We start from the raw sequence: 57,534 nt of genomic DNA, 5'->3' as shown, positions 1-57,534 counted from the left end.
CATCGGCATAAAGCACCGCCAGAGCACAATTGACCGTGTCATCATCCACATAGGCATGGTCCAACGTGATGCGCGCCGCATCGCGGTTTTCCTCGCTCGGGTCCAGAACCCAGGCTTCGGAGGTGGTCAGTGACGGCGGATCCTTGGGCGAGCGCGGCCCGATATAATCACGCGCGGCAAGGCAGGCCCACCAGACCCGCTCCCGTGGCGGCAAAAGCACGGCAAGAAGACGCAACAGGTCCACCAAAGCGCCCTTGTCCGCCAGTTCTTTCAGCACCGCCGGGGCCGTTGCGGTCGGCGGCGACTGTAACGGGGTCTTCAGCAGAACATTCGCCCGCGACAGCAGCTTGGCGACCGGATCGGCGGGAAGCTTTTTCAGATCATCATAGTTTTCCGACATCGTTCCCACCTAGTTGATCAGCGTCAGGCCGCCCTTGAGGGTCAGCATTGCATCGCCTTTGACCGTGGTCATCGGCGCTTTCGCCTCGACCATGCCGGAGCCTTCGATCTTGATCATCGGGCCCTTGATGGTGACACCCGAATTGTCGATCTTGACCGAGGATCCCCCCACCTTGAGCAGGATTTCCTGTCCCGCCGACATCTCGATCTTCCCGGCCGTCACATCCACGGTCAGATTACCAAGCGAGACCGTTTCGGAGTGATTGCCCTTGGCAATCGTTTCGGTCAGGTTACCGGTGTCCACATCAAGGGTCATGTTGCCCTTCTGGATGGTTTCAGACTTGTCACCCGTCTCCACCAGTTCCGTGCGATCCCCAGATTTCACGGTTTCTGTCATGTTCTGCTTGATGGTCATCGCAAAACTTTTCTCGTCCGTGCCCGGCGCATCCGGATCAGGCGCATCCAGCCCCACCGTCACCGCTGAGCGATCCTTGACCAGCATCTGGTGATCCTTCTGCGCCTGAACACGCATCAGCTCCTCGCCGGCCTTGTCCTCGAACATCAGCTCGTTATAGCCGCCGCCGCCCTTGGACGAGTTGGTCTTGATCCCCAGCTGCGTCTGATCGTCGGGATATTTGTAGGGTGGCATTGTGTCGGAATTATAGAGCATTCCGGTGCAGATCGGGCGGTCCGGATTGCCGTCCTCAAACTGGATCACCACCTCCTGACCGATACGCGGCACTGCCACCATGCCCCAGTTCTTGCCAGACCAGGGCGTGACGACGCGAACGAAACAACAGGCGGTTTCGTTCTTCTTGCCCTCCCTGTCCCAGTGAAACTGGACCTTGATGCGGCCATATTCATCGGTCCAGATTTCCTCGCCGCTTTGCCCGACAACCGTCGCGGTCTGAAGGCCGGGCACCTCGGGCCAGGGCGTCACCAGCGGGGCCCGAAACTGTTCTTGCTTTTCGATCGCAGAAAAGGTCGAAGCATAGGCGTCGCCTGCGACCTCTTCGGGGAAATCCATGTTGCGGGGTTTCACGTCCCGCCGCATCTCGCCCTCTTTGGCAGCGTCGCTCTTGCGGTCTTCCCTTTCGTTGTAATCCCCTGCCACCTGCAGATAGTGGATCGTATCCACCACCAGATATTCGCCATTGGCGTCACTGTCCGGGTGGTTTTTCAGAGTAAAGGTTCCACCAGTGCCAAGGGTGCGCACGCTGGAGGCACCGCGCCAGCGTTTATGAACTATCGCTTCGGCTTCCATCCGTACCCGGGCCAGTTTTCCGCCCAGGCCGGTGTCTTTGCGGTGGTGGCCCTGATAGTCGTAGACCTCGTAATCCTTGTGGCTGTGATTGCCGCGGGTGATCGAGTTATTGACCTTGAGATCCGCCATGGGTGAGGTGAAATCGAAATCATTCAGCGTCACCTTGCCTCGGGTCAGCGTTTCCTCGCGCGTCCATTCGGCAATGTGATCCTCGCGGCGGCGATCCCGATCATCGCGGGCATGGAATTCGATGGTCGATGAGCCGTTGATGGGGGAATGCCCGCTGATTCCGTCACACAACACAAGGCTTTCGGCGGCATTCTTGTCCTTATTGCTGTCAAAGTAGAAATAAATGCCTTCCTCTTCCATCAGGCGGCACAGAAAGGCGTAGTCCGTTTCCCGGTATTGCAGGCAATACTCCCGCTTTTCGTATGAATCGCTGAGCCGGTCGCGAAAATCGCTGAAACCATATTCGCTAAAGATCTGCTTGATGATGTCGACCGCCGACAGGTTCTGGAACACCCGGCTGTCAGAGGTGCGCGTCAACAACCAGAACCAGGGCCGGACCTCGGCCACATAGTGACCATAGCCATCCCGGAACCCCATGTTTTCAACCGAGATACACAGGCCGGAAAACTTCTGGTCGCTTCCATCTGCCGTTGTCACATGCAGGTTCAGGGTCTGGCCGACGATCTCTTCCAGTTTGACCGCCTTGTTCTTGGACTGAAACGCGACCGTGGTTTCGGTCAGCTTGCTCAACCCTTCGCGCACGATGGCCCGTTTCAGGTGCAGGTCCCGGGCGCTGTAGCTGCCCGACATCCAGACCATATCGCTTTCATGGGCTTTGCTCTCAACCATGGCGGCTCCTTTCACGAATGAAGGCCAGAGCGGACCCAGCCCGCCTTATGTCCATCCGAAACATCATAAATCATCCAATAGCGCGGCAAGATCGGCATCCATGCCATCGTCGTCGCCGCTGTCCTCATCAATATCTTCAAAAGACGCCAGCAAATCATCGAGATCGCCGCCGTCGTCGCCACTCGTATCAAGATCAAGGTCGTCGAGCCCCAGATCATCAAGGTTCAGATCGTCATCATCGCCACCATCTGAACCGGGAACGGTGTCCTCGCCGCCTGCGGCAGATGCAGCCTTGCGCGGATCGGGCGGCGAAGGTTCTGGCGCGGGCACGCCAGTCCAGGGGCCCAGGATTTCCCCGCCTTTCACCGACTGGAAGGAGGTCAGACGCAACTCGTCCCGTCCCTTGACCGCTGCAATCGCCATGAAGCCACGCTCATTGGCCATGGCGATCTTGTCCAGATCGATGTTGCGTTCGGTACAGGGCAGCGCCACCTGATCGCCAAACCGGTCATTCACATAATGATAGGGCATGCCGCCAAGGCTCATGATGCTGCCCAGCTGCATCGCAGCGCCATTGGCCTTGAAGGAGCGCGCCAGCAGAATGGCGACCAGAACCACCGGATTGGCCCAGAGCATCCCGCGCAGCCCCTCGGCCTCGGTAAACTCCTCAAAATCGAACTCGTAGATCGGATCGCTTTTGGCACCATAGGGGCGGCGCAGCAGGAACCGGGGGCTGACCAATCCCAGATGCCCTGCTTCGGACATGCCCTGCAGGGTGTCCCAGGCCTCGGCCACCAGTTTCGGGCGTTCCTTTTTCGGGACCGCCAGGAAGGCGGGCGACATAGCGGCAAAGAAGGGCGCATCCACATGCGCAGCCACCCGCGCGATCCGGCCCAAAAGCTCCGCATGCGGCGGGGTTTCCTCGAAACCATAGAAGCCAATCAGCGCCGAATAGCCGCCACGCCCGTTTTCCTCGTCCAGCGGCTCCTCGGTCAGCAGGCGGGCAAAACCGCTTTGGGTCAGATCATCGGCGGCGGCCAGATCCGCCGCCAGTTCCTCGGCCGAAACGTCATACAGCATGACCTCAAGACTGTCGTCGACCTCGACCGAGCGCGCGATCAGATCCAGCGCGCGCCACTGCGCTTCAACTGATTGGAATTCCGGATGATGCAGCACCAGCCGCATCGCATCAGACAGCGCTTCGTCCACCGCCACCTGCATCGCCGCCACGTCCGGATCTGGCAGCTCGCGAATATGCGGGCCAACGATACGGGCCAGCATCTCCTCGACCGGAGAGGCTTGCCGCAGCGCATTGCCGGTATCGCCAATCAGCTGCTGGAAGGCGCTGAGCCGCCGGTCCGCGGGCACCGAACTGCCTGCCGAGCGGGTTTTCGGCGCATGGGCACGGGTGCCGTGTTTCTCCGCCCAGGCGCGCAACGTCGCCGCCGCATGATCCGCCGTGGCGCCGCTTTGCAACTGTTTGCGCAGCCCCACGAGTTCGGAAAACAGCGTAACATTTTCAAACAGCTCATCCGGGTGCAGATCGTCCAGCGTGCCCAGCTTGACCGCGATGCCTGCGCCATCCTTGCCGATGGGCAGCACCAATTCGGTGGCAAAGCTTTCGATCACATCCTCGACCGTATCGGGATCCAAGAGAACCGCTTTACGCGCAGCCAGGGCATCGCCGGTTTCGACAATACCGCGCGCCGCCCGGCCCGAAAAATCTCCGAACAGCGCCAAGCGGAAGCGTTTTCTCACCAACTTTTGCGGCTCGGGACGATCTGCGGACAGGGTCCCAAATGCGAATTCCGGGTCCTTGTCAGCCTCGGCTTCCGCGGCTGCCGGAGGGGTCGCCTCTTCTGTGGCTGTCTCATCTGCCGTGAGATCCCCCAGAAGATCATCCAGATCGTCGCCGCCTGCGTCCTCATCCTCGCTGGCAAGCCCGGCGAGCAGATCGTCAAGATCATCATCGCCGGCCGTATCCGCAGTTTCCTCACCCGCCAACAGGGCATCCAGATCATCACCCGGATCATCCAGATCCGTCAGAAGAGCGTCGAGGTCATCGCTATCCTCAGCTTCATCTGTGATTTCATCAGGCTCTTTTTCCTCGGAAGCTTCGTCACCCAAGCCTGCGAGCAGGCTGTCCAGATCATCCTCATCTGCATCGTCGCTGGCGTCTTCTTCGAACCCGGACAACAAGTCATCCAGATCATCGCCCGCCGCTTCCTCTGACGCCTCTTCGGCTTCATCAGTGTCGTCCGAAGTCTCATCCGCGAGCAGAGCATCCAGATCGAAATCCGCATCACTCGGCTCTGCCTCGGACACCTCCTCATCATCGTCCGCCAGCAAAGCGGCAAGGTCATCGTCCGGAGCGTCATCCGGCTCTTGGACCTCGGTGGCATCCTGCAAGAGGGCGGCGAGATCGTTCTCGTCCTGCATCTGATCTGCCTGCACTTCAGGCTCTTCATCTGCAGTCAAATCACCAAGAAGATCGCCCAGATCACTGTCCTCGGCCGCTGTCTCCTCGGCCTCGTCGCTCAGACCCAGATCGGACAGGATGTCATCCGCGTCCCCTTCGCCCGCGTCGTCGTCGCCGACCCGATCCTCTTCAGAGATACCACCCAGAATGTCATCAAGGTCGGGATCAGCTTGCTCGCTATCCCCTGTCTCGACTTCCGCCAGAGAATTCAGCGCGTCCTCCGCTGTATCACTTGCCTCTGCCGCGTCGGTTTCCGGCTCGGCTAGCCCTTCCAACAGCGCCGCAACATCATCTTCCGGCGCTTCGGTTTCTGAAACTTCAACCGACGTAAGGCTGCTAAGGGCTGCCACCTGTGCAGTGTCTTCGCCTTCTGCCTCTTCGTCATCGTGGCTATCACTCAGGCCGAGATCCGAAAGGATATCATCCGCTCCCCCTTCGTCCGTGTCGTCGCCGCCGGTCGGCTCTTCTTCGGAAATGCTGCCCAGAATGTCATCGAGATCGGGGGCGTCTTCCTCGCCCTGCCCTGTCTCGATTTCCGCCAGAGACTGCAGCGCGTCTTCCGTTGTATCGGCTTCCTCTACCGCGTCGGTTTCCGGCTCGGCTAAGCCTTCCAGCAGCGCCGCGACATCGTCCTCAGGCGCTCCACTGTCTGAAACCTCGATTGAGGCAAGACTGCTGAGAGCTTCTGCCTGCGCCGTCTCCTCCTCCGCGTCGCTGGTATCCTCCGGCACGCTCCCGAGGATATCTGCCAGCGTATCTTCTGTTTCCTCCTGCTCCGGCGGTGGCGCGGCGGTGGTCAGGGTATCGAGGGCTTTCAGTGCCTCCTCTTCGTCGCTGTCAGGATCCGTCTCTTCCGCCGAAGCCAGGCCGCCAAGGATATCGCCGACCTCGTCCTCAGCAGTGTCCTCTGGCTCGATGGCCGTCAGGCTGTCCAGCGCGGCCAGAGCCGTATCCGGCGCGTCGCTGTCTTCGGTTTCGGGCAGACTGTCGAGCGCGGCGGACAGATCGTCCTGCGTCTCTTCCTCTTCTACCGGGGACTGCGAAAGGCCCTGCAACACCTGCGCCGCGTCATCCTTTTCAGGTGGCGTTGCCGTGTCCGTCGCCTCAATACCTCCGAGAACATCATCGATGTCAGGCCCGGCATCCTCAGCGGCAGGTGCATTGCTTGCGATCCCGGTCAGGACATCGGTCACCGTGTCAGCCCCCGGGTCCTGAGATGGTTCTGACCCCGCCAGATCCTTCAGGACATCCGCCGTCTCGTCCTCTGCTGGTTCTGCCGCCGGTTCACCCGTCGCAAGACCCTCAAGGATACCGGAGGTCGCATCCGCCTCGTCCTGTTCCTCAGGCGCCTGCCCGCGCAGACTGTTCAGAACACCCTCGGACCCGTCCTCAGTTTTTGCCTCTACCGGGGCCTGGCCCGCCAGATCCGACAGGATATTGCTGCTTTCATCCGCGGCTTCCTCGGGCAAATCTATGCCACGCAAGGATTCAAGGGCCGTCTCTGTGTCGGCGGAGGGTTCGGAGGCCGACACTGCCGCCAGCAAGCTGGGCGTATGCAGGATCTTTTCGATCAGCGCCTCGGCCCCGGATTTGCCATCCATATAGGCCATCAGGTTTTGCAGCTGGGTGCGCGCCTCCAGCAGCGGGCGCAGCGCGTCCACCTTGGCGGCAATCGCGCCGGGTGAAAAATCCTTCATGCTTTCGAAAGTCAGATCGACCGACAGATTGCCCTCGCCGGTCAGCGTGTTGGGCACCGAAAAGGCGGCGCGGGGCGCCAGCGCCTTCATCCGCGCGTCGAAATTGTCGACATCGATCTCCAGGAATGTCCGGTCCGCCACCGACGGCTGCGGCACCTTCGATTTGCCCGTCAGATCCGCCATCACCCCCATGACAAAGGGCAGCTGAACCTTCTTCTCCGCGCCGTAAAGCTCCACATCATATTCGATCTGAACCCGGGGCGCACGATTGCGGGCAATGAACTTTTGTGAGCTGTCAGCCATCCCCGCCCCCTTTCAGCGCCGCCAGTTCATTGCGCAGCACTTTGATCTCCTGATGCATCTCCAGAACATGTTCGTCGATCACATCAGTCTCCCGGCGCACCAGATCGCGCAGCTGTTCGAATTCGGCTTCCGCCTCAGCCTCCACCGCGGACTGCATGGTATTGACCAGAAGACCGATGAACAGGTTCAACACCGAAAAGGCGGTGATGACGATAAAGGGCACGAAGAACGACCAGGCAAAGGGGAAAACCTCCATCACCGGACGCACGATCCCCATCGACCAGCTTTCCAATGTCATGATCTGGAAGAGGGAATAGAGCGACCGCCCCAGCGTGCCGAACCATTCCGGGAAAGCCGCGCCATACATCAGCGTTGCCATCACCCCAAAGACGTAGAAGACGATCGAGATCATGACGATCACCGCGCCCATGCCGGGCAAGGCATCCAGAAGCGCCTGCACCACCGCCCGCATCTGCGGAATGACTGAAAGCAGACGCAGCGCCCGGATCACCCGCAACCCGCGCAGAGCCGACAGCCCCTGTTTGTCCGGCAACAGGCCGACGCTGACGACCAGCAGGTCAAAGATATTCCAGGCCGAGGCGAAGAACCGGAACCCATAGGCGAAGAGTTTCAGCGCCAGTTCAGCAACAAAGATCCCAAGCACAAGCCGGTCGATCCCATCCAGCAAACCGCCAATCTGGGCATCGACCGATTGTGAGGTGCTGAGCCCCAGCGTCACCGCGTTGAAGATGATGACACCCAGGATACCGTTGGTCACCGCAGGGCGTTCCACAAAAATGCGGGCGCGGGCGCGCAGCGTCAAACTCTCTTCGTGGTCTGCGGTACTCAACGTCTCTTCTCCTCTCGCTCTTTGGCAGGCGTCAGGCCGCCGCTTCCACCACGTTATCGACCAGCCCCTTGATGTCCTTGATCGCATCAAGGACGCCCTTGCCCTCTTCCAGGATGGTCAGTTTCTCCAGCTCCTTGATCTTCTGAATGGTGGTACGGTCGTCGATCTCCAGACCGTTGCCCTTCATCACCTCCTGAATTTCAACGAGAAACGCTTCGCGCTCGGCCAGCTTCTTGTTCATGGCAGAACCAGCTCGTTTCAGGTCCATACATTTCGCGCCGATCTTGACCCCTTCCTTCAGGGTCCTGTTGGACTTCATCGCCTTCATCAGCTTGTCGGCGCTGGCGCCCAGTTTGTCAGCGCGGTGGCGGGTCTTGGTGGTGTGTTCACGGTAGGCCACGCGGGCCTTTTCCACATCGGCAAGGTTGCTTTTGATCTTCTTCACCGAGAAATCCATGATCTTTGCGGCGATGGATTTCAGATCACGCCCCTGGGTGACTTCCTCTCCGGCATCTTTTGCGGATTTCAGCGCTCCCTTGATCGCGGCCATCGGTTTGGAATAATCGAGATTGCCCGCGATATCGCCAAGTCCCTGCCGGTCGATTGCCTGCTGCACCGAGGTTTCCCGCAGTTTCAGAAAGGCAGCGAGCCCCTTTTGCAGGTCCTTGCGCAGCTTGGCTTCGTTCTTCAGCTGCTGATTGATCTCAAGACCCAGTTTGGCCACCTCGACCACGATGGTTTTGTAGGAGGTGATCTCGGCCCCCGACGTGGCAATCAGTTTCGCCACCGAGGCGCCGATCTTAATCACACCAAGGCTGCATTTGACCGTAGTCTTGACCCGCGCCTCTTTCAGCAGCTTGTCTTTCTGCGCCTCGGCCTTCAGCGTCTTCTCAACCGCCTTCTGGGCTGCCGGTTCGGCCGAGGCCAAGGCGTTCTTGATGCTCATGTTGGAGTCAGCGATCATCTGCTGCGCCGCTGCCACGTTCTTCTTGGTCGGCTCCTGCATCAGCTCGCCGATCTTCTTGTCGAGCCGGACCGCCTCTTCCTTGATGATCTTCTCGTAATCCAGCATCACCGCCTCGGCGGCCGCTTTCAGACGGTTCATCGCTGTGCTGGGCACCTCTTTGGGCTTCGACAGCTTGCCAGTGGTTGTAACCTCGATCACCACATCCGCACGGTATTTGGGGATTTCCAGATAGATCAGCTTTGGTTTGCTGCGCACGATATCGATGATTGGCAGCGTTGCCTTTGTTACTGTCGTCTTTGCCATCTCAAGATCCTCACTGATAAAATTGCAGCCCCGTCGACCGCTGTTTCCTACTGACTACTTGTGCCGGTTCACCCGGCGCGCTTTGCGCCCCTATTCGAATGCGTATGAGAAGGCGTCATCCGCGATGTCGATCTCAACCTTGCTCACCTCCCGGCCCTCCATCAGGCGGCGCAGGAATTCGTTCGAGATGTCGGGCAGCATACTATTAGTGACGATGGCATCGATCATCCGGCCACCGCTTTCCAGCTCCTGACAACGCTCGACGATCTTGTCGACAACCGCATCCGAATAAGAGAACGGCACGCTATGCGCTTCCTCGACGCGTTTCTTGATCCGACCCAGCTGCAGCCGGGTAATCTCTGCGATCATGTCGGGGCTGAGCGGATAATAGGGGATCGTCACCAGACGCCCCAGAAGCGCCGCCGGAAAAATCTTCAGGAGCGGATCACGCAGCGCCTTTGCGATGCCTTCGGGTTCCGGCATCAGATCCGGATCGGCGCACATATCCATGATCAGATCGCTGCCCGCGTTCGAGGTCAGCAGGATCAGCGTGTTCTTGAAATCGATCACGCGGCCTTCGCCGTCCTCCATCACGCCCTTGTCAAAGACCTGAAAGAAGATCTCGTGCACGTCCGGGTGGGCCTTTTCGACCTCATCCAGCAGCACCACCGAATAGGGCTTGCGACGCACCGCCTCGGTCAGAACGCCGCCCTCACCATAGCCGACATAGCCCGGAGGCGCGCCTTTCAGCGAGCTGACCGAATGGGCCTCCTGATATTCGGACATGTTGATGGTGATGACATTCTGCTCACCACCATAAAGGACCTCGGCCAAGGCCAGCGCCGTTTCCGTCTTACCCACACCGCTGGTGCCGGCCAGCAGGAAGACACCGATGGGTTTGTTCGGGTTGTCGAGGCCGGCGCGGCTGGTCTGGATGCGCTTGGCAATCATCTGCATCGCGTGATCCTGTCCGATCACCCGCTTGGCCAGATGCTCTTCGAGCGACAGGATGGTGGCGATTTCATCCTTGACCATGCGACCCACCGGGATGCCGGTCCAGTCCCCCACGACCGAGGCCACCGCCTGATGATCGACGATGGGCAGGATCAGGGGGCGGTCGCCCTGCAGCTCTTCCAGTTCCGCGTTCTTTTCCTTCAGCTCCTGCATCAGGGTGGCGCGGGTTTCCTCATCCAGCGGGCTGTCACCGGCGTCTTCAACTTCTTCGGCAGGCGCATCCACCGGCGCGGCGCCCTCGCGCAGCTTGGCGCGCAGCTCAAGGATCGCCTCAACCACGGCTTTTTCCCGGTCCCATTGGCCTTTGAGTTCCGCCAGGCGTTCTTCCTCGGCGGTCTTTGCGGCTGCCACGGCCTCGCGCCGCGCGGCAACGTCATAGCCGGCGGTTTCGTCGCGACCGATGATCTCCAGCTCGGTGGTCAGCGCCTCGATCCGGCGCTGACTGTCGTCCACCTCGGCCGGGACTGCGTGCTGACTGACCGCCACACGAGCGCAGGCCGTATCCAGCAGGCTGACGGATTTGTCCGGCAATTGCCGCGCCGGGATATAGCGCGCCGACAGGGTGACCGCCGCTTCGATACCTTCATCCAGAACCTGCACGCGGTGGTGTTTCTCCAGCATCGAAGCGATGCCGCGCATCATCAGGATCGCCTTGGGAATGTCCGGCTCATCCACCTTCACCACCTGGAAACGGCGGGTCAGCGCGGGGTCCTTTTCGATGTATTTCTTGTATTCGGCCCATGTGGTTGCGCCGATGGTGCGCAGGGTGCCACGCGCCAGGGCCGGTTTCAGCAGGTTGGCCGCATCGCCGGTGCCCGCTGCGCCCCCTGCCCCGACCAGCGTGTGGGTTTCATCCACAAACATCACAATTGGCGTGGGGCTGGCCTGCACCTCGTCAATCACCTGCCGCAGACGGTTTTCAAATTCGCCCTTCATGCTGGCGCCGGCCTGCAACAAACCCACGTCCAGCACCAGCAGCCGCACATCCTGCAAGGCGGGCGGAACATCGCCGCGGGCGATGCGCAGCGCGAAGCCTTCGACCACCGCGGTTTTCCCGACGCCTGCCTCCCCGGTCAGGATCGGGTTGTTCTGGCGCCGTCGCATCAGGATATCGACGATCTGGCGGATTTCCTCGTCCCGGCCGACGATCGGATCGATTTCCCCATTGCGGGCCTGTTCGGTCAGGTCGGTGCAGAATTGCTCCAGCGCCTCGCCCTTGCCCATGGCGCCGGGGGCCATCGCATTGGAAGCTTCACCCGGTTCGGCACCGCCGCCCACGTCGCTGCCATCCTGCGCGCCAAGGCGATCCTCGGGCGAGCCTTCCGTGGCTGCGGCAAAATTGTCGGCCAGATCATCGGCGCCGATCTTGGCCAGCTCGGGCGACATCGACGCCAGGATATTGCGCAAGGCGGGTGTTTTCAGCATCCCCAGCAGCAGATAACCGCTGCGCACCTTGGAGTCTGAATAGAGCAGCGAGCCCCAGACCCAGCCGCGTTCCATCGCATCCATCAAATGATCGCTCAGATCCGAAATCGCCGAGGCCCCGCGCGGCAGCATATCCAGCGCCCGCGTCAGTTCCGTCGCGATCTTGCCGGTGTCCAGGTCATAGTACTGGATGATCCGGTGCAGATCGCTGTCCTGTAGCGCCAGAAGCTGATGCATCCAGTGGACCAGCTCCACATAGGGATTGCCCCGCATCTTGCAGAATACGGTTGCGCCTTCGACGGCCTGATACCCCAGTTTGTTGAGCTTGCCGAACAAGGCCACACGGCTGATCTCGGTCATTTCACATAACTCCCTCTACTCGTTCTTGGGACCCGGCGGCGACACCGGGATACAGATACAGATCACCCGCATCGGGCTGGTCCTTGTCCGGATCGGGCCGCGAGCGGATCCAGCTGGTATGGCCCAGCCGGGTGCTGCCGCCGAGACTGGCGCGCGGCACCTCGTCTCCGGCCAGCACAAGATTCACATCCCAGTCCAGCACATCGCCGACGTAGGACCGCACGATGGACCGCAGGCGCGAAAGGGCTCTGCCGCCGGGCAGCAGCCGATTGTAATCCGCAAGGCTGAGCGGGCCGATCCGCAGGCGGAACTTGGCGGTTCTGCTCCAGACCTTGTCACCAAGGCTGGTGCTGCGCCCCAAAGCCCCGGATCCCAGTTGCCAGCGGTCATCCGGTTCCAGCTGCAGCCAGCTGCCGACGTATTCTTCCAGATGGACAGGCACCTCCAGGAAGGCGGACAGGATCGAGACCAGCCCTTCGGGATGCTTTGCGCCTTGGGACAGGTGCCCCGAAAAATGCAGCTTCGCCAAATCGGGCATTGCATCGCGATCCGGCAAGCCCTTGCCGCTGTAGCCGGTAAAGGCAGCGATGCGTTTTGCCATCGGATCATCGGCGCGGTCAAAGCTGACGGCCGGCTGCCCCTGTGTCCACGCCCGGTACAGAAGGCTCAGCATCCGGTGAGTCAGCATATCGGCAAAGGCCACCATGGTCGGATCACGGTGGTTCCGTTTGCGATCCCGGGCATATTCCGTCAGGTGCAGCGGCAGCGGACCCTGCGGGCCGAACAGACCAAAGAACCGGTTGGTCAGGCGCGCAGGCCGGTCGCCCTCTGGCGGGGTGAAGCCCGCAATGGTGGAGGGTGGAAAGGCCAGCTCGGCCTCCTGCCCCAGCCGCAGACGGTCCTCGCGCGGGCGACGGCTTTCGCCGAGGCGCGGGGCCTCGGCAAAATGCGCCTCCAGCAGCCGCAGGGCCTGAAAAACGTGATGCTCTTCAGGCGACGCGGCCAACCGGCCATATAGACTCAGATCATCCGGCCGAGGCCCTTTTCCGGTCGCCATCTGGCAATGTCTCCGCGTTTCTCGGTTCGAAGAACCGTTTCCGTGAACGAATTGATGGTGGCATATCCGCGAAAGAACCGCTCCAGCACGGCCCCCAGCGCATAGATGTTGCTGCCTTCAAAAAAGCTTTCGTCAAATCCGATTGTGATCTCGAGCCCGCGCACGGCGGTCGACAGGATCTCGTCGCTCATCCGCCGCACGATGGGGCGGCTCGACACCGATACGATCCCTTCCAATTGCTTTTCGGTGACCCGGTTTCCCAATGGGGCATAAAGGCCCACCAACTCGCGCAGGGCCTCTGCCGCCTGCCCCTTGCCGCTGTCGGCAATCGACACGTAGTTGAGGCTGAGATGAGAGATCAGCCGCCAGGCGGTATCCCCCTGCGCCAGAGTCGGATGCGGCCGCGTCGGAGCGACCGGCAAGGAGATCTTCCGCACCGGCCCGCCCTCCGGCAGGTGAAAGACGTCATCGTTCCCGGTTGCCAGCAGCAAGGGAAGATCCCGGTTGGTACAAAGCGCATTGACCGCCAGCTGTTCCAGATGCGGCCCGAAGGGCGCCTGCGTCCGGTCCACCAGCGTCAGGTAGACTTCGGACCCTAGGTAGGACGAGCGCACCCCGCGCAGGCGCTCCTTTTCCGATCTTTGCCGCATCCGGCGTTTGATCGTGTAATAGGCGGGATGGGTTTCCCCCGCAGCGGTAAAATCAGTGGCCGAATAGAACGGGCGGAAGACCACGTCATCTTCGCCTTCGCCGCTGATCCCGGTAACACTCCGCAAGGCGTAGATTTCAAAATCCAGCCCCGCAGTCCGGTTCGGGATCACCTGATGTTCGGTGTCGTTCGGGGTGATCCGGACCCGGTCGCAACGTTTTTCAAACAGGTTCACCGCCGGAACCGCATTCAGCTGAAAAACCTCGGGCACGACGATGGGCTCGATACCGCGCATGCCTTCGCGCAGCAGGATGTAGATATCGACCTCATCCCCCTCGGCACGCTGCAATGCGGGCGCCAGCCCCTGAAGTTCCACAAAGCGGAACCGTTCGGGCATGGCAAAGTATTCCTGGAGCAGGCGATAGCCGTCGTAGGATTGCCGGGGCACCGGCAGCAAAGCCTCTTCGCGGGAAAACCCCTTTTGCACCACAGCGCCATCAGCCAAAGGCGCCTGCCAATCGGCCCTGCGGTTGGTTGACCGCGCGACAACCCCCTGCACCTGGGTGCACAGGAGTTCCAGCAAGGGCCAGCTGTTGCCCGCTGCGCTGGACAGGTAGATCTGCAACCGGTCCATGCCAAGATCGCGCAGCGCCTCACCATCGTTGCGTTTCAGCCGCAGGCGAATACCGGCGCGGGCATCAAAGCCGGTTGCAACCCCGGCGGCCACCAGATCCCCGCGACCGTCGATATACTGGGCCTCAGTGATCTCGATCGGCCACATGGTGATTTCCGCCGCGGTGCGAAATTCGCAAGGGGTCTGCTCCCCTTCGGTCAGGCGCGACCGCAGCACCGAGCCGCGCGGCATAACATAGCCGCTTTTGACGGCAGAGTTGCTGGTATCCGGTTCAAAGGCCGCGATCATCATCGAGGGCGTCGGCGCAAGGTAATGCGGATAAATGATTTCCAGCAGGTTCGAAGTGAAATTGGGATACTGCAGCTCCAGCTCCAGCTGCACCCGGGCCGACAGGAACGCGACCCCTTCCAGCAGCCGTTCCACATAGGGGTCGAGAACCTCAACCCCCTCCATACCAAGCCGCGCCGCAATTTTCGGATAGGCCGCAGCAAATTCGCTGCCCATGTCGCGCAGGTAATTCAGCTCGTTTTCATAGTGGTCCAGCAGCCGTGTATCCATTGCTACAGCCCTCGTTCCACGTTCACTTCACCGGTGGTCAGATCAACCTTGCTGCGCAGGTAAAGCTCCAGTGGCATCGGTTGCGCCCACATATCCGCGCGGATCTCCAGAGCCACCGTCATGCCTGCGGCCTCTGTTTCGCCGGTCAGGCGGACATCGACAGATCCTTCGATGATCCGCGGCTCATAGCGGGACACCGCCCGCTCGATCCCGCGCCGGATCATTTCCGTTTTCTCGCTGGTCGAATACTCACCCGAAACTTCACCCAGCCCGTAGTTCAGAACCGAAGCCGCCACCGCCGGATATCTGTCGACCGGAATATGGCTTTCTCCGTTCAGCGTGTTCAGCAGCCAGGACAGATCCCGCTGGATGATATCACGGAGCCGGTTCAGGTCGATCACCCGCGATTCCCGGCTTTCCTTGCGGTTGCCGGGATCATTGTCCGTCAGCCGATCCAGCAAAGAGGGCTGAAGGCGTTCGGCAAGGGTCTGATCAGCCATCCGTCAGGCCGCCCTGCGGCTCATCCGTGTCCTCGGCGCCATGCAAGCGCAGACTGCGCAGATCCATAATCGCGATGTCCTGATCGCCAATGGTGAGCAACCGCTGACCGATGCCGATATAGGTATTCGCGCCGATATCCTGCCAATCCGTTGCCCGGGCCATCATGGCCTCCGGGTCTGCCTCGGTGCTTTCTGGATATCGGGTTGGCACCAGCGCGACGAGTTCACCCCCGTTCACCAGCGTAATCGTTCCTGCCATCCAGACCCGATCGCGCAGATCAGCCGGTTCATCCAGTTCAAGCGACCGGATCTGGGAAAAGGGCATCCAGAAATACCGGCCGTTGATGATCACCTCCAGCACCGGACCAAGCCGCATATCGGCATCGGCGATCCAGTCAAAGGCCTTGCCATCCGCTTCACCCGGGGTCGCCGGGGCCGCATCAAAAGCCTTGGCCCGGAGCGCTGCGGATTCATCGTGTTTGCCCTGCGCCAGAAGTTTCTGCGCTTCGATCAGATGCGCCAGCCAGTCCTGAGGCTCGCCAAAGATCATCGGGGCCTTTTCACCCTGAAAGACCTTTTCTCGGTACACCTCGCAGATGATCGCTTCGCGGTAGGTCTGCGCCATGAGCGTGGCGCCCGGATCCAGTTCAGCGCTCAGCTTCAGTTGGGCGATGGCCCGTTTCCAGTCCCCTAGAATACAGAGCAGTTGAAACAGGAAAATTCGCAGTTTCGCATTCGACGGGTCCGCCCGCACTTTGTCCTGCAGGGCCGTCAGCGCCTTACCAGGATCGCCCGACTTCAGATATTCCTCGGGGGTCATGCGCCAACTCCGACAGTTACTTGATCACAAACAAATACCCCGGACGCCCAAAACGTCCGGGGCGAGGGCATATCAGTATTCGAATTTGCCCGACTGAACGTTCCACTGGAAGACAACCGGTTTTTCCAGTTTGCCGGTCTTCTGGTTCGTCGACTTGTAGGTGTGCTCGATCGCGGCATAGGCCAGCGACCAGGTTTCCTCGGGGATGCCATCCTCGCTCGCGGAGATCGAATAACTGTCGACCACCACATCCTTGAGCTTCCATTCGGAATAGGCCAGCAGACCTTCGGACTGGCTGTCACCCGAACGACACCAGTGCATGATGATTTCCGGACGCACCGTGCCGTTTGCAACGGATTTGGCAAGCTCGTTGGATGCCTTGCCCATCTGGGAGGTCAGCTCGATCTTACCAAAGTTCGAATTCGCATGCATCCGCTGGGTCGAGCCGAGATCGGTCATTTCGACAGCGCGTTCCACGTTCCAGCTGGCGGACTGGATCACGATCCAGTTCTTGTGGTTCTCTTCGGTTGCATCGCCTTCGATGTCCGAAATCTCGACGAACATATTCGCAGCCATTTTCTATCCTTTCAAATTCAGTACTCGTTAAGGCCAAATGTTTTGTCAGACCCTGTTGTGTGCGGCTGATGAGTGGAAATCAGCCTCCTTTTTCTGAGGGCAGTTTCGACACCAGCCGGAGCGAGACGGAAAGTCCTTCAAGCTGGTAATGCGGGCGCAGGAAAAATTTGGAGCTGTAATAGCCCGGGTTGCCCTCGACCTCTTCGACCACCACTTCCGCAGCGGCGAGAGGTTTGCGCGCCTTCTCGTTTTCCGATGAAATATCGGCGTTGAAATCGACGTAATTGTTGATCCAGTTCTGCAGCCAGCTTTCCATATCCTGGCGGCTTTTGAACGACCCGACTTTGTCGCGCACCATGCATTTGAGGTAATGTGCGAACCGGCAGGTGGCGAAAAGATACGGCAGGCGGGCCCCAAGGTTGGCATTCGCTGTCGCATCCGGATCGTCATATTCGGTGGGCTTGTGCAGGGATTGCGCGCCCATGAACGTCGCCACATCCGTGTTCTTGCGGTGGATCAGCGGCATCATGCCGTTCTTGGCCAGTTCCGCCTCGCGCCGGTCATCAATGGCAATCTCGGTCGGGCATTTCTGATCCACGCCGCCATCCGTCGTCGGGAAGGTATGCGATGGCAGCTCTTCCAGTGTACCGCCGCTTTCGACGCCCCGGATCCTCGAACACCAGCCGTAGGTCTTGAACGAGCGGGTGATATTGGTGGCCATGCCATAGGCGGCATTGACCCATCCGTATTTTTCGCTGCCCGCACCGCTGGTGTCTTCTTCGAATGCGAATTCATCCACCGGATCGGTCTTCGATCCATAAGGCAGACGGCCAAGGAAGCGTGGCATCGCCAGACCAACGTATTTGGAGTCTTCGCTTTCGCGCAGGGACCGCCAGGCGGCATATTCCGGCGTCTGGAAGATCTTGGTCAGATCGCGCGGATTGGACAGTTCGGACCAGCTGTCCATCTGGAACAGGGTCGGCTTGGCGCCCGTGATCAGCGGCGCATGGGTTGCAGCGGCGATCTTGGACATTTCGCCCAGCAGTTCGATATCCGGCGGAGAATGGTCGAAGTGATAATCCGCCACCAGCGAGCCATAGGGTTCACCGCCCAGCTGGCTGAATTCTTCGGTATAAAGCTTCTTGAAGATCGGAGACTGGTCCCAGGCAGTGCCTTTGAATTTCTTCAGGGTCTTGCCCAGTTCCTTTTTGCTGATCGGCATCACCCGAATTTTCAGCATCTCGTCGGTTTCGGTATTGTTGACGAGATAATGCAGTCCGCGCCAGGCGCTTTCCAGTTGCTGGAACTCTTCATTGTGCAGGATCAGGTTGACCTGCTCGGTCAGCTTCTTGTCGATCTCAGCCACGATGCTCTCGATCGAGCGCAGGGCATCATCTGAAATCAGCCCGGTATTGGCCAGGGCCTGTTCGGCCAGGGTCTTGACCGCGCTTTCGACGGCGGTCTTCGCCTGATCGGACTTGGGGCGGAATTCCTTTTGCAGGAGGTTTTCAAATTCGGCGGAGCCAAAGGCGCTTTCGGCAACTGCGGCTTCGGTCTGGAGTTCTTCGTCAGCCATTGTGATCCTCCTTATTCCGCATCAGACCCGGCATCGCCGCCGGGTTTCGGTTGGGCCGCCAGGGTTTTCAGCAGGCTCGGATCCTGCATGATTTTTGCAATCAGATCCTCGGCGCCGGTCTTGCCATCCATGTAGGTCATCAGGTTGCTCAGCTGCGTGCGCGCATCCAGCAGCTCGCGCAGCGGCTCGACCTTGGCAGCGATAGCGGCCGGTTTGAAATCATCCATGCTTTCAAAAGTGATATCGACGGCCAGGTTCCCCTCGCCGGTCAGCGTGTTGGGCACGGTGAAAGAGGCACGCGGCGCCATGGACTTCATCCGGTCATCGAAGTTGTCCACGTCGATTTCCAGAAACTTGCGATCGGCGACTGCGGGTTGTTCCACCTCGGATTTCCCGGTCAGATCCGCCATCACACCCATAACAAAGGGCAGCTGGACCTTCTTTTCCGCGCCGTACAGCTCCACATCATATTCGATTTGAACCCGGGGCGCCCGGTTCCGGGCGATGAACTTTTGTGAACTTCCGGCCATCTAGGTCTCCTTACTCGTCAATTCCGTGGCACGATGCGGTGATCTTTTCGACCTGTCGTCACACGCCACTGTCCCTGTTGTTTCAATCGTCGTCCTCAATGCCGCCGATCAACTGCACATTCTCCAGACCGCGTGGCGCCATGTCGTTCATGATGGTGAGGAAGTCGGCCCCCACCAGACGCTTTGCCCGCTCCAGCAGTAATGGCACCGGACTCGATGGTTCCTCGCGTGCGTAATAGCCAATGATGCGGTCCAGCATGTTGGACACATCCGCCGGTGAGTTGATCGCCCCCGGCGCAATCCCGGCAGCTGCAGCGGGCGCTGCCACGGCAGTTCCGGCCTCGGCCTCTTCTGCCGCATCGGCCTCCGGCGCCTCGGCGCCCTCTTCGACATTGCCATAGTCGCGCAACCGTTTGGCAATCTGTTGCAGCAGCTTGATCAGCGGATCCAGTTCTGGCCCCTGCCCCGGTGTCTGTTCGTCAAACACCGCAGAGATTGCCTTAACGTTCTCGACCGCCGTTTCAGCCGCCGCCAGCCGGGTCGCGACCCCTTCGGGATCGCTGTCCTGAAAGGCAGCACTTATGGTCGCCTGATCCGGCACCCGCTCCATGTCCGATGGCGCCGTCGCAATCCCTTCGGCCACTTCCATCTCCCGCAGGGAGAAGCGGCCAAATCCGCGGCTGTCGCTCAGAGGCGTGCGGCGCAGAGACCTGTAGACCGGTGAAGGCCCTGCCATGCCACCGGGTTGACCGCAAAGATCCTGAACCGCGTTGATCCGCATGATCGGATCGCCGTCGTCTTCATCAAGCTCGGGGTGGCAGGTGTCCCAGTATTGCTCAAGACAGCCGCGCATGAATGTGGTCACATCCGCAAAACCGGACAGACCTTCGGATTGCAGCAAGGCATCGGCCAAAAACACGGCAGCCCGCAGATCGTGGCTGCGCTCCAGAACCTCTGTCGCCTTGACCGCGACTTCGCGGTAATCGGGATCCGTCGCCTCGGTGCGCTCATCGCCGATAACGGTTTCTTCCCCCGGCTGAGCAGCAAGCTCCATATCCGTGAAGGCCGGGTCATACTCGAGATTTGCACCGCTTGGTGCATCCTCTTCCTTTGGCTGCAGCAGTACCGCCGGATCCATCTGACCTCCCAAAACCCGGTCAAACGCAGTCCGCCCCGCTACAACAAGTATTCAATCGATACCCATGCAGCGGTGTGAACCGCGCCACTCTAAAACAATAACTTGACGTCAAGTGAGCCTTATCGAATTCTTAAAGTCAATTGTTTTCACGTCCTTTTGCGAGTGGTGGTCATGTGTGCAGACCGGGTTAACGGTGACGATGTCAGGACGATGGTGCGAGAAGGCGCCAAGAAGCGTATGAGCTTTGCCTTCTGCCTGGATGGCTCCAAGGATCCGCTACTGATGATCCAGCCCGGCAAAAAACCCGAAACCTTGCGCAACCCGGTAAAGCAGGCCGGAGGAACAAACCCCATGGCCTGGGGCACCTATGTTGTGCGGGACGGCGAGATGGAAATGATCTGCGAACAGGCCCCGGGCAAGATGATCACGGCGCTGAAAAAGTTCCTGCAAAGGAACCGGCCCAAGGTGAACGTGCTGTTCTACGATGACGGCGGCAACCTTCTGGACAGTCTCAAACCCGAAGGCGAAAGCAAGGGGCAGGCGGATGTCGATGATGTCTCGGCCACCGGCATCGACGCCAGCGCGGTGGCACCTCTGACACGGCGCCTGAAGCGCATCCAGCCAAGGATTGGACTGGCTCCGGGGCCACTGGAGCTGAAACTGAAACGCGCCCTGTCCAAATCGGTCAAGCTGATAAATGCGGGCCGTCTGCAAGAGGCCGAAACCCTGATCGTGGTGATCGAACGGGCCATAGCCCGAATCGGAAAGGACCGCGAAAGCGCCGACAAAAGCATGCGCCGCGGCCAACGGGAAATGGACCAGCGCTCGCTTGGCGCGCAGGTCAAACGCGCCCAAGCCCTCAGGGCCAATGTTGCCCGCGCCCCAGGCCCGGCCCGCGACCGTCTGGACCGGGCCGTACATGTTGCCGCGCGCCTGTTGAAGAAACGCGATCTCAGCGGCGCGCAATCGGTCATGGACCGCATCGAAAAAGCCCTGACCACGCTTGTCTGACCCCCCACCCGGGCGCAGTCGAGTTTTTAATTACATTTTGAAGAACTGGAGACTTTCATGCCCCTCAAATTCCTGCACGTCGCGGCCGTGATGGTCGCGGTTACGCTCATTGCCCTGCCCCGCAATGCCATGGCCGAGACAGGCCCGCTGCTGGTGGAGCTGAACAAGACCGAAGAGATCGACGGCGGTGGGTGCCGCGCCTTCTTCCTGTTCCGCAATCAAACCGGGAAAAGCTTTGCCGGGTTTGAAATGTCTCTGGCGATCCTTGATGCTGGCGGTGTTATCGACCGGCTTCTGTCGGTGGATGCCGCCCCCCTGCCCGTTCAGCGCACAACCCTGAAACTCTTTGAAATTCCCGACATCGCCTGCAGCAACATTTCCGAGATCCTGCTGCATGACATCACCTCCTGCCAGCCGCAGAACGAAGAGCAGATGGATTGCTTTCCGATCCTCAACCTTGAATCGCGCGCAGCTGCGCAGCTGGTGAAATAAGATGGCCGCCACCTGGGAAATGCTGGGCACTGGCGGGCCAGTCATCGCCTTGTTGGCGCTGATGTCGCTGCTGTCCCTCACCGTGATCGCGGTCAAGCTGATCCAGCTCTGGTCCGTCTGCAGCGGAGAGGCGGCGCGGGCAAAAGCGATCGACCTCTGGAGCGGCGGCGACCGGAAAAGCGCCAAAGACGCAATAACAGCGGGCCGCGCCCCGGCCGACCGTGTCATGACCTATGCGATGGACGCCCTGGGCAGCGGCCTCAAAGGCCCTCTGCTGATGTCCGAACTTGAGCGGCGCGGCAACGAAGAGGTCGCGGGCATGAACAGCCTGATCCGGTTGCTGGAACTCATCGCCATGGTGTCGCCCTTGCTGGGGCTTCTGGGCACCGTTCTGGGCATGATCCAGTCTTTTCAGGAGCTTGAACTGGCTCAGGGCGCTGCAAACGCCTCGGTTCTGGCCGGCGGGATCTGGCAGGCTCTGCTGACCACCGCGGCAGGGCTGCTGGTGGCCATTCCGGCGGCCATTGCGGCAGGGCTTTTCGCATCCCGGATCGAACGCGCGGCCCAGACCATCGAAAGCGCCGTGGGCAGGCTGATGCTGGCCGACGCCAACCGCTGATCGGATGGTAGCCCTATGATCCTGAAACGAGCCTCCAGACCCCGCGCGCTGATCTCGTTGGTGCCGATGATCGACGTGATGCTGATCCTGCTCGTGTTTTTCATGGTCACCTCGACCTATCTGAACCTTGATATGATCCCGGCCCTGCGGGCCTCCGACGGGGCAACAGGCCCTGCCGCGACGCCAACCGATACGGTGATGATTCGCCTCGGCGCAGATGGCGTTCCGGTGATCCGAGGGCAGCCCCTGTCCGGCGTGGAACTGGACAGCCTCCTGCGCAGCACCATTGCCGCCGACCCTCTGACACAGGTTCTGATCCTGCCCTCCGGCGCAGCGTCAACGCAGGCTCTGATCAGCGTGATGGACAAGGCCGCACAAGCCGATGTGCAGCAGCTACGGGTCCTGAGGCTGGAGGTGCAGCCATGAAGCTGACCCGCCCTGCCCGCGCAGCCCAATCCGAAACGATCATTGCCCTGATCGATGTGGTGTTCTTCCTGCTCATTTTCTTCATGCTGATCGGACGGATGGACGCCACCGCGCCGTTTGAGGTCAGCCCGCCCCATGCCGAAACCGGACGCGATATGCCCGCTGGCGGCATCACGCTGGCCGTATCGGCGAAGGGCGCCCTGGCGCTGGATGGCGATGACATGCGCCCCGAAGATCTGCCCGACGTGCTGAGCGAGCATTTGCAGGAGAACCCGGATCTGCGCCTACGGATCAACGCCCACCGCGCGGCAGAGCTGCGCAATGTCCTGCCTCTGGTCAGCCGCGCGCAACAGCTCGGCTTCCGCGATGTGGTTCTCGTCGTCACCCCCGAGACCGGCGGATGACATCGCGGGCCTCCATATGGGGTGCGGGTCTTGTCGCATCTGGCCTGGCCCATGCGGCCATGGCAGGCGCGCTGGTGTTCAGCCTGCGCCCCGATGATCTGGTCAAACAGCCCACGCCCCAAAGCAGCCTGACAATGGCGGCGCAACGGCTGAACCGCAGCCAGGCAATCCCGCAGCAGCCCGAAGGCGAGGCCGCCGCAGAGGCTGATCCGCAACAAGAGGGGCTGGCGGCCAATCCGCTGCCGCAATCAGAGGCGCGCCCGGCCGAGCCGCAACCGCAGGCCCTTGCGAGCTCGCCCCCCTCCCCTGCCCCGGTTCCGGCAGCCGCGCCCGCACAAAGTGCAGCTATCGCGCAAGCCCCACCTGCGGCGCAGCCCATTGCGTCAGCGCAAGTCAAACCGGCTGCGGTTGCCAGCCTATCCCCCGAGATCACACCATCCATATCGACCACACCGTCTGCCGATGTGGCTCTTGCCGCAACCGATCTACCGCCTGCCCGCCTTGCACCGGCTGCAGAGCCCTCACTCGACGTGAAAACAGCGGCCCCGGCGGCGCAGCCCATTGCTCAGTTCGCCCCTGACACGGCGCCGGTGCCGCAGGCATCGCCATCAGTGGATGCGGCGCAAACGCTCCCGCCCAAAGCTGCGGTTTTGCCCACCGCCGTTCCGCAAAGCGATCAGGTCACCGCCGCTCTTGCCTTTCAGGGCGGCGCACCTGACGGGATCGACCCTGTCTCACTGGCCGCCTTCCAAAGCTTCATGGCGCCCACCGCCGCTGCGTCAGACGGAAACAGCCTGCGGGATGGGCTGCTGGGCAGTCTGGCCGCCGTGCCCTGCTCCCGGCTTCAGGTTGCCTTTGACCCGGATACCGCCACGCTGTCCCTGCGGGGTCATATTCCGGAAGACGGGATGCGGGCACCGGTTCTTGCCGCGTTGCAGGCGCAGATGGGACAGGACATCACCGTATCCGACCAGATGCGCCTGCTACCGCGCCCGCAATGCGGCGCCCTTGCCGGGATCGGAGAGGTCGGCCTGCCGCAAAGCACGGATCAGATCACCAATCCCCTACTGGTCGGGGACGACGCCCACGCACGGGTCCTGTCCTATGCAGGCGGCGACCGGCTGTTCTTCGATCTGACCGCGCCGGATTACCCCGCCTATGTCTATGTCGATTATTTCGATGCAGGCGGGCAGGTGCTGCATCTGGTCCCGAATGAAACCATCGCACTACAGCAGACCCCTGCCAAAGATCCGCTGCGCGTTGGTGCCAGGGAAGACGGAGATCCCGGCCTGCAGATCGCCGTTGGCCCGCCCTACGGGCAGGAAATCGCAGTCGCCTTTGCCGCCTCTCATCCGCTTTATTCCGGGCTGCGGCCTATCAGCGAACCCGCCGAACCCTATCTGGCTTGGCTGCGCGAGCGTGTGACAGAAGCGAGAGGACAACATACTGATTTTAAAGGAGAATGGGTCTATTTCCTTGTCACCACGCACGCACCCTGAGCCCGCCCAACATCATGCGGAACAGGCAGGCACCCAATCTGCCACCCGTGATAGGTGATCCCCTATTGGCAGCCCCCGGCGGCCCAGGATTTCAGCGTGCGTTTCAAGGCGCCGCCGAACGGATGCTGCTTGGACAGGGAACGCTGCATATTGAGGCTAAGATAGGTATTGCCCTGATCGCATAGACGCTCCCGGTTCCATTGATGGCAGGCGCTGCAGGTCTGCTCTTTCCAGTAGCTTTCCGGCAGCCCCTCGATTGGGGGGAACATCGGCGACAGATCGACCACTTCGGCCAGGCTTTTGCCCGCAAGCGCTGCTACCTCTGCATCCAGAGGGCTGGCATAGGTGACCGGCCCTGAATCCGCGGGTCTTGGCCCCGGATCTTCGGCAGGCGCCGCGACGACCTCCGGCTCTCCCCCGGCCTCTGGATCCGTGCCGGAACCGGCCGTCAGCGCCGCGATTTCGGTGCGGGAGATCTCGGCATAGGTGCCAGCCGGGTAATTTTGCAGATAGGCCTCATAAGCGCTGAGGCTGCCATCCTGCTGCGCCGCATTGAACATGGCTGTTTCGGCCTCGTCGGGACCTTGTGACGTGGGCGCAGGCGCCGCGGTGCCACCACCGGCCAGTTCCTCTGCCATGACGTCCTTCAGCATGTCCCGCGCCTCCTGGGTATAGGCCCCATCGGGATAGCCGCGCAGGAACAGCATCAGCTGCACCGGATCCCGCGTCGCCTCGACCGAGCGCCACAGCTGCAGCTCCTCAGTCTCTGCCGGTGTGAGCGCCCGTTCCTCAGGAGCCTTGGCAAAGACGAAGTCGCTGACCAGCGATGAGGTATCCCAGGGGGTCTGCTGTCCCCGGCTCTGCTCCAGTACCGCGCGGCGCACATCCTTGAACACCTGCTCGACCGGCTGGCCCGGGACCTGAATTTGCGTCGCCAATGCTTGGGTAAACGGGCTGTTGTCCCCGTCCCCATCCAGAGCCACCCCACCCGGAGACGTCGCATAGGCCAGGAAGGTGCCGGTCGGAGCCTTCATTTCGGCAAGGCCGCTTTCGTCCAGATCCGGCACATTTTCGAACGGGTTGTTGCGGCAGGCGTCCAGAATCACAAGGTTGGTTCGATTGCGCGCCGAAGCCATCTGCCGCAGCACTGATTGCGCTTCGACCGCCATCAGGTCCAGATCCGCGGCATCGGCCAGCGCCACATCGACTGGCAGCAGATAGTTGTTGCCAAAGCTTTGCACCCCGTGCCCGGCGTAATAGAACAATCCGGTGGCATCTTCCCCCGCCGCCCGCAGGCTGCGCCCGAAATGGGCGATCGCTCGCTTCATCCCGACCTGTGTCAGATCCGTCTCAACAGTGACCGTAAATCCAACCTGTTCCAACGTCTGCGCGATCAGCTGTGCGTCCCGGTCGGGGTTGTCCAACGCGGTGACGGATGCATAGGCAGAGTTGCCAATGACCAGGGCTAGACGTTCTTCCGCCCTCGCATGACTGGCTCCCCAGAACACAACCAAAAGAAGAGCGAGACCAATTCGGATCGCCGCAAACATCGCGCGCATTTACTTTACTCCAACACCTTTTCACACCGTCGCAGCATCCACAAAGGATCGCAAGGCCGGGAAATTCCTGCCGAAAGTATCGCCATCCTTGCGCCACACCACAAGTTTCCTGTTATGCTAGCAGCAGTTCCCTACTATTTCGTGCTATGCGGGGAACAGTGTCCTAGTTCCGCCAGGAGTGGCTTGTCCCATGTTCCGATTGCTCATTCTTCCGATTTTCCTCGTCCTTTTCACCCTGCCCCGCACGGTTTTTGCGGCCGATCCGTTCGAACACGGCTGGCAACTGGATCCGGAAATTTCCACCATCACCTTCCTGTCGGTCAAGAAAGGCACCATCGCCGAGACCAGCGAATTCGCGGCCTTCAGCGGGCAGATCACCGAAAAAGGCATCGCCCAGATCAAGATCGCGTTGGATTCGGTCGACACCAAGATCGACCTGCGCAATGTGCGGATGCGGTTCCTGTTCTTTGAAACCTTCGCCCATCCCGAGGCCACCGTCACCGCGGTTCTGGATCCGGCGCAGCTGGCGGACCTGCCCACAGTGCGCCGCAAGCTGATGCAGGTTCCCGTCACCCTGTCGCTGCATGGCGCCGATGTCGACCTGTCCCCGCGGGTTGCGGTAACCCTGCTGGACAATGACCGGGTCAATATTTCCTCGGTCGATCCCGTCATCCTGCAGCTGAAGGATTTCAACCTGATGGCCGGGCGCGAGAAGCTGGAGGAAGCCGCCAATGTCACCATCACACCGCTGGGGATCGTCAATCTCAACCTAACCTTCCAACGCACCTCCCCCGGAACGGCGCCAGCCATCGCTGCGCCTGTGTCCGGAGCCTCGGCCGCGCTGGAAACCGCCGGAGATTTCAGCCGCGAGGCCTGCCTTGGCCGGTTCGATATTCTGTCACGCAGCCGCAGCGTGAACTTTGCCCCGTCCACCGCGCAGCTGGACCGAACCTCGATCATCTTTCTGGACAGCCTGTACGATATCGTCAGCCGCTGCCCCTCGATCATTCTTGAGGTTGGCGGTCACACCGACAGTCAGGGCCAGGCGGCCTGGAACATGCGACTGAGCCAGCAACGCGCCGATGCGGTGGTGAGCTATCTGACCCGCAAAGGCATTGGGGCGGATCGACTGAAACCGGTCGGCTATGGTGAAACCACCCCGCTGGTGTCCAACGACACCGCGCAGAACCGGGCCAAGAACCGGCGGATTGATTTCAAGGTTCTGAACTGACCCACGGCAAACCGGCAAAAAGAAAGGGCTGTCCCCGCGGGGACAGCCCTTTTGCTTTCTCCAAGACATTTCGCACTGTGGCTAGGATTTATTCCGCGCCCCGGTCCAGCGTGGTGAAGAAGGCCGAGATTGCCTCTTCGAGCCGCCGCCGGTCGATGGCGGAAAAATCCCGTTCCATCGCCATCTCGATCTTCCCATCCCGGGCCTGACATCGCACCGTCCCCGCGGGGACAGCGCAGCGCAGGGTCGTCTTTGCACTAGCCGATTTCGGCGCGGTCCCACCAGCGGGACTGCTGGAAGCTTCGGATGTCGGCGATGTCAGGACACCCCGCAACAGCACCAGTTCTGCCTCTGCCGTATCAGGCCGCAGAGACCGCAGCTGTGCCTGCAACTGCGCTTGCGCCTTTGGATCATCCGCCAGCCGCTTCTTCAGATCGAGCCCCAACGCGCGCGGGATCGCCTCAGGGAAGGTAACCTCGGGCCCGATCATGAGCAGCAGGTCGGCAAAATGGCGAATGTAGCTGCGTTTCTGACGCCCGGCAGAGGCATAGAGAAGCCGCACGGCCTCATCAATGCTGTCCGCCTCCGTCTCGGGATCCTGCGCATAGGACACGGCCAGCTGCGCCATCTCGGCAAAGGAGATATCCCGGCGCACCAGGTTTTCATCGACCATCCGGCGATAGAGGCCCTGCAGGGTTTCCCCCTTGGCCACCAGCCCCGCCGGAATGGCTGCGAAGCTGTCATCGCCCGTTTCCTCAAGCAGAGCACGATAAGCCGACAGACGCCGAAAGCCCTGAACCAGCTGATAGACACCCCCGTCTTCCTCGACCCGGATCGGGTTCGACAGCCCGATCGAGCGGATCGAATCCTTCAGCTCATCCAATTCGGGATCCCGACTGACAGAACGGTCCCGGACCAGTTTGTCAGTGCGGATCTTTTCCAGCGGGATCCGGTCCACGACCAGCCCCAGTTTCTTGAGTCGCACGAACTCATGCGCCAGCCGGTCATTTTCCGCTCGGATTGTTTTCTCTGCCTCGGCGCGCTGACGCAGGGCATCTGCGTTCTCGGTGATGGCGGTCGCCATCGGCCCACGCCGCGCCTCTCCGGCGCCGGATCCCTCAGGCGTCTTGTGCCGGGGCGTTTCGGCCGCGGCCGGGGCAGGGGGGTCTTCTGGGAAATCGATGTCGAAAACTCTGCGCTTGCTCATGCCTCATCCTCCAGCTTTTCCCAGGCGGCGACCGCGTTTGTCTTGAATTCATCATAGGCCTGATCGAAAGACGCCCGCGCACGCCGCCAGGTTTCGCGCGTCATGTCCCGGTAATCGATCTCGTAGATCGAACTCAGGAACCGTCCCGACTGTTCGACCGCACGGGTCATTTCGATCGGATGCTCAGTCATCCTGCCATCGAAAACCTTCATGAAGGCACTACGCATCGCGCGGTGCAGATCGTTGCCGGATTCATAGCGCGTCAACAGGAAGCGGACGTCCTGAAACACCTTCGGCAAAGAGAACGTCCCCGCGGGGACAACCCCGTTGAAGGCCGACAGATCCTCAAGCGCTTCGGACAGCTGCCCGATAAAGGAGGTGGTGGAATCGTATTCCCAGTAGCCCGGCCCCGACGGGATGTAGAGCATGTCGGCCGCAAAGACCGCATTCATCGACTGATAGCCAATCGCCGGCGGGCAATCGAAAATGATCAGGTCATATTCATCCGCAGGCAGCTGATCGAGGTAGCGCGACACAGCCGCGAAGAAGGACCATTCAGGATTGAGATAGCGGTACTGCGCGCTGGCAAATTCGACAAAGGCCGCATTGGCGCAGCTGGGCACCAAGTCAATCGTCGGCCAGCTGGTCGGTTTGATGAAATCCCCGATGCGCAGATCCTGCAGGCCCATGCCGGTGATCGATCCCGGCAGGCGACGTTCGGGCAGGGCGGCCCCGGTTTCGGCGCCCCGCGCGGATGCATTCATACGTTCGGTCTCACGCACCAGATCCCGCGCCATGATGCCCCAGACCGTATAGTCCTCGGTGACGTCGCTCAGCCCCATGGAGTGGGACAGAGTCGCCTGCGGGTCGAAATCGAGGCAGAGCACCCGGTATCCGTCCAGCGCCGCCGCATGGGCGAAATGCAGTGCCACGGTGGATTTGCCGGCGCCGCCCTTGAAGTTGGAAATCGCCACCCGCAGAGCGCGCTTGCCCGCCGGGCGCTGCGGCAGCAGGGACTTGCGGTTGATCTTGATCCGGCGCCGCAGCTCGTTGATCTCTTCCAGGGAATACCAGCGCTGGCGGCCGTCTTCCTCGACCTGTCCCTGCGGCAGGGAAGGGTCGGCCGCCAGCCGCCCGCGCAGAGTGGATTGATTGACCTTGAAAATCAGCTCTGCGACTTCCCAGCTGGAAAATCTGCGCAGGGTCTTTTCCATTTCGGGGGAAAAGGTCTGCTGCCGGATCCAGCTTTGCATCTTGAGTGACTGCGCCTGCAACCGGGCCAGGTCTTCGTGTGTAAACATGACTGCTCCTACATCAAAGTGGCATAGGTCCCGTTTACCCAGGACGCTAATTCTGCCTCAAAACCCATTTACGTCGGATTTGCAAAAAACGCAAAACCTATTATTGTTTGGATTAGCGTCCTGTCCCTGCGGGGACACCTTGTTCAGAGGGCTGAAAACAAACGCCTGTGTCACTGCTCCGCCGATTCGGAGGCACATGGCAATACGCCCCGTTTTTTGGCCTACAATGGCGCAGATATAGGGGGACATTAAGAAACCCTCCCCAACCTATTGGGGGACATTTTCGATTGAATAGGGGACATCCAAAGCGTCCCCCAATACCATTGATACCAATTTTCTTATCAGAAAAAGGTTTGGGTATGCCCGACCAATCCGATGGGTTCTTGACAGAATCGGAACTCCGGACGCAAATTAGGCCAAGATACAGAAAAACGTTGAGTTCGGATCGAAACCGACCAACACGACGGCTGCGTTCTCTCAGACACGAAAACACAGCGCATGAGGCAACCGGCTGCTATTTGAAACAAATAGCAGCCATGGCGGGAACGGGGATGGCAATGCTTGCCAAAAGACCAGCGGGTCGTCATGCGGCGGCGATCAAGTACGATGTTCTCACTGCCATGGGAGCATATGCGCTGGCACAGGGACCGACCTCCCAACGGCTTGTTCTTCGTTTGCTGACGCTTCTGACAGCTCGCTACAACTGGCAACGGGATGAACTCGCTGTAGGCCAGCGTGAGATTGCCCGGCTCTGGAATGTGGATGAGCGCACCGTGAAGCGAGAGATGGCCAAGCTGCGCTCCATGGGATGGCTGGTCATCAAACGGCAGGGCGCGCGCGGCAGGGTCTCTCAGTACGGTCTGGGGCTGGACCGGATACTGGATGACACCCGGGACCGCTGGGCCGCCGTAGGCCCTGATTTTGACTGCAGGATGAGCGGTAGCGACGAACAGCCAACCAATGTGGTGCCCTTGCGCAGCGAGGCCAGCGCACCGGCGCCGGATTTGTCTGATGGCACCGAATGGAGCCTCGCCAAGGGCCTGCTGCATACAGAGGACATGGCGACCTATACGGCCTGGATACAGGCTCTGACACGGGAGAGCAGGGCAGGTGGCCGCCTGGTGCTGCGCGCGCCGAGTCGGTTCCATGCGACCTATGTCATGTCGCACCTGAAGCGCAGATTGCTGACCGCCTGCCGTGATGTGGACAGCGACATTACAGACATTACCGTCGTGTCGTGAAGAAAGGCGCCCCCGCATCGGAGGGCGCCAAGAACGTTAGGAGAACCTATCGGCGATGCCCGCCGGGCACCTGACGTTCGAAATAGCCGAACATAAGGCTGATGATCCCTGCAATCACCATATAGACCAGCGCCAGCAGCAAGAGCGGCTCATAGACGATGAAGGTGTCGGAGCGAACGCGGGAGGACACCGCGTAGATGTCCATAACCGTGATGGTGGCGATCAGCGGCGTTGCCTTCAATTGCAGGATGGTTTCCCCGCCAAGCGTCGGCAGCACGTTGCGCACGGCCTGAGGCAGCCAGATACGGCGGAACATGGTCATCCGGGGCATGCCAAAGGATTTGGCTGCCTCCAGCTGTCCACGGGCGACGCCAGAGAATGCGCCCCGCATCACCTCGCCCTCGTACCCGGCATAAGACAGCGTCAGCGCCAGCACCGCATAGGGCCAGGCCTGCCGCAGGTACGGCCAGAGTTCAGAGGAACGGATCCAGGGAAACTGCGGAAACAAGGAGCCAAGCCCATAATACAGCAGCCAGATCTGCAGCAGCAACGGGGTGCCGCGTATCACCGTGCAGAACATCCGGGCCGGGGCGGACAGATACCAAGGCCCCACCGCCTGGGCGAGCCCCAACGGCACCGCCAGAAGAAAGCCGAGGATGGTTGTCACCACGAGGATCCAGAGTGTGGTCCACATGCCCTCGATCGCCAGCGGCATGTATTTCGGCAGCCAGTCCCAGCGCAGGCTGACGGCGCACCAGACAACAAAGGCGGCAAAAAGCGCCAGCATCACGATCCGATGCGGTTGGAAAAATGCACGCAGGCTGGTCATTGGCGGCCCTCCTTTAGCGACGGCTGACCACGGCGGGCCCATTTCTCAACCCGGCCAAAGATGACCCCGGAGCAGAGCGTAACCAGCAGGTAGAGCGCCCCGGCAGCAAGGAAGAAGGTGAAATAGGCGCGGGTGCTGCTGGCGGCCTGTTTGGTCTCCAGCGTCAGCTCGTTGAAACCGACAACGGCCAGCAATGCGGTGTCCTTGGTCGCGATCAGCCACAGATTGGCCAGACCCGGCGTGGCAAAGGCCATCATCGCCGGAATGGTGACCCGGCGCATGGTCATCAATGCAGGCATCCCATAGGCGCGGGCCGCTTCGATCTGACCGGGCGGGACGGCTTGAATGGCGCCGCGCAGCACTTCGGTCGCATAGGCGCCCTGCACGATCCCCAGAACCCAGATGCCGGCGGCGACCCCGTTGATCTCGACCCGCCCACCGCCAAGCAGCGCGGACGCCTTGTTGATAAGATCGGTGCCCACGTAATAGAGGATCAGGATCAGCACCAGTTCGGGAACGGCGCGGATCACGGTGGTGTATACGGCCAGAAGGTCACGCGTGACCTTCCCGCCGTAAAGTTTTCCATAGGCCCCGAACAGCCCGATCAGAAGCCCCAGTCCAAAAGCACCAAAGGCGATTTGCAGAGAATTTGCCAACCCGCGCAGCAGGTTGCTTCCCCAGCCTGGAGCCGACAGCGATAGCAGTGCTGCGCTGTCAGCCAGACCGAGCGCGTTCAGGAAGTCAGTCACGGTAGCGCCTTAGTAGATGCTGGTCGTGAAGTATTTGGAGGTGATTTCGGCGTGGGTGCCGTCGGCAAGGATCTTGGCGATCCCTTTGTTCAACGCCGCCTTCAGATCCTCTTCACCCTTGCGCACACCGGCGCCGACACCTTTGCCCAGAATGGCAGGGTCGTCTTTCACCGGGCCTTTGATCTCGCAGCAGGCGCCTGCGTCAGAACCGACGAAATCCGCCATGGCGATGCTGTCGGCCTGGGTCGCGTCGATGCGGCCGGCGAACAGATCCTGGTTGGCTTCATCCTGGGTCTGATAGACGCGGATTTCGGCGTCCTTGAAGTATTCCTGCGCATAGGCCTGGTGGATGGTCGAGGCCTGCACGCCCAGGATCTTGCCTGCCAGCGATTCAGGGGTCGGCTCAATGTCCATGGACTTGTCCGCAACGATCACCGTGGGGGTGTTATAGTAAGCGTCGGAGAAATCGATGGTTTTCATGCGCTCTTCGGTGATCGACATGGAGGCCATGATGGCGTCGATCTGCTTGCCGGTCAACGACGGGATAATGCCGTCCCATGCAACCGGAGTAATCACGCAGTCCAGTTCAGCAGCGGCGCAAACCGCGTTGATGACGTCGATTTCCCAACCAACCCAGTTGCCGGAGCTGTCAGCCGAAGCAAAGGGCGGATAGGGTTCGGCCGCGATACCGATCTTTACTTCTTCGGCTGTGGCCATGGTCGCGGCCAGCGCCAGCGCGGCGGTCGTCGCGGAAAGCAATGATTTGAATGTCATAGGTATTCTCCCTGAGTTGAGATGATTGGCCTTTGCGGCCTTGCCGCCCTTAGTGGACGGATTTCAGAAACTGTTGCAGACGGGGGGATTGCGGGTTGCCAAAGACCTGTTCTGGCGGTCCCTGTTCCTCGATCCGCCCCTGGTAGAGGTAGACAACGTGATCCGCGACCTCGCGGGCGAATTTCATTTCGTGGGTCACCAGCAGCATGGTACGCCCTTCGGCGGCAAGGTCGCGGATGACCGTCAGCACTTCGCCCACCAGTTCCGGATCCAGCGCCGATGTGGGTTCGTCAAACAGCATGACCGACGGATCAACCGCCAGCGCGCGCGCAATCGCTGCCCGCTGCTGCTGTCCGCCGGACAGAAAGGCCGGAAAGGTATCTGCCTTGTCGGCAAGCCCGACCCGCTCCAGCAACTGGCGGGCCTTGGTGATCGCTTCGGCGCGCGGTTGTTTCAGCACATGCACCGGCACTTCGATCACGTTTTCCAGAAGGGTGCGGTGGGTCCAGAGGTTGAACTGCTGGAACACCATGGCCAGACGGGTGCGGATCCGTTCGATCTGACGGCGATTCGCCGGGCTGCCATCGCTGCGCATGGCGACCTCCTCGCCGCCGATGATGATCTTGCCGGACGTGGGTTGTTCCAGAAAATTGATGCAGCGCAGCATAGTTGATTTGCCAGAGCCGGAGCCGCCGATGATGGCGACCACGTCGCCTTTCTGCGCGGTCAGTGAAACCCCCTTCAGAACCTCCAGATGCCCGAATGATTTGTGCAGATCCGTGACCCGGATCGCCTCGTTGGCAGCGTCGGGGGCAGGGGGTGTCTGAGCAGCTGTGCTGGCAGCGGCGCTTTGCGGCATTTTTCGCGGTCCTTACTTTTCGGCTTGTAGTAAGGACGAACAATAGTAATTATGCAAGTGTATAATTTGAAATCGTCAGGCCGGAGAGACCGTGACCGAAGAGCGCCGGAAATTTAAGCGGGAGACTGCAGAGGCCCGAAAGGCCGCCCTGATCGCGGCTACGCTTGAGCTGGTCGCCGAAAATGGCGTGCGCGGGGCGACGGTCCGGGCCATCGCCGAGCGTGCCGATGTGACGCAAGGTCTGATCCGGCACTACTTCTCCTCCAAGGAAGAGTTGATCAGCGCTGCCTACGAACATCACATGACCTATATGACGGATCTGACCGAGGCCCCGGCCACGCAGGTCACCGGCTGTGCGGTGAGCAGGTTGTCGGCCTTTGTTGTGGCCTCGCTAACGCCGCCGGTTGTCGATCCGCGTTCGATTGGTCTTTGGGCCAGTTTCCTCAACAAGGTGCAGCAGGATCCGGTCATGCGCCAGATTCACGCGCAGACCTATGCCGATTTCCGGGACCGGCTTGAGGCGCTGATCGATGCTGCGCTGCGTGAGACCGGACGCTCCGTCGCGCCGCCTGGTGTGCGCCATCTCGCCATTGCCTGTAACGCGGTGATCGACGGTCTATGGCTCGAAGGTGGCGCTCTGCCGGATGCTTTTGAGCCGGGAGAGCTGCCCGAAATCGGGGTGCGCTCCGTCGGCGCCATTACCGGATTAGAATTGAAAATGACACCTCAGGAAAAGGCTGATCGGCCATGAAAACAACAGATGTGACCACGCGTTTGGCAGGGCTGGGCGGTGCAAAATGGGAAATACACCTGAAAGCACGCGCCATGGCCGAAGCAGGAGCCGATCTGGTCGAGATGACCATCGGTGAGCCGGATGTGCCGGTGCCGCAGCCGCTGCTTGATACTGCGGCCCGCGCCATGCAATCTGGCCGTACCGGATATTCCGATGGGCGCGGCGAAATGAACCTGCGCCGAGCGCTGGCCGCGCAATACAGCAGCAAGATCGGCCGGGCGTTCGAGCCGGACAACTTCCTTTGTTTCCCGGGCACCCAGACCGCGCTGTTCGCAGTGATGACCGGTGTCGCGCAGCACGGCGATGAGGTGCTCGTCGGGGATCCGATGTATGCCACTTACGAAGGTGTCATTCGCGCAACCGGCGCCAATATGGTGCCCGTGCCCCTGCGCCCCGAACACGGGTTTCGCATGCAGGCCGAAGATATTGCAGCCCGTATCACACCGCGGACCCGCGCGGTGCTGCTGACCTCACCGCACAATCCCACAGGGTCGATTTTGACGCCAGAGGATATCGCGGCCATCGGCAAACTCGCCGTGGAGCATGATTTCTGGATCATCTCGGACGAGGTTTACGCCGAACTGGTGTTCGATGGTGCTGAGTTTACATCGCCCCTGGCACAGGCCGATATCGCGGACCGGGTGATCGCCGTATCCTCGGTTTCCAAATCCCACGCCGCGCCGGGATTCCGCAGCGGCTGGTGTGTCGCCTCCAAGGACTTCTGCGATGCCTTGCTGCCGTTTTCCGAAACCATGCTGTTCGGCAACCAGCCTTTCATCGCCGACATGACCGAACAGGCGGTGCGCGAGGGATCTTCTGTGGCGGCAGGCATGGTGAGCCGGTTCTCTGCCCGCGCCGAACGTCTGGCGGATCGGCTGCATGCGGAAACAGGACTGACCGTGCACCGTCCCGAAGCCGGCATGTTCGCGATGATCGATGTCTCTGCCACCGGCATGGATGGTGATGCCTATGCGATGGACCTGCTGGAAAACGGTGGGGTTGCCGTGATGCCGGGTTCTTCTTTCGGGGAAAGCCTGAAGACCTGGGTGCGGGTGGCACTGACTATCGAAGATGCAGGTTTCGACAAAGCGCTTGACCGGATCGTGGCCCATGCCGCCCAAAAGGCGCAGGAGGTCGCATGACCAGCGTCGGAGAACAGCTTGTCGCAGATCTGAAGGCGCGCGGCGTGACCTGTGTGTTCGGTATTCCCGGAGTGCACACGGTGGAACTTTACCGGGGGCTTGCCGCGTCGGGGCTCCGTCATGTGACGCCGCGCCACGAACAGGGCGCCGGGTTCATGGCAGACGGTTACGCCCGCGTGTCGGGACAGCCAGGCGTAGCCTTTGTTATCACCGGGCCGGGATTGACCAATACGCTGACGCCCATGGCGCAGGCGCGGGCGGATTCCGTGCCGATGCTGGTCGTCTCTGGGGTCAATGCGGCCCCGTCGCTGGGGAAGGGTATGGGGCATCTGCACGAATTGCCCGACCAGCACGCGCTGGCGGCGACGGTGGCACTGGTGTCCGAACATGTCGACAGTCCAGAAGCGCTGACCCCAGCGCTGAACCGGGTGTTCGATCACGTACAGAGCCCGCGACCCGGTCCTGTGCATGTGCAGATCCCGCTGGATATCGCCGGTACTGCTGCACCCGAAGGCGCGGCGGCTCCCCAGTCAAACGCGAACTATCCAGAGGCGGATGCCGATCAGATTGCCGAGGCCGCGCGACGGCTGAACGCCGCGCGGCGCCCGGTGATCCTTGCAGGCGGCGGGGCCAAATCGGAAGCGGCGCAATTGCGGCGCCTGGCTGAACGGCTGGATGCTCCGGTGGTACAGACGGTCAACGCCCGTGGGGTGCTTTTCGATCATGCCCTGAGCGTTCCGGCGAGCCCCAGCCTGCAGGCAACACGGGCACTGATCGAGGAGGCCGACGTGGTTCTGGCCATCGGAACCGAGATGGGGCCGACGGATTATGACATGTACGCAACTGGCACCATGCCTGCGATGGCTGTGCTGATCCGGGTCGATCTTTGTGACCAGCAATTGCAGCGACACCCTGCCGAGCTTTGTATTCAAAGCGGGGCAGGGGGCTTTCTGACTGCGCTTCTGGCAGCGATGCCGGACGGGCAGGCGGGTAATGACGGCGCCGCGCGGGCGGCCCGCACCCGCGATGCCGCTCTGGAGGAGTTGGGACCGGAGTATCGCGATCAGGTCGCCGTGCTGGATGCCATGCGCGATGCGCTGCCTGGCGCGATCATGGTCGGGGATTCGACGCAGCCGATCTATGCCGGGAACCTGTACTACGATCACGACCGCCCCGGCGGCTGGTTCAACGCGGCAACGGGATATGGCGCGCTCGGCTATGGCATTCCCGCAGCCATCGGGGCCGCGATTGCGGCGCCTGACGCGCGGGTGATCTGTATCGTCGGCGATGGCGGTGCGCAGTTTTCGCTGCCCGAAGTCATGGTCGCGGTCGAGGAAGACCTGCCGGTCACATTCGTGGTCTGGAACAACCACGGCTACCGCGAAATCGCGACCTCGATGCAGGACGTTGGCGTGACAGTGGTCGGCTGTGATCCCACGCCGCCCGATTTTGCCGCAACCGCCCGATCTTTTGGCATTCCGCATCAGGCGGTGGCTCAAACCCCGGCCGAGGTCGCCGCTGCTTTGCGCGCGGCGCCGAAAACCGGCCCTTCCATGATTGAAATCGCGGCACCTGTTTTTGTGCCGACACAGGACTAGAATATGACCAACCCTTCGTTTGAGTTTACCCGCGCCATCACCCGCCGTCCGGCGGCCAGCATCGTCAACGGGCTGCGCGCCGAGGATATCGGCACCCCGGATCTGGAGACCATGCTGAAGGCCCATGCGTCTTATGTGGCGGCCCTCAAAAGCACCGGCGCCGAAGTGATCGAGTTGGACCCGCTGGAGGCCTATCCAGATGCGGTCTTTGTCGAGGACACCGCGCTGTGCCTGCCGCAGGGCGCCGTGTTGATGCGCCCCGGCGCGCCGTCCCGCATGGGGGAGGTGGCCGAAATGGCTCCGGCCCTGCGGGGGTGTTACGAAGATCTGCGCGAAATCAAGGGACACGGCCATATTGAAGGCGGGGACATTCTGGTGACCGGTCGCGAGATCCTGGTGGGCCGCTCGGATCGCACGGATGCGGCGGGCGTTGCCGAGTTGGCAGAGATCGCGGCGGAATGGGGCCACTCCCTGCGCGAGGTTTTCACGCCCGAGGGGGTTTTGCACTTCAAGACCGATTGTTCCCTGATGGATGCGGAAACGATCTTGTCCACCCGTCGGCTGGATGCCTCGGGCTGTTTCGAAGGCTACCGAGTTCTGCACGTGGCCGATGGCGAAGAGGCAGCGGCCAACGCGATCCGGTTCAACAATCTGGTGTTGATGGCGGCGGGGTTCCCGCGCACTGCCGAAATGCTGGACCGCGAAGGGTTCGAGGTCGTGGAGATCGACAACCGCGACTGCGCGAAACTGGACGGCGGCATGTCCTGCCTGTCGCTGCGGTTCTGATCCCGTCAGCGGCCAGTGCGGGGCAGTTTGGGGCCACTCCAGTAGGCGCCGCTGTCCTGACGCAGGTCCTCATAGGCCTCGATCCGGCGGCGGGCGGTGTCTCCGCCTGCCGTGATCAGGTGTGTCAGCAGGCATTCCAGCACCGCCATGGCGCCACCATAGGCGCCAAAGGCATGCAGCGAATTCGACGCGACGGCCAGCACATGATCGGCATGGATGCCGGGGGCGATCACCTCGCTGTCTGAAATCAGCACGACCTTGGCGCCTCTCTTTGCCGCCATGCGCAGGGCCTGAATGGTCCCCGAGGAGTAGGGGGCAAAGGTGATGGCGATCAGGCAGTCCTCCGCCGAGAGGTCGATCAGATCGTCCATCGCCGAGCCCATATGGCGCGGCACCAGATCCAGATCCGGCAGTGCCATCCGCCCCACGTAGTGAAAGTAATGCGCCAGTGCATATGAGGCGCGGGTGGCGGTGACGTAACATCGCCGTGCCGAGGTCAGCGTTTCAACAATGGCAGCGGTCCGTTCGGGGGTCATCAGCCGCAAAGAGCGCGCTACGATGTTGATCTCGTTGCGGGCCGCGCGCGCCTGAAGCGCCGCCGACGGCGCATCAGAGGTTTGCATCTGCGCCAGCCAATCCTCTCCCAGCCCCGCCTCTTGCCCAGTGACAAGCGCGGCGCGGAAGGGGGTGCGCAGGGCTTCGAAACTGTCAAACCCCAGATGTTCAGCAAGACGCACCAGCGTATTGGCGCTGATCCCGGCCTTGGTGGCGGTAAGGCGCACCGGGTCGAGCGCGAAATCACCCGGCTTATCGATGATATATTTCGCCGCCGCCGCCAGTTTGGGCGGCATGTGGGAAATGCTCTCTTTCAGCGTGGCCAGCAGGCGGGCGGTCTGTTTCGGATCAAGTTGGGGGTTCATGGGATAAACAGAACATATGTGCTGAACCATGCAACAGGAAATCACACGGTCTGCGCAGGCTCACGGATCAATTGCGACCGATGATATGCTGGCGCAGGGCGTGACCCAGACTGGAAAGCGCGAACAGGATGGCGGCAAGGCAGACAATGGTCGGCCCGGTCGGCGTGTCAAAGGTAAAAGCCAGTTGCAGCCCCCCGAGGGCGGACAAGGCGCCGATCGTTGCCGCAATCAGCGCCATTCGTTCCGGGGTCGAGGCAAAGGGACGTGCGGCGGCGGCCGGGATCAGCAAGAGCGCGGCGATCAGCAAGACGCCGACCACCTTGATCGCCACCGCGACGACAAGCGCGAGGGCAATGGTCAGCACCATCTGCTCTCGTTTCGGGTCGATCCCGGCGGCATAGGCCAGATCCGGGTTCAGGGTCGCCGTTAGAAGCGCCGACCACCGCGCCCAGAGCAACAGCAGAACCAGCGCCGCGCCGCCCCAGATAATCGCCAGATCAACGCGGCTGACGGCCAGAATATCGCCAAACAGATAGGCCATCAGATCAATCCGGACCCCATGCAGGAAGGAGACCGCGACTAGGCCAAAGGCCAGCGAAGAATGTGCCAGAACCCCGAGCAGCGTATCCATGGCATAGCCCCGGTTGCTGAGGCTCGAAACCGCTGTCGCCATCATCAGCGAGGTAACGAGCACGCCCGCAAAGACCGAGGTATCAAAAGCCAGCGCCAAAGCTACGCCCAGGATGGAAGCATGCGCCGTGGCATCGCCGAAATAGGCCATTCGGCGCCAGACCACGAAACAGCCCAGTGGCGCCGCCGCCAGCGCAACGCCGATCCCAGCAAGCGCGGCGCGGATCAGGAAACTGTCGAGAAAGCTCATGATACCTTGTCCATATCTGCAACGCCCCTGTTTGCGTCGGAGGGGCCGTGATCGTGGTCGCAGCCAGGGCCATGATCGTGGGAATGGTCGTGCGAGTGGTTGTGTTCGTGCCGGTAAAGCGCCAGCGCTCCTTGGGTTCCGGTGCCAAACAGCGCCCGGTATTCCGGGGCAGAGGCCACGTGTTCCGGCTCCCCCTCGCAGCAAATATGGCCGTTGAGGCAGATCACCCGGTCAGAGGCGGCCATGACCACGTGCAATTCATGGCTGACCATCAACACCGCGCAGCCGAGTTCAGCCCGTACGGTTGCGATCTGTTGGTAAAAGGCGGCGGAGCCGGGTTGATCAAGGCCTTGGGTGGCTTCATCCAGAATCAGAAGTTGCGGGTTTGTCAGCAGCGCCCGGGCCAAAAGGACGCGCTGGAACTGCCCGCCCGACAGGCCCGACATCTGCCGCGTGGCCAGCCGGTCGGCACCGGCCTGTGTCAATGCGGCTCCGGCCTGAGCGTCACTGATGCGGGTTGGCAGGCTCAGAAACCGGCGCACGGTTAACGGCAGGGTGGGATCGATATGCAGTTTTTGCGGTACATAGCCGATGCGCAGGCCGGGCGCGCGGGTGATGCTGCCCCGGCTGGGCTTCAGGGCGCCGATGATGCTGCGCAAGAGCGTGGATTTTCCCGATCCGTTCGGCCCGACGATGGTGAGGATCTCACCCGCTTCGATATTCAGGTTCACATCGGACAGCACCGTGTTGCCGCCATACTGAACGGACAGGCCTTTCAGGGATACAAGGCTCATGCAGCCTGTGCCTTCTGGCATTTTGGGCAGATCCCTTCGGCTTCGACGACGGTGCGTTCGATCAGGAACCCGGCTTCCTCTGCTGCGGCACCGAGCTGTCCCTTGGTAGGATCGGTATGCACTTCGGCCACGGCATCGCAGATTCGGCAGATCATGAAGATCGGCGCGTGCCTGTCGCCCGGATGGGTGCAGGCCACAAAGGAATTCAGCCGTTCGATCTTGTGGGCAAAGCCATTCTTGACCAGGAAATCCAGCGCCCGATAGGCGACCGGGGGCTGCGAGCCGAGTCCCTCTTCGCGCAGCCGGTCCAGAATGTCATAGGCGCCGAGCGCCCGGTGCTCTTGCAGCAGGATTTCCAGCACCCGCCGCCGTACGGGGGTGAATTGCAGGCCCTTTGCCTTGCACCGGGCATCCACTGCGGCAATGCAGTCGTGGATACAGCTGCTGTGATCGTGGGTTTCGAAGCCGATCGAATCCATCAGGGGTCTCCGCACAGGGCAATTGAAGGGGCAGTAACAGGCACCGATTTGGGTCTTGATATGTTATGTTATGACGTTTATCAAGCCGCGTAATGTTATACAATTACATCGACTCGGGACGAGAGGACTGTCGGAATGAAAGGCTTATCTTACGCAGCGGCGCTGCCTGCTGTTTTTGGGGCAGGGATGGCGCTGGCCGAGGTGCCGCGGGTGGCGGTTGATATCGCGCCGGTGCATGGGCTGGTCGCCCGTGTGATGCAGGGAGTGGGAGAGCCGGATCTGGTGGTGCCGCCCGGTGCGTCACCCCATGGCTACGCAATGCGCCCCTCCGAAGCGCTGGCGCTGGACCGCGCTGATGCGGTGTTCTGGATTGGCGAAGCACTGACACCCTGGCTGGAAGGCCCGCTTGAGACCCTGGCTGGGCGGGCGCGGGTGACCGAACTGCTGGAGGTCGATGGCACGCTGGAGCTGGAGTTCCGGTCGGGCACGACCTTTGATCACGATGATCACGATCATGAAGCCGAGCATGATCACGACGGTCACGCTGGCGAAGATCACGATGGACATGAGGATCACGCCGTAGAAGGCGAGCATGGTGACGATCATGATCACATGGCGCATGATGAACACGGCGACGCGCATCACGAGGATCACGCTGGCCACGCGCATGAAGGCATCGACCCCCATGCCTGGCTGGCGCCGGAAAACGCAGAGCTGTGGCTATCGGTCATTGCGGCAGAGCTGGCCGCGCTGGACCCCGAAAACGCAGAGATCTACATGGCCAACGCCAAGGCCGGTCAGGCGGAAATCAAGGAAACCGTGGGGCGCCTTGATGCGGTTCTGGAGCCACTGCGCGCCAGCTCCTTCATCGTTTTCCACGACGCTTACCAGTATTTCGAGCACAGTTTTGGGTTGACCTCATCCGGGGCGATTTCGCTAGGCGATGCTTCGGACCCAAGCCCCGCGCGCATCGCCGAGATCCGCGATGCGGTTGCGTCCCATGGCGTCGCCTGTGTCTTTTCCGAGCCGCAGTTCAATCCGGGACTGGTCGATACGGTGCTGGATGGGACCGGGGCAAAAACGGTAGTGATCGATCCCATGGGCAGCCACATCCCGCCGGGGCCGGAGTTCTACACGGATCTGTTGTCCGAACTGGGCAGCGCCATGGCGAGCTGCCACTAGGTATTCCGGAAAGGGGCAGGGCGGGTGACACTGGTCTGCCCCTTTCAGAACCGGTTTTTGACCAGATGCGTCAGGGTCGCGCCGGTCTCGTAATAGGCTTGTTTGAGCCCGGCAAAGGGAAGGCTGTGGCTGGCCACCGGGTCTACCGGAAGGCAGGATGTCTCGCCAGTCAGCAGTGCCTCCGCCATGCGGGTGCCAAACAGTGTGCCGGGGCAGATGCCGCGCCCGGAATAGCCGAAACAGGCATAGCCGCCGTCCAGATGCTGGATCTTCGGCAGGTGTTCCGTGGTCATTGCGATCCGCCCGAACCACGTCTGTCGCAAGGGCGTGTCGGCCAGCGCCGGGAATAGATCCGCCAGTTTGCGCCGCAGCCAGCCGAGGTGAATGCCGCTGCCGGGATGGTTCAGCGCCCCCATGCCGCCGATGATCAGGCGGCCTTCCTGATCCAGTCGCCAGGACGACATGACCAGCGCCGAATCCCAGCATCCTTCCAGCTCGGGTAGGATGGCCTTGCGAACACTGTCCGGCAGCGGATCGGTTGCGGCCTGGAAATAATGCACCGGGATCATGGCCGGGGTTTGAAGCCCTTCGATGGGCAGGGCGTAGCCGTTGGTGGCGACGATCATATGCTTGGCGCGAATGCGGCCATTGGGGGTGGTGATGTCCCAGATATCCTGCTGCCGTGTGGCCGATAGGGCAGGGGTCTCTGCGTGGACCTTTGCACCTGCGCCCGCAGCGGCCCGGGCGAGGCCACGGGCATAGGCCAGCGGCTGGATCGTGCCGGCGCGTGGATCAAATAGCGCGCCGAACACCTGTTCGGACCCGACCCTTGCCTGCGCTTCGCTTGCGTCCAGCAGTTTCACCGGAGCGCCGATCCGCGACAGCTGGCCGAAGCGCCGTTGCAGATCTTTCATGCCGCTGGGGGCATGGGCGCAGTGCAGCGTGCCCTTGCGGACCGGTTCGCAGGCGATCTGATGGGTTTCGATCAGGTCATAGACCATATCCGGCGCCCCGGCGAGCAGGTCGGACAGGCGGCGCCCAGCTGCCTCGCCGATTTCGGCGTTGATATCCTCGGGGGGCAGCCAGAGGCCGGCATTGGCCAGACCGACATTGCGCCCCGACCCACCGCTGCCGAAACTGCCCGCCTCGATCAGGCGGACATCGGCGCCTAGTCCCGCAGCCTTCAGCGCGGCGGCACACCCTGTGTAGCCGCCACCGATCACCACCAGATCCGCAGTGACCTCTTCGGTCAGCTGCGGCGCCAGGATCTGCTCCCGGCAGGTGTCATGCCAAAGACTGGACGCCAGATCAGATGTCAAATTTGATCCCCTGTGCAAGTGGCAGATCGCGTGAATAGTTCACGGTATTCGTCTGCCTGCGCATATACCCTTTCCAGGCGTCAGATCCGCTTTCGCGGCCGCCGCCGGTTTCCTTTTCTCCGCCAAAGGCCCCGCCGATTTCGGCACCGGAGGGTCCGATGTTCACATTGGCGATACCGCAATCCGAACCCGCTGCCGAGAGGAAATATTCGGTCTCGCGCACATCGGTGGAGAAGATGCAGGAGCTGAGCCCCTGAGGCACGTCGTTCTGCAGGGCGATGGCCTCATCCAAGTCATCGTATTTCACCACATAAAGGATCGGCGCGAAGGTTTCGGTATGCATGATTGCCGATTGTTCCGGCATTTCCACGATGGCCGGATGGGCATAGGCCGCATCGCCATGGCTGCCCTTTTGCGCCTGCCCGCCGCCGTGCACCTTTCCACCTTCGGCCTTGGCCTGCGCCAACGCAGCGTCCATGGCGTCCAGCGCGGGACGGTCGATCAGTGGGCCGACCAGGGTGCCGTCGGCGAGGGGGTCGCCGATTGGCAGACCTTCATAGGCCTTGATCAGGCGCGGGATCAGCTGGTCATAGATATCCTTGTGCACGATCAGGCGGCGCAGGGTGGTGCAGCGCTGCCCGGCGGTGCCAACGGCGGAGAACACGATGGCGCGCAGGGCCATTTCCAGATCCGCCGAAGGGGCCACGATCATCGCGTTGTTGCCACCCAGTTCCAGAATCGTGCGCCCCAGACGTTTGGACATATCGGCGGCAACCGCCTTACCCATCGGCACCGAACCGGTGGCCGAGATGATCGCAACATCCTTGGAGGCAGTCAGCGCTTCGCCCAGATCGCGTTCGCCAACCAGAGTCTGAATCAGGCCTTTTGGAGCTTCGTCGCCGAAAGTTTCCATAACCCGCTCGCAGATCTTCTGAACCGCCAGCGCCGTCAGGGGGGTCTTCTCGGAAGGTTTCCAGATCACCGGATCGCCGCAGACAAGGGCCAGCGCCGCGTTCCAGCACCAGGGCGCGACCGGGAAATTGAAGGCGGTGATGATGCCGCAGGTGCCCATCGGGTGCCAGGTTTCGCGCATGGCGTGGCCAGGGCGCTCGGATGCTATGGTCAGGCCATAAAGCTGGCGCGACAGGCCAACCGCGAAATCGCAGATGTCGATCATCTCCTGCACTTCGCCAAGGCCTTCCTGATAGATCTTGCCGCATTCCAGCGTCACCAACCGGCCAAGGTTTTCCTTCTCGCGGCGCAGCTCTTCGCCAAGCAGGCGGACCAGTTCACCGCGGCGCGGGGCAGGCACTTGCCGCCAGGCCGTGAATGCCTGTTTCGCATCCGCGATCTGGGTGTTCGCCTCGTTCACACTGTGCATTTTCAACTTGGCGATTTCGCTGCCATCGACCGGCGTGGTCACGCTGAGCGTTCCACCCCAGAGTTCGTCTTTGGTCAGGCCAGCGGCGGTCAGGATATCTGCGTAATCCATGGAGGGAGTCCTTGTCAGAGATGGCTGATCATGAGGGAAAGAGCTATCTTTGATGATCAGGTGTTGGCGTTTTCCCTTGTTTGTCATTGAAAGGAGTGGTTTGCACATGAAACTAATTCCTGCCGGTATGAGGTAAAGTCATATGATCGCGCCGCGTCGCTTTTTGCCCTCTATTCCATCCCTGCTTGCCCTCGAAGCGGTGGACCGTCTGGGCAGCGCCTCGGCGGCGGCTGAGGATCTGTCGCTGACCCAAAGCGCGGTCAGCCGCCAACTGAAACAGCTGGAAGAGCAGATGGGGGTTGATCTGATTGCGCGAGATCAGATGCGGATGCAGCTGACACCGGCGGGGGCAGGGTTCGCACAGGAGGCACGCGGTATCCTGACCCGGCTGGCGCAGGCCTCGGTGAAACTCAGGGCCAACCCGGATGGGGGCAGTCTGAACCTGTCGATCCTGCCCTCCTTCGGGCTGCATTGGCTGGCGCCGCGGCTGAAGGATTTCGTGGCAGGGCAACCGGGGATTACCGTCAACCTTCAGACTCATAACCTGCCGTTCAGTTTTGAGGGCAGCACCACACAGGCTGCGATTCACTATGGCACACGTGATTGGCCGGGCGTCGAATATTTGCCCCTGATGCCCAAACACGTGCTGCCGGTCTGCGCGCCCGGACTGATGCATGCCCCGGCCGCAACGCCGGAGGAGCTGCTCAGTTTTCCGCTGCTGCATCTGGAGACCCACCCGGACAGCTGGGAGCAATGGTTTGCCCTGCATGAGGTTCCGGCGGAAAAACTGCGCGGCATGTTGTTCGATCAATCCTCGGCGATGACACAGGCGGCGGTACATGGGCTTGGCGTTGCCCTGCTGCCGACCTTCATTGCCGAGGCGGAAATTGCCCAGGGTCGGCTGCAACTGGCAGTGCCGGGCGCGCCGGTTACGCTGGGGTCGTATTTTCTGGTCTGGCCGCAGGATCGGGCGGCGGATTATCCCCTGCTGAAGTTCCGTGACTGGCTGGTCGGGCAGATCGGCCCGCAGGAGGTGTCGTGATGCGGCTGCCGAGCCTGACCCACTTGCGCTGTTTCGAAAGCGCAGCCCGGCATCAGAATTTCACCGCCGCCGGCGAGGAACTGGGGCTGACTCAAAGCGCCGTCAGCAAGAAGGTGAAAGAGCTGGAAACGGTCCTGGGGTTCGAGTTGTTCCAGCGGGTCGGGCGCGGTGTGGTGTTGACCCCGGCCGGGCAGGGGCTTGCCACCGATCTGGCGCAGGATCTGGGATCGCTGAAGGCCAGCCTGCAAAAAGCGGTTGCCGCCGGGGCCGGGCGTTCGGCGCTGCGGATCGCCGTCCTGCCGACATTCGCCAATCGCTGGCTGATCCCAAGGTTGCCGGATTTCTTTGCCCGCCACCCCGAGATCGAGCTGAATTTCACCACCCGGCTGGAGCCGTTTGATTTCAGCCGCACCTCTTTTGATCTGGCCATTCATTACGGGCTCGACAATTGGCCGGGTACCTTGATGACCGAATTGTTCGGCGAGCAGATGATCCCGGTCTGCGCGCCGGATTTCTTTGCCGGGCAGGATCTTGCGGGCAATCCGAATTGGCCTGGGGTGCCGCTGCTGCATCTGGAAAGCCGCGAAGAAGCTTGGCGGGACTGGTTCGCACGAGCTGGGATCATCGGTGCGCCACGTCAGGACGGGCGCTATTTCGACCAGCATTCGATGGTTATCGCTGCAGCGGTGGCCGGGCTGGGCGCAGCGATCGTGCCATATGATATGGTGGATCAGGAAATCGCCTCGGGTGAGTTGATGCGCATTCCCGGTCCGCATCTGACCTCCCGCAAACGCTATTATTTCGTGCGTCCATACGGGGCGGCGCCAAAACCGGTGCAACGGTTCGAGGCCTGGCTTAGAAAACAGCTGCGCAGGGAAGAGCCTTAGCCGCCCGTCGGCTCAGACCGTCCGGGATTGGTGGCGCGACAGAAAAGAATTAGATGTGCAGAGGCTGTGCTCTGACCTGCCTGCTGGGAAACCAATGTCCAAGATCCTGACAATCACGCTGAACCCTGCCGTTGATCTGGCCACCTCGATCACCCACGTGGTGGCAGGCCCCAAGCTTTATTGTGACACTCCGCGCACCGATCCGGGCGGTGGCGGCGTCAATGTGGCCCGGGCCATTCACAGGCTGGGCGGCGATGTTTTGGCGCTGGTTGCCGTAGGCGGCGCCATGGGGGAGCGTCTGTTGCAGCTTCTGACAGCGGAGGGCGTCCCGGTGGATCCCGTGCAGGCCGGTGGTGAAACGCGGCAGAGTTTTGCGGTGACGGATACATCGACCGGGGAACAGTTCCGCTTCAGTGTTCCGGGTGAGGAGATGAGTGAGGCTGATGGCGCGCGCCTGCTCGATGCGATTGTCTCTGCCGCGCCAAGGGATGGTTATGTGGTCCTTAGCGGTGGCGTCACTCCCGGTCTGGGTGACGATTTCCCGCAAAAGGTTCTGGCGGCCCTGACCCCGAGCCGGAGCAAGCTGGTAGTCGATACTTCAAAGACTGCGCTGGAACATCTGCTCACCTCACCTTCCGATCCAGTGCATTTGTTGCGGCTGGATCAGCGTGAGGCGGAGCAGTCAGCAGGGCACAGGATGGAGAGCCTGAATGACAGCTACACCTTTGCCGAGGCGCTGATTGCGCGCGGCGTGGCGGAGATCGTGGTTGGCGGCCGCGGCGGTGAAGGCTCCATTCTGGTGACGGGGCAGCAGCGGTTTTTCTGTCGCGCACCCGAGGTTCCGATGGTCAGTAAAATCGGGGCAGGGGATGCCTTTACCGGGGCGCTGACGCTGGCCCTGTCGCAGGGCCAGCCTCTGGGGCAGGCCCTGCGCTGGGGCGTTGCCGCCGCCAGCGCAACGGTCCAGACCGAAGGTACCGCATTATTCAAGGCCGAGGATGTAACGGCACTGCTGGACCGCTGCGCGCTTCGCGAAGATACATCCCTTTGATGTGCGCCTCTCAGGCCATCTTCTTCCCGGCTGTCAAACCATTCACCTTTTCGACGATAGCGCGGGCGTCGATGCTGTGGTGGCGGTAAAGATCCCCGATAGTGCCGGTCTGGCCAAAATGCTCCACCCCAAGCGGGATTGTCTGGTGCCCGGCGACAGAGCCAAGCCATGACAATGTGGCCGGATGCCCGTCGATCAGAGTGATGATCCGGCAATGGGGCGGCAGCCGCCCCATCAGGGCCTCGATATGCGATTGCGCGGCTGCATTGCCGCGGGCGCGAGCGCGTTGCGCCGCTGTCCAGCCTGCATTCAGCCGGTCCGCCGAGGTCACCGCCAGCACGCCAATGTCGCGGCGACCTTCGCCGACCATTCCGGCGGCCTTGATCGCCTCTGGGCCAACGGCGCCTTGATAGGCGATCACCACGTCGCAATTCGGCCCCGGCTTGCGCAGCCAGTAGGCGCCATCGATGGCACCCTGACGGAATTCTTCGTCGACGCGTTTACCGGGCTGTTCAACAGGGTTGGTGGTGAGGCGCAGATAGACCGACCCGCCGGTCTCATCCCGCAGCCAGGTGCGTTCATCCGGATCGCCCTCGCCATCGCGCTGCACGTAGTCAAAGGCCCACTCCATGATCACTGCCAGCTCATCGGCAAAGGCAGGTTCAAAGGAGGCCAACCCGTCCTGGCTCATCCCGATGAGAGGCGTGCCGACGGATTGATGCGCGCCGCCTTCGGGTGCCAGTGTCACCCCAGAGGGGGTGCCGACCAGAATGAAACGCGCGTCCTGATAACAGGCATAGTTCAGCGCATCGAGGCCGCGGGCGACAAAGGGATCATAGACCGTGCCGATGGGGATAAGCCGCTTGCCAAAGAGCGAATGCGACAGGCCCGCCGCGCCCAAGAGCAGCATCAGATTCATCTCGGCAATGCCCAGTTCGATATGCTGGCCCTGCGGTGTGAACTCCCATTTCGCGGTGGAGGGAATGCGGTTTTCGATAAAGGCATCGGCCTGTTCGGTGCGAGCAAAGAGCTTGCGCCGGTTCACCCATGGGCCAAGGTTGGTGGTGCCGGTCACATCGGGTGAGGTGGTGACGATGCGGTCGGCCAGTGCGCTATCGCCCTTCGAGAGATCATCAAGGATCTTGCCAAAGGCCATCTGGGTCGACACCTCGCGCGAGGTGTCGACGGCAATCGCGGGCACCGCCAGTTTGTCATCCTGATAGCGGCGGGTGCCCTTGGCAAAAAAGGGCACCTCAGACAGGAAGGCGCGCAGGGCATCCGGGTCTTTGACCGCTGCCAGAGGCTCCCATTCTTCGCCCTCGGCCACGCCCATGTGCTGTTGCCATTCGGCAAACTGGGACTTGTTCATCAGCCCGCCGTGATTGTCCTTGTGTCCCGCAATGGGCGTGCCCCAGCCCTTGATCGTATAGGCGAGGAAACAGGTGGGCCGATTGTGGTCGATGGCGTCAAAGGTCTGAGCCATGGTCTCTACGCAGTTACCGCCCAGGTTCTCCATCAGCGCGGCCAGTTCGGCGTCGCTGCGCCGGTCGATCAGGGCCGTCACATCGCCCTGATCGCCGAGATCATCCATCAGCCGCTTGCGCCAGACTGCACCGCCCATGAAGGTCAGCGCGGAATATTCCTGATTGGGGCAGGCATCGATCCAGTCGCGCAAATGATCGCCACCGGGTTCCTCGAACGCGGCCCGCTGCAAGACGCCATGTTTGACCCGCACCACATCCCAGCCGAAGGCGTCGAAAATCTTCTCGATCCGCCCGAACAACCCTTCGCGTACGATTCCGTCCAATGACTGGCGGTTGTAATCGATGATCCACCAGGTGTTGCGCAGATCGTTTTTCCAACCTTCCTGCAGGGCTTCGTAGATATTGCCCTCGTCCAGTTCTGCATCGCCGACCAACGCCACCATGCGGCCCATCGGGACATCGCGCCCCCAATCCTTGGCCTTGATGTAATCCTGGATAATCGCAGCAAAGGAGGTGATCGCCACGCCAAGGCCCACCGAACCGGTGGAGAAATCCACATCGTCGATATCCTTGGTCCGGCTGGGATAGCTCTGCACGCCACCAAAGCCGCGGAAATTCTCCATCTTCTCGCGGGTCTGGTTGCCCATCAGATACTGCATCGCGTGAAAGACCGGCGAGGCATGGGGTTTCACGGCCACCCTGTCCTCGGGCCGCAGGGCCGAGAAATAAAGCGCGGTCATGATCGACACCATCGAGGCGGAGGAGGCCTGATGCCCGCCGATCTTGATCCCGTCTACCTTGGGGCGCACATGATTGGCGTGATGGATCATCCAGTGCGACAGCCACAGCAGCCGCTGTTCGACGGTCTTCAGGTGCGTGAGATCAGCGGGCATGGCGCTCTCCTTATTCGGCAGCGTGTTTGGCGGGCGTGGGCAGGGCCTGATCCAGATCCTGCAGGATGTCGGCCACGTCTTCCAGCCCCACCGACAGGCGGATCAGGCCATCGCTGATATCATGCTCAAGGCGTTCTTCGGCGGTATAGGTCGAATGGGTCATCGAGGCCGGGTGCTGGATCAGCGTTTCCGCATCGCCCAGCGACACGGCGCGCTGGATCATCTCGAGCGCGTTCATGAACTGGATCCCGCCAGCCATACCGCCGTCGATTTCAAAGGCGATCATCGCACCCGGCTGCGCCATCTGGCGTTCGGCCAGTTGGTGCTGGGGAAAGCTTTGAAGTCCCGGAAAATGCACGCTGCTGACGGCCGGATGCGCCTCCAGATAGTCCGCCACCACCCGCGCCGAGGCGCAGTGTCGATCCATGCGCAGGGCTAGTGTCTTGAGTCCGCGCAGGATCAGCATGGCATTGAACGGCGCCATCACTGCCCCCGTCATGTCCTTCATCCCCACCAACCGGATTTCGGTGATCTGCTCGGCAGTGCCTGCGATCAGCCCGGCCACCACATCACCATGGCCGCCAAGGTATTTTGTGGCGGAATGCACCACGATATCGGCGCCAAGCTCAATCGGGCGGGTCAGATAGGGGGTTGCATAGGTGTTGTCGACCACGACCTGCGCACCTGCCGCGTGGGCGATGTCTGATGCTGCCGCGATATCGACAAGACGCATGTTCGGATTGGCCGGGGTTTCGAAATAGACGACGCGGGTCTTGTCACTGATCGCGGCACGCAGGTTTTCCACGTCGGTCATGTCCACATGGGTAATGGTGACACCCCATTTTGCCAGCCCGTGCCGCATGAAGGCAAAGGTGCAGCCATACAGCGTCTTGTCGACGATTACCTCGTCGCCCGGCGACAGAAGGGTCCACAGAACCGCAGTGATCGCGCCCATGCCGCTGGCCATGGCAAGGCCTGCCTCGGCCCCTTCGAGCGTGGCGATGCGCTGCTCAAGCAAATCGCAGGTCGGGTTCGAGATGCGGGAATAGATATGGCCTTCGCGCTCTCCGGCGAAGGTATCTCCGCCCGCTTCGGCGGTTTCAAAGGAGAAGGTCGAGGTCAGATGCAGGGGCGGGGTCAGCGCGCCGTCATTGTCGAGCGGGTTATAGGCGTGGTGGATGGCACGGGTGGCAAATCCTGTGGCGCGGCTCATTGGGATATCTCCTGAAACTTGATGGCGCCAATTTGTGCTGACCTGTACGGCATTTGATTGCCAATTCTGCCTTGATTGAGGTAATTATTGGCAGTATCTGCCAATATGAGGGCTTCATGGACAGTAAAGACCGACAGATCATCCGTGCGTTGCAGCGGGACGGTCGCATGACCAACCAGGATCTTGCCGATGCGGTGAATCTGTCACCCTCTCCTTGTCTGCGGCGGATCCGGAACCTTGAAGCCAAGGGGATCGTGCAGGGCTACAGCGCCGACGTGGACGCGGCGGCCTATGGTCTGTCGATCATGGTGTTCGTGCGCGTCCGGCTGGAGCGGCACAACGAGGCGGATGTAAAGAATTTCGAAAGCCGTATCCGGATGATCGATGAGGTGCTGGAGTGCCACGTGATGACCGGTGCAATGGATTACCAGCTGAGGGTGCTTGTGCCCGATCTCGAAGCCTATGAGGATTTCATCCGGAACCGCATTCATCCCATCGGCGGCATCGCCTCGATCGACACCAGTTTTGTCTACGGCACGGTGAAAAAGACGGCGGTGTTTCCTTCGGTTGCGTGAGCGCGGTGCATGTCGCCAAAAAGCGGTCGGCGCAGATACGCCGTCCTAATTGTACTCATAATGTGTGTTATGTAATATTTGGGCGTGGCGAGCAGTGCTCTAGCCCATGCGTGAAACTTGTCCGTGTGCCCTAGTGCAGAAGCTATGGCAGACTTATCCCGAAGCGCCACCGATATCGCTGGGCGCGATGGCGACCGATTTCACCACGGCAAAACATTCGGCGCCTTCGGTGAGCTCCAGCGCCCGCGCCGAGCGCTGGGTGATGCGGGCCAGGATGCGCCCAGCTGGCGTTTTGAGAGACACCATGGCCCCGGGGCCGTCACCGGCGCGGATCTGCTGGACCGTGCCCGGCAGGATATTGAGCGCAGAAAGCCCCTCGGGACGCTGCCGTGATAGGATCACCTCATGCGCAGCAACCCGGACTCGGATCATCTGACCCGGTGCCTGGGCGATCTTTGGCAGGAACAATGGGATACCGCCCGCGTCGAGTTCGGTCAGCCCGTCCGGGTGATGCGCTTTGACCCGGGTTTCCAGCAGCGCGCCAACGGAACGAACACCGGTCGGCATGACATTGGGATCGCTTAGGATCTGCGCGGCAGGTCCCTGTTGAACCGTTTTGCCGTCCTGCAGCACGACGACCGTGGTGGCCAGCTGCGCCACCTCGGCTGCGGAGTGGCTGACGTAGAGTACTGGAATGTCCGTTTCATCGCGCAGCCGTTCGAAATACGGCAGGATTTCCGCCTTGCGCGCCTCATCCAACGCCGTCAGCGGTTCATCGGCCAGGATCATTTCTGGCGAGGACAGCAGGGCACGGCCAATTGCAACCCTTTGTTTCTCACCACCCGACAGACCTCCGGGCCGCCGTTGCAGCAGGTGGCCGATCCCCAGCATCTCGACGATCCGGTCGATATCCGCCCTGGGCGTATCCTTTGGGGCGAACCAGCGACCGAACAGGAGGTTCTGCCGGACGGTCAGATGCGGGAACAGGCGACCTTCCTGGAAGACATAGCCAATGCGGCGCCGGTTTGGCGGCAGCCATAGACCCGATTTGGTGTCAAACAGGACCCGTCCGTTCAGCGCCACGCGTCCTGCAACCGGTTTCAAAAGCCCAGCCACCGCATTGACAACAGTGGTCTTCCCGGACCCTGATCGGCCGAACAGGACGGTGATCCCCCGCGGCGCCTCAAAGGCGACATCGAGGGTGAAGCCGGGCCTGCTATGGCTGAGCTGCACCGAGAGCATCACGCGTCCCTTATGCGTTTGGCCGCCCTGCGGGCAAGGGCTTCGGATAGGAGCAAGGCAGTCATGGCAAGGGCAACCGAGATCAGCACCAATCGGGTTGCGGCCGCCTCACCGCCGGGGATCTGCAAAAAGGCGTAGATCGCTGATGGCAGGGTCCGGGTCTGGCCCGGGATGTTCGACACAAAAGTAATCGTGGCGCCAAATTCCCCCATCGCCTTGGCAAAGGCCAGGATCGCGCCTGCAATCAGCCCGGGAAACACTAGCGGCAGGGTAACGCTGACAAACACCCAAACCCGCGACGCGCCCAGGGTGGATGCGGCTTGCTCCAGCTTTGGATCGACGGCTTCGACGGACAGACGGATCGCGCGCACCATCAGCGGAAACCCCATGATGCCCGCTGCCAGCGCCGCGCCGGTCCAGCGGAAGGCCAGCACGATCCCCATCTGTTGCAGCAGCCCCCCGACCGGCCCCTGGGTGCCAAAGGTCAGCAGCAGCAGATACCCCGTGACCACAGGCGGCAGGATCAGCGGCAGGTGGACCAGACCGTTCAGCAACTGCTTGCCCGGAAACTCCCACCGGGCCAAGGCATAGGCGATCAGCATGGCCGGAGGCAGCGCCGCCAGGGTTGCCCAGAATGATACCCGTAAAGACAGGGCAACCGCGTTCCATTCCTCGGGGCCGAGCCAGTCCATCATGCGGGCTATTCCGGCAAAACGGTAAACCCCTCGGCCGTCAGGATGGCACCTGCGGCGGGGCTTTGGAGATAATCGAGAAAGTCGCGTGCTGCAGGATTGTCACCGGGCGCAATTGCTGCAGCTGGGTAGATGATCGGTGGGTGGCTGTCGCCCGGGAAGGTGGCGATAATGCTGACGTCTACACTGGCCTTTGCATCCGTGGTGTAGACAATCCCAAAGGGGGCCTCTCCAGTAGCGACCAGGGCCAGCGCGGCGCGGACGTTGTCGGTCTGGGCTACATTGGGGGCAATGCCGTCCCACAGACCGAGCGATGACAGCGCGGCCTTGCCGTAGATCCCGGCCGGCACGGCTTCGGTCAGGGCCATGGCAAGCCGGTTTTTCCCTAGCAGTCCGGCAAGGTCAAAATCGGGCGAAAGTGTCACCGGTTGCTGCTGCCCATGTGCAATCAGCACAAGGCTGTTGCCCATCAGGTCAAACCGGCTGCCTGCTACGATCCTGTCGCGCTGCTCAAGATGGTCCATCCAGGCGGGGTTGGCAGAGATAAAAACATCAGCTGGCGCGCCATATTCGATCTGGCGCGCCAGAACGGAGGACCCGGCCAGTGAAACCGCAACGGCATGCCCGGTTTCGGCTTCAAACCCTGCGCGGATACGCTCGATTGCATTGGTCAGGCTGGAGGCGGCGAACACAGTGACCTCGCCTGCAAAGGTCAGACCGGGCGCTGCGATGGCAAACGCAAATCCCAGCACGGCAGCCAGACATAGGCGGCGGGTGCGGGACAGGATCATTGGCGGGCCTCGTGGAACGTCTGCATATCTCACTTGGCGTAGCGCCGGGCCGGAAACGGAGCAAGGGATAATTTCCCTCGCCCGTGGTTGGCGCTTTCCGCTGCGTGGGTGCTCACAATGCAAAAAGCCGGTCGCAACGCTGCGACCGGCTCTTTTTTAGAATGGGATCTGGCTGCGGTTCGGGACCGCCTGCGACAATTCAGAACAGAGTCAGATCGCCTGCGCCAGCCGGGGTGGCGGGTGCGGGTGTGGGTTGACGTGCTGCCGCCACTTCCTGTTCGCCAAGACGCCGGTCGTTGGCAACCCGGGTCTGCTGGGCGCTGCCGGATGTCGGATGGAACCGAACCCGGCGGGCCGATGTGCCGCCCACGCTGGAGGAGATGCAGGGAATACCCTCGTCTTTCAGGAACTGCTGGACGAACTGCGCGTTTGAGGCACCGATATCGGACAGATTTACCGACATTTTTGCGCCGCCAAATACCTTGGCCTTCAGATTGCGGCGCTCGGCGCCCTTCTTCATGATGCCGTTGATCAGAAGCTCCATGGCGTGAATGCCATAGCGGGCGCTGACACCGCCACCATTGGCATTCGCCAACAGGAAGTGATTCATGCCGCCAACGCCATTCTCCGCGTCATAGATGCAGGCTGCAATGCAGGAGCCAAGCACAGTCGAGAAGACGACCGACGGGTCCTTGGACACGCGGTAATCCCCTTGCAGGATGGTCACGGAGGTGGTGTTGGCGAATACTGACGTCACAGCGGTCTCCTTGTTTAGCCCGGGGAAAACCCGGCTCAGGTCTTGCAGGCCTGAAGTAGCGCTCCGGCCATGCGGGCAAGAGACACTTGTTTCTGTGCGGCTCCAGTTTCCCAGGCAACCCTTGGCATTCCATAAACAACAGACGATTTTTCGTCTTGTGCAAATGTGGCTGCCCCGGCTTTGCGCAACTCCAGAAGCCCTTTGGCTCCGTCCTGGCCCATACCGGTCAGGATTGTTGCGACCACGTCCTTTCCATATGGCATGGCAGAAGTGAACAAAGCGTCAACGGACGGAGTGTGGCCCGAAATTGGCGGTCCTTCTTTCATGCGAAGGCGCAGAGGTTTACGGGGCGATAGCCCCATGTGGCGGGTTTGTCCTGCGGCAACGTAGACATGTCCCGATTCAATCTGCATGCCGTCCTCGGCCGCAACCACCTTGGCGGCGCAGATCCGGTCCAGCAGCGACACAAGCCCAGGGCCGAAGTTCTTACCGGTGTGCTGAACAATCAGCGTCGGTGGGCAATTCTGGGTGAAGCCGACCAATACGCTACGCAGCGCTTCGACACCGCCGGTGGAGGAACCGATCAGGATGAATTTCTTGAAATCGCGTTTGGGCGGCGGCGGAGCTGAGGCAGAAGTCCGCGCTGGGGCACCGCGCCGCGGCGCCTTGACCATCATGTCGTAATATTGGGCAAACTGGCGCGGGCTGTCCGCCTTTGTCAGTTCGAAAATACCCGCGCCTACGTTCAGCAACGGAGAAGACTGGCGTGCAGGTGTCGCACCCGGGCTATCCATGACCGAGACCCAGCGGGTGTCCACGGCCGAGAACAGTGCCAGCATCATTTCGAATTCTGGCAATCGGGTGAAACCATCCTCCACAAACGCAAAGGTTGGCTGCGCCGCTTCGGCCTGGTTGTAGGCCATCATGAGGTTGTTAGCCAAAAGCACTTTCATACCGGGATATGCGGCTTCCATGTGGCTTTGCAAAGAGCGGGCAAATGTCCGGTCAGTTGTTATTATTAATAGGTTCTGAGAGGTCAATTCTATACCCAGTCACGTTAGTTCGGTGAACAACCGAAAGTTACATAATTGGTGAGGCGCACCCTGTGCGCCCCGGATCGATGGCAGGTTAAAAGTCCTGCCACTTGTCGATGGCGGCGTTTCCGTCCGTTGCGGCGACAGGGGTCGGAGTGATCTCGTCCAGATCCCAATCATCTTCGCCATGAGCCGTCGGTGCGATGGGTGCCGAAGGCTGCGGCATTGCGGTGATATTGCTGCCGCCCGTGATCTTGAAGTGTGCGACCAGTTCGGCCAGCTTGGTGGCGTCGCTGTTCAGCATGTGCCCCGCAGCGGTGGCCTCTTCCA

The 57,534-nt window shown here is 61.4% G+C and carries 51 protein-coding genes and 2 pseudogenes (1 of these 53 only partly in view); 17 read left to right on the top strand and 36 right to left on the bottom strand.

The window, feature by feature from the left end; translation table 11 throughout:
• The 15 genes and pseudogenes from SM766_RS19575 to tssA form a co-directional block, all read right to left on the bottom strand.
• On the bottom strand, positions 1-400 hold the 5' portion of the coding sequence (locus SM766_RS19575; RefSeq protein ID WP_274830718.1) for a DUF6931 family protein. Its footprint begins 209 nt before the window's first position; only the first 400 of its 609 coding nucleotides appear in the window; the start codon lies at positions 398-400; its stop codon lies off the left edge, out of view.
• Positions 401-409: 9 nt separating this feature from the next.
• Positions 410-2,521, bottom strand: coding sequence for a type VI secretion system Vgr family protein (locus SM766_RS19570; RefSeq protein ID WP_368948868.1), 2,112 nt, complete (start codon positions 2,519-2,521; stop codon positions 410-412).
• Positions 2,522-2,584: 63 nt separating this feature from the next.
• Complete coding sequence (locus SM766_RS19565) at positions 2,585-5,731, bottom strand: type VI secretion system contractile sheath domain-containing protein (RefSeq protein ID WP_368948878.1); 3,147 nt, start codon at positions 5,729-5,731, stop codon at positions 2,585-2,587.
• A 768-nt stretch (positions 5,732-6,499) separates the two neighbouring features.
• Positions 6,500-7,000: pseudogene (gene tssB / locus SM766_RS19560) on the bottom strand (type VI secretion system contractile sheath small subunit); the annotation flags it as partial.
• A complete protein-coding gene (locus tag SM766_RS19555; RefSeq protein ID WP_274830720.1) occupies positions 6,993-7,850 on the bottom strand; it encodes an ion transporter in 858 nt (285 codons plus the stop codon). The gene SM766_RS19555 and the pseudogene tssB (SM766_RS19560), both read right to left, overlap by 8 nt.
• Positions 7,851-7,881: 31 nt before the next feature.
• Positions 7,882-9,120, bottom strand: coding sequence for a hypothetical protein (locus SM766_RS19550; protein ID WP_274830721.1), 1,239 nt, complete (start codon positions 9,118-9,120; stop codon positions 7,882-7,884).
• Positions 9,121-9,210: 90 nt separating this feature from the next.
• Positions 9,211-11,919 carry a type VI secretion system ATPase TssH gene (gene tssH, locus SM766_RS19545; protein WP_368948867.1) on the bottom strand — a complete coding sequence of 903 codons (2,709 nt, stop codon included), beginning with the start codon at positions 11,917-11,919 and terminating at the stop codon, positions 9,211-9,213.
• A 1-nt stretch (position 11,920) separates the two neighbouring features.
• A complete protein-coding gene (tssG, locus tag SM766_RS19540) occupies positions 11,921-12,976 on the bottom strand; it encodes a type VI secretion system baseplate subunit TssG (protein ID WP_274834009.1) in 1,056 nt (351 codons plus the stop codon).
• Positions 12,940-14,817 carry a type VI secretion system baseplate subunit TssF gene (gene tssF / locus SM766_RS19535; RefSeq protein WP_274837458.1) on the bottom strand — a complete coding sequence of 626 codons (1,878 nt, stop codon included), beginning with the start codon at positions 14,815-14,817 and terminating at the stop codon, positions 12,940-12,942. The genes tssG and tssF overlap by 37 nt, the downstream gene beginning before the upstream one ends.
• Positions 14,818-14,819: 2 nt before the next feature.
• Positions 14,820-15,317, bottom strand: a complete 498-nt coding sequence (tssE, locus tag SM766_RS19530) for a type VI secretion system baseplate subunit TssE (protein WP_274830725.1) — start codon at positions 15,315-15,317, stop codon at positions 14,820-14,822.
• The gene (locus SM766_RS19525) at positions 15,310-16,137 is read right to left on the bottom strand and encodes a type VI secretion system accessory protein TagJ (RefSeq protein ID WP_347509028.1); all 828 of its coding nucleotides are present in this window, start codon (positions 16,135-16,137) and stop codon (positions 15,310-15,312) included. The genes tssE and SM766_RS19525 overlap by 8 nt, the downstream gene beginning before the upstream one ends.
• A 72-nt stretch (positions 16,138-16,209) precedes the next feature.
• Entirely contained in the window at positions 16,210-16,713 is a 504-nt protein-coding gene (locus tag SM766_RS19520) for an Hcp family type VI secretion system effector (protein WP_274830727.1), read from the bottom strand.
• Positions 16,714-16,792: 79 nt separating this feature from the next.
• A complete protein-coding gene (gene tssC, locus SM766_RS19515; protein WP_274830728.1) occupies positions 16,793-18,289 on the bottom strand; it encodes a type VI secretion system contractile sheath large subunit in 1,497 nt (498 codons plus the stop codon).
• Positions 18,290-18,300: 11 nt separating this feature from the next.
• Positions 18,301-18,819, bottom strand: a complete 519-nt coding sequence (gene tssB, locus SM766_RS19510; protein WP_274830729.1) for a type VI secretion system contractile sheath small subunit — start codon at positions 18,817-18,819, stop codon at positions 18,301-18,303.
• Between the two features lie 82 nt (positions 18,820-18,901).
• A complete protein-coding gene (gene tssA / locus SM766_RS19505; protein ID WP_368948865.1) occupies positions 18,902-19,957 on the bottom strand; it encodes a type VI secretion system protein TssA in 1,056 nt (351 codons plus the stop codon).
• Positions 19,958-20,128: 171 nt separating this feature from the next.
• Between tssA and SM766_RS19500 the strand changes: the two genes are divergently transcribed.
• The 6 genes from SM766_RS19500 to SM766_RS19475 are packed head-to-tail and all read left to right on the top strand — an operon-like array spanning position 20,129 to position 24,408.
• On the top strand, positions 20,129-20,968 hold the full coding sequence (locus SM766_RS19500) for a hypothetical protein (RefSeq protein ID WP_368948864.1): 840 nt from the start codon (positions 20,129-20,131) through the stop codon (positions 20,966-20,968).
• Positions 20,969-21,025: 57 nt separating this feature from the next.
• A complete protein-coding gene (locus tag SM766_RS19495) occupies positions 21,026-21,460 on the top strand; it encodes a hypothetical protein (RefSeq protein WP_274833996.1) in 435 nt (144 codons plus the stop codon).
• A gap of 1 nt (position 21,461) precedes the next feature.
• Positions 21,462-22,079 carry a MotA/TolQ/ExbB proton channel family protein gene (locus SM766_RS19490; protein ID WP_368948863.1) on the top strand — a complete coding sequence of 206 codons (618 nt, stop codon included), beginning with the start codon at positions 21,462-21,464 and terminating at the stop codon, positions 22,077-22,079.
• Between the two features lie 15 nt (positions 22,080-22,094).
• On the top strand, positions 22,095-22,505 hold the full coding sequence (locus tag SM766_RS19485; protein ID WP_368948862.1) for an ExbD/TolR family protein: 411 nt from the start codon (positions 22,095-22,097) through the stop codon (positions 22,503-22,505).
• Positions 22,502-22,909, top strand: coding sequence for an ExbD/TolR family protein (locus SM766_RS19480; protein WP_368948861.1), 408 nt, complete (start codon positions 22,502-22,504; stop codon positions 22,907-22,909). The genes SM766_RS19485 and SM766_RS19480 overlap by 4 nt, the downstream gene beginning before the upstream one ends.
• Positions 22,906-24,408, top strand: coding sequence for a DUF4384 domain-containing protein (locus SM766_RS19475; protein ID WP_368948860.1), 1,503 nt, complete (start codon positions 22,906-22,908; stop codon positions 24,406-24,408). The genes SM766_RS19480 and SM766_RS19475 overlap by 4 nt, the downstream gene beginning before the upstream one ends.
• 62 nt (positions 24,409-24,470) lie before the next feature.
• Here SM766_RS19475 and SM766_RS19470 read toward each other — a convergent pair whose 3' ends face one another.
• The gene (locus SM766_RS19470) at positions 24,471-25,967 is read right to left on the bottom strand and encodes a caspase family protein (RefSeq protein WP_368948859.1); all 1,497 of its coding nucleotides are present in this window, start codon (positions 25,965-25,967) and stop codon (positions 24,471-24,473) included.
• Positions 25,968-26,157: 190 nt separating this feature from the next.
• Between SM766_RS19470 and SM766_RS19465 the strand changes: the two genes are divergently transcribed.
• Positions 26,158-27,198, top strand: coding sequence for an OmpA family protein (locus tag SM766_RS19465; RefSeq protein ID WP_368948858.1), 1,041 nt, complete (start codon positions 26,158-26,160; stop codon positions 27,196-27,198).
• An 88-nt stretch (positions 27,199-27,286) separates the two neighbouring features.
• On the opposite strand, the gene SM766_RS19460 is transcribed toward SM766_RS19465, so the two are convergent.
• Positions 27,287-28,405, bottom strand: a complete 1,119-nt coding sequence (locus SM766_RS19460; protein WP_368948857.1) for a ParB/RepB/Spo0J family partition protein — start codon at positions 28,403-28,405, stop codon at positions 27,287-27,289.
• Positions 28,402-29,706 (bottom strand): AAA family ATPase, encoded by a 1,305-nt coding sequence (locus SM766_RS19455; RefSeq protein WP_274830740.1) that lies wholly within the window; start codon positions 29,704-29,706, stop codon positions 28,402-28,404. The genes SM766_RS19460 and SM766_RS19455 overlap by 4 nt, the downstream gene beginning before the upstream one ends.
• Positions 29,707-30,263: 557 nt before the next feature.
• On the opposite strand from SM766_RS19455, the gene SM766_RS19450 reads away from it, so the two are divergent.
• Positions 30,264-30,947, top strand: a complete 684-nt coding sequence (locus tag SM766_RS19450) for a hypothetical protein (protein ID WP_368948856.1) — start codon at positions 30,264-30,266, stop codon at positions 30,945-30,947.
• A 46-nt stretch (positions 30,948-30,993) separates the two neighbouring features.
• Here SM766_RS19450 and SM766_RS19445 read toward each other — a convergent pair whose 3' ends face one another.
• From SM766_RS19445 to SM766_RS19430, 4 genes are read right to left on the bottom strand one after another with little or no spacing between them, the layout of a single operon-like run.
• Positions 30,994-31,776, bottom strand: a complete 783-nt coding sequence (locus tag SM766_RS19445; protein ID WP_274833981.1) for an ABC transporter permease — start codon at positions 31,774-31,776, stop codon at positions 30,994-30,996.
• Entirely contained in the window at positions 31,773-32,525 is a 753-nt protein-coding gene (locus SM766_RS19440; protein ID WP_274833979.1) for an ABC transporter permease, read from the bottom strand. Before SM766_RS19440 ends, SM766_RS19445 begins: the two co-directional genes overlap by 4 nt.
• A 9-nt stretch (positions 32,526-32,534) precedes the next feature.
• Positions 32,535-33,299: a transporter substrate-binding domain-containing protein gene (locus SM766_RS19435; protein ID WP_274830744.1), complete on the bottom strand. Its 765-nt coding sequence runs from the start codon at positions 33,297-33,299 to the stop codon at positions 32,535-32,537.
• A 49-nt stretch (positions 33,300-33,348) separates the two neighbouring features.
• Positions 33,349-34,158, bottom strand: a complete 810-nt coding sequence (locus SM766_RS19430; RefSeq protein ID WP_274830745.1) for an ABC transporter ATP-binding protein — start codon at positions 34,156-34,158, stop codon at positions 33,349-33,351.
• A 91-nt stretch (positions 34,159-34,249) separates the two neighbouring features.
• Here SM766_RS19430 and SM766_RS19425 point away from each other — a divergent pair, with 91 nt between their 5' ends.
• From SM766_RS19425 to SM766_RS19410, 4 genes are read left to right on the top strand one after another with little or no spacing between them, the layout of a single operon-like run.
• Entirely contained in the window at positions 34,250-34,909 is a 660-nt protein-coding gene (locus SM766_RS19425) for a TetR/AcrR family transcriptional regulator (RefSeq protein ID WP_368948855.1), read from the top strand.
• Entirely contained in the window at positions 34,906-36,093 is a 1,188-nt protein-coding gene (locus tag SM766_RS19420; protein ID WP_368948853.1) for a pyridoxal phosphate-dependent aminotransferase, read from the top strand. Before SM766_RS19425 ends, SM766_RS19420 begins: the two co-directional genes overlap by 4 nt.
• The gene (locus SM766_RS19415; protein WP_368948851.1) at positions 36,090-37,691 is read left to right on the top strand and encodes a 5-guanidino-2-oxopentanoate decarboxylase; all 1,602 of its coding nucleotides are present in this window, start codon (positions 36,090-36,092) and stop codon (positions 37,689-37,691) included. Before SM766_RS19420 ends, SM766_RS19415 begins: the two co-directional genes overlap by 4 nt.
• A gap of 3 nt (positions 37,692-37,694) precedes the next feature.
• On the top strand, positions 37,695-38,477 hold the full coding sequence (locus SM766_RS19410) for a dimethylarginine dimethylaminohydrolase family protein (RefSeq protein WP_368948850.1): 783 nt from the start codon (positions 37,695-37,697) through the stop codon (positions 38,475-38,477).
• A 5-nt stretch (positions 38,478-38,482) separates the two neighbouring features.
• Here the strand turns inward: SM766_RS19410 and SM766_RS19405 are convergent, their stop codons facing one another.
• The 4 genes from SM766_RS19405 to SM766_RS19390 all read right to left on the bottom strand — a co-directional run bounded on the left by SM766_RS19405 (position 38,483) and on the right by SM766_RS19390 (position 41,550).
• Complete coding sequence (locus SM766_RS19405) at positions 38,483-39,397, bottom strand: MurR/RpiR family transcriptional regulator (protein WP_368948849.1); 915 nt, start codon at positions 39,395-39,397, stop codon at positions 38,483-38,485.
• Between the two features lie 67 nt (positions 39,398-39,464).
• Positions 39,465-40,277: a metal ABC transporter permease gene (locus SM766_RS19400; protein ID WP_274830751.1), complete on the bottom strand. Its 813-nt coding sequence runs from the start codon at positions 40,275-40,277 to the stop codon at positions 39,465-39,467.
• The gene (locus tag SM766_RS19395; protein WP_368948848.1) at positions 40,274-41,071 is read right to left on the bottom strand and encodes an ATP-binding cassette domain-containing protein; all 798 of its coding nucleotides are present in this window, start codon (positions 41,069-41,071) and stop codon (positions 40,274-40,276) included. The genes SM766_RS19400 and SM766_RS19395 overlap by 4 nt, the downstream gene beginning before the upstream one ends.
• Positions 41,068-41,550 carry a Fur family transcriptional regulator gene (locus SM766_RS19390; protein WP_274830753.1) on the bottom strand — a complete coding sequence of 161 codons (483 nt, stop codon included), beginning with the start codon at positions 41,548-41,550 and terminating at the stop codon, positions 41,068-41,070. The genes SM766_RS19395 and SM766_RS19390 overlap by 4 nt, the downstream gene beginning before the upstream one ends.
• A gap of 135 nt (positions 41,551-41,685) precedes the next feature.
• On the opposite strand from SM766_RS19390, the gene SM766_RS19385 reads away from it, so the two are divergent.
• A complete protein-coding gene (locus SM766_RS19385) occupies positions 41,686-42,732 on the top strand; it encodes a zinc ABC transporter substrate-binding protein (RefSeq protein WP_368948847.1) in 1,047 nt (348 codons plus the stop codon).
• A 44-nt stretch (positions 42,733-42,776) separates the two neighbouring features.
• Here SM766_RS19385 and SM766_RS19380 read toward each other — a convergent pair whose 3' ends face one another.
• Entirely contained in the window at positions 42,777-44,051 is a 1,275-nt protein-coding gene (locus tag SM766_RS19380; RefSeq protein WP_368948846.1) for an NAD(P)/FAD-dependent oxidoreductase, read from the bottom strand.
• Positions 44,041-45,543 (bottom strand): L-piperidine-6-carboxylate dehydrogenase, encoded by a 1,503-nt coding sequence (gene amaB / locus SM766_RS19375; protein ID WP_368948845.1) that lies wholly within the window; start codon positions 45,541-45,543, stop codon positions 44,041-44,043. Before amaB ends, SM766_RS19380 begins: the two co-directional genes overlap by 11 nt.
• Before the next feature lie 142 nt (positions 45,544-45,685).
• Between amaB and SM766_RS19370 the strand changes: the two genes are divergently transcribed.
• The 3 genes from SM766_RS19370 to SM766_RS19360 all read left to right on the top strand — a co-directional run bounded on the left by SM766_RS19370 (position 45,686) and on the right by SM766_RS19360 (position 48,523).
• On the top strand, positions 45,686-46,585 hold the full coding sequence (locus tag SM766_RS19370; RefSeq protein ID WP_368948844.1) for a LysR substrate-binding domain-containing protein: 900 nt from the start codon (positions 45,686-45,688) through the stop codon (positions 46,583-46,585).
• Positions 46,585-47,472: a LysR substrate-binding domain-containing protein gene (locus SM766_RS19365; protein ID WP_274833960.1), complete on the top strand. Its 888-nt coding sequence runs from the start codon at positions 46,585-46,587 to the stop codon at positions 47,470-47,472. The genes SM766_RS19370 and SM766_RS19365 overlap by 1 nt, the downstream gene beginning before the upstream one ends.
• A 94-nt stretch (positions 47,473-47,566) precedes the next feature.
• On the top strand, positions 47,567-48,523 hold the full coding sequence (locus tag SM766_RS19360; protein ID WP_368948843.1) for a 1-phosphofructokinase family hexose kinase: 957 nt from the start codon (positions 47,567-47,569) through the stop codon (positions 48,521-48,523).
• A 10-nt stretch (positions 48,524-48,533) separates the two neighbouring features.
• Here the strand turns inward: SM766_RS19360 and SM766_RS19355 are convergent, their stop codons facing one another.
• Entirely contained in the window at positions 48,534-50,900 is a 2,367-nt protein-coding gene (locus SM766_RS19355) for a thiamine pyrophosphate-binding protein (RefSeq protein WP_368948842.1), read from the bottom strand.
• Between the two features lie 10 nt (positions 50,901-50,910).
• Positions 50,911-52,113, bottom strand: a complete 1,203-nt coding sequence (locus tag SM766_RS19350; protein WP_368948841.1) for a methionine gamma-lyase — start codon at positions 52,111-52,113, stop codon at positions 50,911-50,913.
• A 116-nt stretch (positions 52,114-52,229) separates the two neighbouring features.
• On the opposite strand from SM766_RS19350, the gene SM766_RS19345 reads away from it, so the two are divergent.
• Positions 52,230-52,688: an Lrp/AsnC family transcriptional regulator gene (locus tag SM766_RS19345; RefSeq protein ID WP_274830762.1), complete on the top strand. Its 459-nt coding sequence runs from the start codon at positions 52,230-52,232 to the stop codon at positions 52,686-52,688.
• Positions 52,689-52,841: 153 nt separating this feature from the next.
• Here SM766_RS19345 and modC read toward each other — a convergent pair whose 3' ends face one another.
• From modC to SM766_RS19315, 6 genes and pseudogenes are all read right to left on the bottom strand, one after another.
• Complete coding sequence (gene modC / locus SM766_RS19340; RefSeq protein ID WP_368948840.1) at positions 52,842-53,930, bottom strand: molybdenum ABC transporter ATP-binding protein; 1,089 nt, start codon at positions 53,928-53,930, stop codon at positions 52,842-52,844.
• The gene (gene modB / locus SM766_RS19335) at positions 53,930-54,622 is read right to left on the bottom strand and encodes a molybdate ABC transporter permease subunit (RefSeq protein ID WP_274834948.1); all 693 of its coding nucleotides are present in this window, start codon (positions 54,620-54,622) and stop codon (positions 53,930-53,932) included. Before modB ends, modC begins: the two co-directional genes overlap by 1 nt.
• Positions 54,623-54,630: 8 nt before the next feature.
• Positions 54,631-55,413 (bottom strand): molybdate ABC transporter substrate-binding protein, encoded by a 783-nt coding sequence (gene modA, locus SM766_RS19330; protein WP_368948839.1) that lies wholly within the window; start codon positions 55,411-55,413, stop codon positions 54,631-54,633.
• Between the two features lie 199 nt (positions 55,414-55,612).
• The gene (locus SM766_RS19325; RefSeq protein WP_274830765.1) at positions 55,613-56,170 is read right to left on the bottom strand and encodes a chemotaxis protein CheD; all 558 of its coding nucleotides are present in this window, start codon (positions 56,168-56,170) and stop codon (positions 55,613-55,615) included.
• 35 nt (positions 56,171-56,205) lie between these two features.
• A complete protein-coding gene (locus tag SM766_RS19320) occupies positions 56,206-57,144 on the bottom strand; it encodes a CheB methylesterase domain-containing protein (protein WP_274830766.1) in 939 nt (312 codons plus the stop codon).
• 154 nt (positions 57,145-57,298) lie between these two features.
• Positions 57,299-57,534, bottom strand: a pseudogene (locus SM766_RS19315) (methyl-accepting chemotaxis protein); the annotation flags it as partial.

Origin of the sequence: Pseudophaeobacter sp. A-200-2, from assembly GCF_041008815.1 — a bacterium.
In the GTDB taxonomy this organism is placed as follows: domain Bacteria; phylum Pseudomonadota; class Alphaproteobacteria; order Rhodobacterales; family Rhodobacteraceae; genus Phycobacter; species Phycobacter gallaeciensis_A.
This window is presented reverse-complemented; position numbering and strand designations above follow the sequence as displayed.

Bases quoted from the DNA above. Each gene is read 5' to 3' on its own strand.
- SM766_RS19570 (WP_368948868.1), bottom strand. From the start codon at position 2,521: ATGGTTGAGAGCAAAGCCCATGAAAGCGATATGGTCTGGATGTCGGGC.
- SM766_RS19550 (WP_274830721.1), bottom strand. From the start codon at position 9,120: ATGGCAAAGACGACAGTAACAAAGGCAACGCTGCCAATCATCGATATC.
- tssH (WP_368948867.1), bottom strand. From the start codon at position 11,919: ATGACCGAGATCAGCCGTGTGGCCTTGTTCGGCAAGCTCAACAAACTG.
- tssG (WP_274834009.1), bottom strand. From the start codon at position 12,976: ATGGCGACCGGAAAAGGGCCTCGGCCGGATGATCTGAGTCTATATGGC.
- tssF (WP_274837458.1), bottom strand. From the start codon at position 14,817: ATGGATACACGGCTGCTGGACCACTATGAAAACGAGCTGAATTACCTG.
- tssE (WP_274830725.1), bottom strand. From the start codon at position 15,317: ATGGCTGATCAGACCCTTGCCGAACGCCTTCAGCCCTCTTTGCTGGAT.
- SM766_RS19525 (WP_347509028.1), bottom strand. From the start codon at position 16,137: ATGACCCCCGAGGAATATCTGAAGTCGGGCGATCCTGGTAAGGCGCTG.
- SM766_RS19520 (WP_274830727.1), bottom strand. From the start codon at position 16,713: ATGGCTGCGAATATGTTCGTCGAGATTTCGGACATCGAAGGCGATGCA.
- tssC (WP_274830728.1), bottom strand. From the start codon at position 18,289: ATGGCTGACGAAGAACTCCAGACCGAAGCCGCAGTTGCCGAAAGCGCC.
- tssB (WP_274830729.1), bottom strand. From the start codon at position 18,819: ATGGCCGGAAGTTCACAAAAGTTCATCGCCCGGAACCGGGCGCCCCGG.
- tssA (WP_368948865.1), bottom strand. From the start codon at position 19,957: ATGGATCCGGCGGTACTGCTGCAGCCAAAGGAAGAGGATGCACCAAGC.
- SM766_RS19500 (WP_368948864.1), top strand. From the start codon at position 20,129: ATGTGTGCAGACCGGGTTAACGGTGACGATGTCAGGACGATGGTGCGA.
- SM766_RS19495 (WP_274833996.1), top strand. From the start codon at position 21,026: ATGCCCCTCAAATTCCTGCACGTCGCGGCCGTGATGGTCGCGGTTACG.
- SM766_RS19490 (WP_368948863.1), top strand. From the start codon at position 21,462: ATGGCCGCCACCTGGGAAATGCTGGGCACTGGCGGGCCAGTCATCGCC.
- SM766_RS19485 (WP_368948862.1), top strand. From the start codon at position 22,095: ATGATCCTGAAACGAGCCTCCAGACCCCGCGCGCTGATCTCGTTGGTG.
- SM766_RS19480 (WP_368948861.1), top strand. From the start codon at position 22,502: ATGAAGCTGACCCGCCCTGCCCGCGCAGCCCAATCCGAAACGATCATT.
- SM766_RS19475 (WP_368948860.1), top strand. From the start codon at position 22,906: ATGACATCGCGGGCCTCCATATGGGGTGCGGGTCTTGTCGCATCTGGC.
- SM766_RS19470 (WP_368948859.1), bottom strand. From the start codon at position 25,967: ATGCGCGCGATGTTTGCGGCGATCCGAATTGGTCTCGCTCTTCTTTTG.
- SM766_RS19465 (WP_368948858.1), top strand. From the start codon at position 26,158: ATGTTCCGATTGCTCATTCTTCCGATTTTCCTCGTCCTTTTCACCCTG.
- SM766_RS19460 (WP_368948857.1), bottom strand. From the start codon at position 28,405: ATGAGCAAGCGCAGAGTTTTCGACATCGATTTCCCAGAAGACCCCCCT.
- SM766_RS19455 (WP_274830740.1), bottom strand. From the start codon at position 29,706: ATGTTTACACACGAAGACCTGGCCCGGTTGCAGGCGCAGTCACTCAAG.
- SM766_RS19450 (WP_368948856.1), top strand. From the start codon at position 30,264: ATGCTTGCCAAAAGACCAGCGGGTCGTCATGCGGCGGCGATCAAGTAC.
- SM766_RS19445 (WP_274833981.1), bottom strand. From the start codon at position 31,776: ATGACCAGCCTGCGTGCATTTTTCCAACCGCATCGGATCGTGATGCTG.
- SM766_RS19435 (WP_274830744.1), bottom strand. From the start codon at position 33,299: ATGACATTCAAATCATTGCTTTCCGCGACGACCGCCGCGCTGGCGCTG.
- SM766_RS19430 (WP_274830745.1), bottom strand. From the start codon at position 34,158: ATGCCGCAAAGCGCCGCTGCCAGCACAGCTGCTCAGACACCCCCTGCC.
- SM766_RS19420 (WP_368948853.1), top strand. From the start codon at position 34,906: ATGAAAACAACAGATGTGACCACGCGTTTGGCAGGGCTGGGCGGTGCA.
- SM766_RS19415 (WP_368948851.1), top strand. From the start codon at position 36,090: ATGACCAGCGTCGGAGAACAGCTTGTCGCAGATCTGAAGGCGCGCGGC.
- SM766_RS19410 (WP_368948850.1), top strand. From the start codon at position 37,695: ATGACCAACCCTTCGTTTGAGTTTACCCGCGCCATCACCCGCCGTCCG.
- SM766_RS19405 (WP_368948849.1), bottom strand. From the start codon at position 39,397: ATGAACCCCCAACTTGATCCGAAACAGACCGCCCGCCTGCTGGCCACG.
- SM766_RS19400 (WP_274830751.1), bottom strand. From the start codon at position 40,277: ATGAGCTTTCTCGACAGTTTCCTGATCCGCGCCGCGCTTGCTGGGATC.
- SM766_RS19395 (WP_368948848.1), bottom strand. From the start codon at position 41,071: ATGAGCCTTGTATCCCTGAAAGGCCTGTCCGTTCAGTATGGCGGCAAC.
- SM766_RS19390 (WP_274830753.1), bottom strand. From the start codon at position 41,550: ATGGATTCGATCGGCTTCGAAACCCACGATCACAGCAGCTGTATCCAC.
- SM766_RS19385 (WP_368948847.1), top strand. From the start codon at position 41,686: ATGAAAGGCTTATCTTACGCAGCGGCGCTGCCTGCTGTTTTTGGGGCA.
- amaB (WP_368948845.1), bottom strand. From the start codon at position 45,543: ATGGATTACGCAGATATCCTGACCGCCGCTGGCCTGACCAAAGACGAA.
- SM766_RS19370 (WP_368948844.1), top strand. From the start codon at position 45,686: ATGATCGCGCCGCGTCGCTTTTTGCCCTCTATTCCATCCCTGCTTGCC.
- SM766_RS19365 (WP_274833960.1), top strand. From the start codon at position 46,585: ATGCGGCTGCCGAGCCTGACCCACTTGCGCTGTTTCGAAAGCGCAGCC.
- SM766_RS19360 (WP_368948843.1), top strand. From the start codon at position 47,567: ATGTCCAAGATCCTGACAATCACGCTGAACCCTGCCGTTGATCTGGCC.
- SM766_RS19355 (WP_368948842.1), bottom strand. From the start codon at position 50,900: ATGCCCGCTGATCTCACGCACCTGAAGACCGTCGAACAGCGGCTGCTG.
- SM766_RS19350 (WP_368948841.1), bottom strand. From the start codon at position 52,113: ATGAGCCGCGCCACAGGATTTGCCACCCGTGCCATCCACCACGCCTAT.
- SM766_RS19345 (WP_274830762.1), top strand. From the start codon at position 52,230: ATGGACAGTAAAGACCGACAGATCATCCGTGCGTTGCAGCGGGACGGT.
- modC (WP_368948840.1), bottom strand. From the start codon at position 53,930: ATGCTCTCGGTGCAGCTCAGCCATAGCAGGCCCGGCTTCACCCTCGAT.
- modB (WP_274834948.1), bottom strand. From the start codon at position 54,622: ATGGACTGGCTCGGCCCCGAGGAATGGAACGCGGTTGCCCTGTCTTTA.
- modA (WP_368948839.1), bottom strand. From the start codon at position 55,413: ATGATCCTGTCCCGCACCCGCCGCCTATGTCTGGCTGCCGTGCTGGGA.
- SM766_RS19320 (WP_274830766.1), bottom strand. From the start codon at position 57,144: ATGGAAGCCGCATATCCCGGTATGAAAGTGCTTTTGGCTAACAACCTC.